Raw genomic sequence first — 47,062 nt, forward strand, 5'->3', positions numbered from 1 at the left:
GGACTCCCCCGCCTCTCCCAACCTCGAGGATGATTGGGCCGCTGCCTTGGCTGAACAGCAACAGACGGCGCACGACCAACCTACCCAGGCCGCAGGGCTGGGTGCAGAAGACGACTGGGCCGCCGCACTGGCCGAACAATCGTCCGCCAGTGCGCCCAGCGACACCGGCGCAGCAGCTCAAACAGCAGCTGCCCAGGTGTTTCAGCCATTGGTGGGCCAAGCGGCCGACGGTGATAGCGACATCGACATGATCATGGACATCCCCGTCCAGCTATCTGTCGAACTCGGTCGCACACGGCTCACCATCAAAAATATTCTCCAGTTGGGCCAAGGCTCGGTGGTCGAGCTCGACGGCCTGGCCGGCGAACCCATGGATATTTATGTCAATGGCTACCTCATTGCGCAGGGCGAAGTCGTCGTGGTCGACGAAAAATACGGTATCCGGGTAACCGATATCATCACGCCCTCAGACCGGATTGCACGTCTGAACAACCGGCGTTAAACCGGATGAGCCAGGGACAGATTCTGCAGGTTTTAGGGGCATTGCTGTTTGTCCTGGCTTTGCTGCTGGCCTTTGCCTGGTTTGCCCGCCGTGGCGGCTGGATCCGCAATGCATCCAAAACCATCAATCTGCGCGTGTTGGGCAGCCAAAGCCTCGGATCCCGGTGTGCAATCACCGTCGTGCAAATCGATAACACCCGTCTGGTGCTGGGTGTCACCCCGCAACACATCAGCGTGCTGCACACCCTACCCGGCCCAAGCAATCCGCAGCCCGGCCCGGATGACTTCAGCCAGATGCTGGACAAAACCATCGCTGGGTCCTGATGTCTGACTGTTCTTTCCTTTATCCGGCTTACCGGCAAACAGCGGTCCGCGCTTGGCGGCTATTGCCGCTTGGCCTGCTGCTATGGATGCTGTGGCCGGGCAGCGCCCTGGCCCAGGCAACCCTGCCCGCGCTAACCACCACGCCAGGCCCCAATGGCTCCGAGACGTGGTCGCTAAGCGTACAAACGCTGGTGCTGCTGACCATGCTGTCGTTTTTGCCGGCGGCACTGCTGATGATGACCAGCTTCACCCGTATCATCATCGTGCTGGGCCTGCTGCGTAATGCGCTGGGTACGGGGGTATCGCCACCCAACACCATTTTGGTGGGGCTGGCACTGTTTCTGACCTTATTTACGATGTCGCCGGTTTTCGATCAGATCTACACACAGGCCTACCAGCCACTGACACAAGACCAGATCTCTTTTCAGGAGGCCCTTGATCGCGGCGCAGCCCCCCTGAAAACCTTCATGCTGCACCAAACCCGCGAAGCCGACCTCACCATGTTTGCAGAAATGGCCAAGGTGGGCCCACTGGAAACCCCCGAAGCCACGCCGCTGCGGGTGCTTGTGCCCGCCTACGTCACGAGCGAGCTCAAAACCGCATTTCAGATCGGCTTTACCATCTTCATTCCGTTTCTCATCATCGACCTGGTTGTCGCCAGCCTGCTGATGGCCCTTGGGATGATGATGGTTCCACCAGTATCCATCTCGCTGCCATTCAAGCTGATGCTGTTTGTGCTGGCTGACGGCTGGCATTTGCTGCTGGGCTCACTGGCCCGCAGCTTCTATCAATAGGGGGGTACCCATGACACCCGAATCGGTCATGTCCATGACTTACCAGGCCTTGCGGGTTGCGCTGATGATCGCCGGTCCGCTGCTGCTGGTAACCTTGGCGGTGGGTCTGCTGATCAGCATTTTTCAGGCCGCCACTCAAATCAACGAGATGACCCTGTCGTTTATCCCAAAGCTGCTGGCTGTGGGCGCCACCCTGGTGTTGCTGGGCCCCTGGCTGCTGAACACGATGGTGGACTACATCCGCTCCCTGCTGGACGCCATCCCGGGTCTGGCCAGCTGACGGCCCCATGATCGATTTCACGCTCGATCAACTGTACGGCTGGATCAATAACTTCCTGTGGCCGCTGTTTCGCATTGGCGGGCTGGTGGCCATGGCCCCCATCTTCGGAGAGGCCACCGTACCAGTGCGCATCAAGGTGGGGCTGGCCGTGGTGCTTACCCTGGTTGTCGCGCCCTTGATCGGCCCGATGCCGGCAGTCGTCCCCTCCTCTTATGCAGGCCTGCTTATCGCATTGCAGCAGGTGCTGATCGGCATGGCACTGGGCTTTTGCATGCGCCTGATTTTCACCGCCGCCATGATGGCTGGTGAGTTTATCGGCCTGCCAATGGGGCTTGCCTTTGCTTCGTTTTTTGATCCTGCAACTGGCGCCAACACCGCTGTGCTGTCGCGCCTGATCAATCTGGTGGCTTTGCTGATGTTTTTGGCCGTCAACGGGCATTTGCTGATGCTCGATGGCCTGGTGAGAACCTTTGATCTGCTGCCCGTCGGGGCGTCCCTGAACGTCAATGGCTGGGGTGCGCTGATGGAATGGAGCGGCCAACTATGGATTTCAGGGATTTTGCTGGCCTTGCCCATCCTGATCGTGCTGTTGGCAATCAATCTTTCGCTGGGGATTCTTAATCGAACTGCCCAACAACTATCGATCTTTGCAGTTGGTTTTCCGATTACGCTGACGACCGGTCTGGTGATGCTGGCGATCGTACTGCCCCAAAGCAAAGAGTTCCTGACCCAGCTGTTTGAGTCTGGCTACCAGACCATGGCGCAGATTGCGCGAGGCCTGGCTGGCCTTTAGCGCTTAGTGCTGCCCCGGCAAAGGGTAGGTTGCCACCGGGGTGATACGCGAGCCTGCCGGCAACAACGGCTGCGTTGCCGAAATTTCTGTCGTAACCAAGGTGTGCGCAGGTGCAAGGCCCGACGAAGCTCCCTTTGCAGAGGGCGCCACGGGGACAACTGGCACAATTTTGGCAGGCGGCACCACAGGCACGGGGCCCGTGACAGGTTCGCCATTGCCCGGAATGAAAATCATGTCTTCCGCAGGCCTTGCCTGGCCCTCCGTGGCCAAGGCCTGGTGGGTGGCAGGCTTTTTCTGTGCAGCTTCCTGATCCGCCTGTGCAGCCGTCTTAGGGTGACGCAAGACGGGCACATTGATGCTTTTTTCCATCCGCTCGAACGTGCCATCCGCGCCAAAGCGCAGCCAAACCTCCTGACGCACATAAAAGGCGTCTGTGGCCACTGTCACTTTGTTTGCCCAGCGCACGAGGGTGGAGTTTCCCTGTTGCCACACATCGGTGGGCTGCGCGCCCAGGCTCTCGGATGCCTGGGCCAAGGTGGTGCGACCCACCACAATATGATCCAGACCCGCCGTATGCAGACCATTGCCCGTAAAACTGCACCCCGCCAACACAACAGCAGTTGAAAGGGCTGCGAGACGGCCAGACATGCCACCGAACAGCCGGTGCCAGAAAGGCACCAGCGCCGGCTTTTTGGTGTTGGGTGCCACAGCCAACAAGCCGGCCGTTGCGGGGTCTGGATAAATCATGATTGGAATTCCTTTCAGTTGGCCGGTAAAGCAAGCGCAGACTGCTTGAGCTGAAACACCGACAGCGAACCACCGACTTCGAGCGCCAGGGACTCCAGCGATCCCGCAGCTGTCGCCGCTTGCTGAACCAGCTGGGCGTTTTGCTGTGTCACCGAATCCATCTGCATAATCGCCAGGTTGATCTGATCGATTCCTGAAGATTGTTCTACGGTGGCTGCGGTGATTTCTGCCATGATGTCTGACACCCTGTTGACGGCCTGCACGATCTCCAGCATGGTCTCGCCCGCCCGGTTGACTTGATCAGAACCCGCCTGCACACGATCGACAGAATCCGCGATCAAAGTCTTGATCTCTTTGGCAGCACCGGCACTACGCTGGGCCAATGCCCGGACCTCTGCCGCCACCACAGCAAAACCACGGCCCTGCTCGCCGGCGCGTGCCGCCTCGACGGCCGCGTTAAGCGCCAGAATATTGGTCTGAAAAGCAATGGAATCAATGACGCCAACAATATCCGCGATTTTCTGTGAGCTGCCAGAGATACCCTGCATGGTGAGCACCACCTCATCCACCACGTGGCCACCCCGAGACGCCACTTGTGCGGCACTGGCAGCCAGCTCGTTGGCCTGCTGCGCATGATCGGCATTTTGCTTGACGGTACTGGCAAGCTCTTCCATGCTGGCAGCCGTCTGTTGCAAGGCAGCCGCCTGCTGATCCGTGCGGCTGCTGAGATCCTGGTTACCCGCTGCGATGCGCTGCGTGCCGGAAGTCATTTGGCCGACATGGGTTCGGACACCCAGAATCAGTGTTTCCAGACCATCACGCATGTCTTTCAGGCCATGCAACAACAGCCCGATTTCATCCCGGCCACGCGGCACAATATCCACATCCAAATGACCACTGGCCATCGTTTGCAGATGCCGTCCTATCGCCTGTAACGGCCGCAAGACCGTACGCATGAGCAACCGGTAGGCAATCAAAGCCAGCAACACCGCCACCACAACCAGGCCCAGGAACCCGTAGTTGGCCCAGCTGAATTGCTGAGCAAGATCCTGACGCATCTGGGTGCTGCTGTTCTGCACGTATTGATCAAACTGTCCAAACGCGCGATCCATACCCCGGGCGGCCCCACGCAACCTGCCACGTTTAAGGGCTTCAAATGCCTGGGCATCCTGCTGCGCAGCCAGGCCACGCAATTGTTCGACCTGTGCCCAGTAATCTTTGAAACTGCGATCCAGAACATGTTGCAGGGATTGGCCTTGAGAGCCCGTCAGGGCATTGGCTTGCTGAAATGACTGCATATGCTCTTTGGAGCGCAGCAGTAATTTATCTGCCTGACCAAGCTCCCAGAGCCGCTGCTTTTCGTTGGCAATGTCCAGAGCCCCATCAACCTGCGTGGCAGCCTGCTGAGCGTAAATAAGGGCATTTTTAACGTCTGAATTGGCCTGTACCCCCACGGCCGACAATTGCGAAAGTGCCTGGCGGCTTTGCTGTTGCACAAACCAGGCGCTGCCCACCGCCAGAACAGTAAGCAAGGACAGTAGACCCACGACCAGCGTGAGGCGAGTGCGCAAGGACACGCTGAACGAACGCCTCTTGAAAATGCGGAGCTTCATGTCACCTCTCTGAACCTGTTATCAGCATGCCATGGCACGCAACTTTTGTTTTCATGAAAATAGGGCCTTGTAGGCCCCATTTACCCGAATATGTCCTGTTCGCGAGTGGCGAGCCGGACAAAATCTTGTGGTTATTTGCTGCCCAGATTAAACAGACTGAGGCCCTGGATGGTCTGGAAGGCCAGGCCAGCGCCTTCAAGTGCCATCTTGCGCAGGCTGAGCTGCGTGGTGGCTTCGTAGTAATCGAGGTCTTCGATGCCCGACAAGGCCTTGGCAAAACCCAGATTGCGCTGGCTGCCGCTGCCGTCAAGTGCCTGAAGTTCGTTCATGCGGGCACCGATCGAGGCGCGCACGGTCAGCACATTATCGTAGTTACTGGCCAGTTGCTGCATCCCCGTATTGAGCACATTTCGCAGGGACGCTGTGGCCTCTGCATCGCCTTGGGACGGCGCATTCAGTGCAGCCACCAGATTATCCAGCGTTGTGAAGATATTTGGGTTTTGTGTCTTGAGCGGATCGACAGTAACTGTGTCACCCACCGCAGGCGTACCCGATATTTGGACACGTGTGCCATGGCCAAGATCCATTTCGGCAGCGTCAGCTGCCAGCGGTGGATAGCTGGTAGTTGCTGGGGGGAGGACGCCTGAATGGTCGGTTACCGCGACATCGTAGCCCGTGGCAGTAAACGTTACCGCAAACGAATACCGGGCATCCGGGTTGCCGGTGGTTGCATCGCGATCGGCAATAAACGGCCCACCAAACACTGCCGTACCCGCATTGGTGTTTGGCACAGCAGAGGTGTAGTCCAGGGTGCCTGGCTGTCCCCGGGCAAAGATGTCAGAACCAATATCGCTACCGGCAATCTGGCGGGTGGCATCGGCCTGGATATTGCGCTGCAAGGCATCACCCTGATAAGCACCCGCCGCGTCAAACGCTGGTTGCCCACCCTTTGAGCCAGAAAACAGATACTGACCATTGCCATCCGTGGTGTTCGCAATGCCCAGGGCCGTATCACGGGCGTTTTGCAGCACATTGGCCAGCGTCAGCCTGTCGGCATCCGACAACGTGCCATTGCCCACCTGTACCAGCCGGGTACGGACATCAACCAGCAGGCTGGTGAGACTGTTCAGTGCGTCTTCTTCAGTGCCAAGGTTTTGATTGGCCACGGCACGATTGGCAGCATAGCGGGCGTTTTGTGCCTGCGACTGCGAGAGGTTGATGGCCTGGGATGCCCCAAGGGGATCGTCGGCGGGCGTGACCATTTTTTGGCCAGAGCCAATCTGCTGATACAAATGCATGAGATCGGACTGCTGGGCATTGATGGTGTTCAGGCCCGTCTGAAACACAAGGCTGGAGCTGATACGCATGATGGTTTCCTGGTACGAAGCGCGCTAATCAGTTGCGCAAGCTAAGCAAAGTGTCAAACAGGGTGGATGCGGTGTCGATCAATCGCGCCGCCGCGCGGTATTGTTCCTGATACTGCTGCAGGTTGATGTATTCCTCGTCCATATTGACCCCGGATACCGCCTGCTGCGCGGCAAAGTTTTGCTGGATCAAAGACTCCTGAGCTTTTTGTGCCGTGGTGTTGGATTGCGTCTTGACCGCCACGGTATTGACCAGCTGAGAATAGGTCTCGTTGAGGCCCATAGTGCCCTGGCCCGCCGGGCCGGAGGCCAGCCCGCCCAAAATCTTTTTGCTGCGCAACTGCGCCAGCAGCAAGGCGTTGTCTCCGTTGGCAGAGCCGGCGGGGCCGCCCGCTCCCGAGTTGGCATCTGGATCCCAGCCAGCGGCTGCGATCTTGGCTGGGTCGGTGATGGCGACATTCATGCCGGCAGCGGCCTCGCGGGTGGGCTGAATCAACCACGAATCACCCGCTGCCGCACCGGTTACCGGCGTGGTGTTGAACTCGACACCATCGAAGGTGGCCGTGGCATTGGGCGCAATCGAACCCATCACCGTGCCGTCTGGCACTCGCGTGACAGAGTAATTGGCGCCATCAAACGCCATCCGATAATCTTTGTTAGTAAGTTTGCTGAAATCAGTAATGGTGGCACTGGGATTGGTGCCGGCAACAGTGGCTTCGTTTTGGATGATCTTGGGGGTGGACACCGTGAAGAAATCCAGCCCCGCTGCGCCGGAGGGATCGTAGCCCTGCACATGCTGTGCGTTGATAGACATGGAAATGCCTAAGGCCAGGCGCCCAAGATCGTTTTGGGTGCTATCCAGCACATCTGCACGGAAAGTGAGCAGCCCGCCCAGCTTGCCGCCTGTGATCATGCCGTCGGACATTTCTACGGGCTTGAGTGTGCCGCCTGCATCCAGCACGGTGTAATACACTGCCAGCCGGCCTGGATCGGCAGCAGAGGGCAAAGTTTGCAGATGATAAACCTCGTCGCCGCCCAGCACGGTCTGGCCGTTACCCACGGTGATGCTGACGCGGTCGTCCTGCTCGTAGGTTTTGATGTCGATGATTTGCCCAAGCTCGCTGGTGAGCTGATCACGCTGGTCGAACAAATCGTTGGGCGGTTGCCCCGGATTGCTTGCTTTGGCGACGGCAATCTGGCGATTGAGATCCTGAATGCGATCAAGGTAACTGTTGACTTGAGTAACAGTGGTATCGATCTGGGTATTGACGTTTTGCCGCTGGCCATCCAGAAACGCATTGGCATCGCGGATCTGCGAGGCCAGGCTGTTGGCCCGGCCCAGAAGCTCTTGCCGGCCCGCCACATCGGCGGGTGCCGAGGCCACGGCATCGAGGCCATCGAAAAATTTTTGGATATTGGGCGAGATCCCTACCGTGCGGTCGGCCACCAGGTTGTTGATCTGGCTGATCTGATCGCCGTAGGTTTTTAACGCCGCCCCACGCGTGAGCGACCCCGTGAGCTGATGGTACAGAAAATTATCGTAAGAGCGTTGCACGCTGACAGCCTGCACACCACGGCCAATCCAGCCCGCCGAGGTGGGGGTGGCGCCAGCGGTTTGGGCCAGCACCGTTTGCCGGCTATAGCCTTCGGTAGCGGCGTTATTGATATTGTGGCCAGCCGTTTGCAGGCGGTTTTGTGCTACCAGCAGCCCTGCCTTGCCGAGATTTGCCAGATTCATATGCTGCAATCCTGTCGATTTGGCAGACACCGCAAAGGCGCCTGCAGAGATTCTTCTATATAGATAACGGCCGCAAACGCCAAAAATTTAATGACGATCAGGAAGCGTTGAAATACCCCATGATACTGATCAGCTTGTCCGCATACGAAGGATCAGTGGCATAGCCAGCTGCCTGCACCTCGCGCGCGGCATCTTCGGCGCTGCGGGCCGTCATGACCTCGCGATAGCGGTCGCTGGAACTGATCAGGCGAGCATAATCAGTGAAAGAATCCGCGTAAGAGTCGTAGGCCCGAAACGGCTGCAACATCTTGCGCGGGCTGCCATCCACGTATTCGGTGGTCATTACCTGCACCACGTCTCCGCGCCAGCGGCCGCCCGCCTTAATGCCAAAGAGATTATGGCTGGTGCTGCCATCGGGACGCATGATTTCGCGCTGCCCCCACCCGGATTCGAGTGCCGCCTGACTGAGTATCAGTTTGGCAGGCACACCGCTACGTTGTGCGGCCACGCCTGCTGCGGCAGCCATCTGGTTCACAAAGCTTTGAATATGCTCTGGTGCCCCGCGGATGGCACTACGCACGGTTTGACCCAGGTTCTTGCGGCCCAACACATCCAGCAAAGACGTGATGGAATCGGCCACCTGCCGCTGGCCTTCGCCAATCCGCGATTGCAAGCCAGGCAGGCGCGAACGCGCTGCCTCGGGCACACCGGTTACCGCAGCCGTATTTTGTGTCAGCACCCCGCCACGCATCTGCGCCATCAGGGCGTCAGCCAAACCAATGCCCGGATTGGCCATGGCCAGCGCAGCTTGCTCGTCACCCAGGCTTTGCGCCATCCGCGTTGCCTGGGAGTCGAACAGGGAGGGCATTTGCTGCGAGGTTTGCCGTGCCTTTTTAAGCAGCAGCTGGATAAACATGGCCTCAAACTGACGGGCAACTTCGCGCTGCTGGTCTTTGGATTGCGGGTCAGTCTGTACGCCGCGCTTCAGGCTGTTCAGGCTGTTGAAATCAAGCACGGAAGCGTTGTCAGAAAAACCCGGCAGCGGCGTATGCGAGACAAATCCCATGTCCTGTCCTCAGATCACCTCAAGGTCGGCGCGCAAGGCGCCGGCACTCTTGAGGTTTTGCAAAATCGACAGAAGATCCTGGGGAGTTGCCCCCAGGGCATTCAGTGCCCGAACCACATCGGCCAGATTGGCACTGGTATTGACGCGCTTGAGCGAGCCATTCTCGGATCGCATTTCGATCTGTGTATTGTTGGTCACCACGGTTTGCCCTCCCCCAAACGGTGTGTTTGGCTGGCTGACCTGCTGTTGCGGGCTGATGGTGACAGACAGATTGCCAAAGGCAATGGCGGCCTCGTTGACCATGACGGTGCGGTTCATCACAACAGAGCCCGTGCGTGCGTTGATGACCACACGCGCCCTGGCCGGTGGCAGATTAACCTGGAGGTTCTCGACCTGAGACAAAAATGCCAGCTGCCGCTTGGGATCCATGGGTGCCTGCAACTCGATGGAACGACCATTCAGCGCGGTGGCTGTTTGCCCGCCAAAACGTTTGTTGAGCGCCGCCACCACATTTTGTGCCACGGCAAAATCGCTGGTGTTGAGCTCCAGCCGCACCGTACCATTTTGTACAAACGTGGTGGGCACCCCTCGCTCGACAATGGCGCCATCGGGAATAATGCCGCCATTAAGCTGATTGACCTGCACGCTGGCACCGCCCTGAGAGGCCCCTGCCCCGCCTACCAGCAGATTGCCCTGCGCCAGTGCATACACCTGGCCGTTGGCACCCTTTAAGGGCGTCATCAGCAATGTGCCGCCACGCAGGCTTTTGGCGTTACCCATCGAGGACACCACCACATCCAGGCTTTGGCCTGGCTGCGCAAACGCGGGCAGGCGCGTGGTAACCATCACGGCGGCCACGTTCTTAACCTGCATGTTGGTGCCCTGTGGCACCGTAACACCCAGCTGCGACAGCATATTGGTAAGGCTTTGCTGGGTAAACGGCGTTTGGCGAACCTGATCGCCGCTGCCATCCAGGCCAACCACCAGGCCATACCCGATCAGGGGGTTTTCGCGCACCCCGGTAAAGCTTGCAAGATCTTTGATGCGGTCGGCTTGTGCCGCGACTGGCATCAGGCCTGCGACCGCCAGCAACAGCACAAGGCCAAGCTTTAGAAAGCTGACCATCGGATGATTGAGTGCGACAAGTTTTTGGATCATGGCATCAGAACGGTGCGACATTCAGGAAGAAGCGCTGCAGCCAACCCATGGTCTGCACTTCATCCATCACGCCTTTGCTGCGATATTCGATACGGGCATCCGCCACTTGAGTGGACGCAACGGTGTTGCTGCCGGTAATGGAGCGAGGATCAACCACACCGGAAAACCGCACGTATTCGCTACCACGGTTAATGGCGATCTGTTTCTCGCCGGCAATTTGCAAATTGCCGTTGGGCAACACACCTATCACGGTGGTGGTGAGCGTGCCGCTAAACAGATTGGTGGCGCTGCTGGACCCCTTGCCCTGCGATTTATTACCGCTGCCGGTTTGAAAATTTTGCTTGGGGCCAAGGTCGGTGGGCAGAATGGCCGGCGTAATGCCGATGTTCATGCTGGCGCTGCCGTTGCGGTCTGTGCTGGTATCCACGCTTTTGGCTGCGTTGGTTTTTTCCTGGATCACCACCGTGACGATATCCCCGACGTTTCGGGGCCGACGATCCTCGAAGAGCGGATAGTTGCCATATGCAGTGGGCTGATAGATAGAGCCATTGGCAACCGCAGTGGGCGGCAAGGGCACTGGCGGCGGTGCCGTCAACGGACCCGTGACGACGGGCTCGGGGGGCACCAAGGCGCAACCCGATACCAGCAGGGTTGCGACCACCCCGATACCTGCTGCAAAACGACGCAAACCCTTCATGGAAATCCTGCTTAGAGCTGTGTCAGACGGGCCAGCATCTGGTCGGACGTTTGCACCGCCTTGCTGTTCATCTCGAAGGCACGCTGCGTGGTGATCATGTTGACAAGCTCTTCTGCCACATTGACGTTGCTGGTTTCAACGTAGTTTTGCAACATGACGCCGGCACCGTCCAACCCCGGCTGCAGCAGATTGGCCGGCCCGGAAGCATCGGTTTCTGCATACAGGTTTTCGCCCATGCTCTGCAAGCCCGTGGGATTGATGAACGTGGCCAGTTGCAACTGGCCAACTTCGACGTTGGTGCCCGTGGCGCCCGGCTGTGTCACAGACACCGTGCCGTCGCGCCCGATGGAGATGGAGATCGCGTTATCAGGGATGTTGATGCCCGGCTGGATGGGATAGCCCCCTGCCGTAACCAACATGCCGTTTTGGTCGCGCTGAATGCTGCCGTCACGTGTATAGGCAAACGAGCCATCAGGCATCTCTACCTGCATGAAGCCTTTGCCCTGGATGGCCACATCCAGCGTGTTGCCTGTTTGTTTGAGATCACCCTGGGTATGGATGCGCTCGGTGGCCACCGTGCGTGCACCGGTACCCAGCTGCAAACCGGAGGGCAGCTGATTGGCGGCCCCAACCGCGGCGCCCGGCTGACGCATGGTCTGGTACATGAGGTCTTCGAAGACGGCGCGGCTGCGCTTGAAACCCGTTGTGTTAACGTTGGCCAGGTTGTTGGAAATCACATCCATGGCGGTTTGCTGGGTTTCCAGACCCGTCTTGGCGATCCACAGTGAACGTATCATGATGAGGTGTCCTGGTTAGGCGGTGGCTGGCGCTTAGCCTGCTGCCGAAAGAATTGAGTTGGCGCGTTCTTCGTTGGTGCTGGCGTTTTTGATCACTTGCATCTGCAACTCAAACTGGCGCGAGTTGGAGATCATGGCCACCATCGCCGCCGCTGGGTTGACATTGCTTTTTTCGATGAAGCCCGGCGCGATCCGGACGGTGTCATCGGCCTGCGCCGCTTGCCCACCAGCCACACGAAACAGGCCGTCATCACCGCGCACCAGTTGATCGCGGGCCGGATTGACCAGTTTCAGTTGGGCCAACAACTGAATATCCCGCGGATTATCCCCTGCCCCCAGTGCACTGATCTGGCCATCCGTGGCAAAGGTGATGCTGCCACGCTCAGGAACCTCGATAGGCCCACCATCGTTGGACAAAACCGGCAAACCGGTTTGCGTGACCAGCTGATTGTTTTGATTGACCGCAAACTCGCCGGCCCGGGTATAGGCCTCGCCATCCGGCGTTTGTACAGCAAACCAGCCATCTCCCGCGATGGCTGCATCCAGGGCATGACCGGTTTCCACCATGGCACCCTGACCAAACTGGCTGCCCGGTGTAGACGCCACCGTGCTGACCCGGGTGGGGAGCTCGCCCGCATGCGGCACCACCGGCACAGAGCGGTAAATCGCCAGTTGCTCACGAAACCCGGTGGTGGACACATTGGCCATGTTATTGGCAATGGCCGACTGCTGCTCGAGGATGCGGGCAGCGCCGTTGGAAGCGGTGTAGAGAATGCGATCCATGCCTGCTTAGCCTGTTTAGCGCATGGTGATCAGAGTTTGCAAAATCTGATCCTGCGTCTTGATGGTTTGTGCATTGGCCTGGTAGGTACGCTGGGCAATGATCATATTGACCAACTCTTGAGACATATCCACGTTGGACTCTTCGATCGCCTGGCCTTTGATCGTGGCCAGGCCGTTGCTGCCCGGCGTGCCCACGATGGGTTGGCCGGAATTGGCGGTTTCGGCCCAGGCGTTGCCACCCACGGGCTGCAGCCCTTGCAGGTTTGCAAAATCGGCCAAGGCCAGCGTGCCCATGGTCTGTTTGGCACCGTTGGTGTAGTTAGCGATCAGCTCGCCATTGCTACCGATGGACATGCTGGCGTATTCACCGGTGCCGTAGCCGTTCTGAACGAAGTTTTGCGAGAAGCCGCCACCAAACTGGGTGGAAGACCCATAATTGGTTGCGATGGATACGGGCTGGGCTGCTGCACCGCCCACCACAGGGACGTTGTAATTCAAGGTATAAGTGGCGGTTGCCGGAATCAAACGGCCTGCAGTGTCAAACTGCAACTGATGCGCAGGCGTATAAGGCGCTGTTGCGGAATTTCCTGTGGCGGGATCCACCACCACCCCGTCCACTTTCACATAGACATCCCAATTATTGATTTCCGGAGGACCCACAGTGACCGGGCGTTTGGCATAATATTGCTCGACCCGATGCTCGTTGCCCAAAGAGTCATACACCGTCAAAGGAGTCATGTTGGAAAACGACTCTGCGTCCACATCCGGATTAAACGGGTGGGTCGCCACATCGACCACCTCTGCATTGGCGTCCATATTGACTGTATTACTAAGCGTGGAGGTTGCCTGAGGTGCAATATTGCCCACGGGGACAGTCATACCGATGAGGTTGGTGCCACCCGGCGCGTAGCCCATCAATTGCTGGCCCTGGGCATTGACAATTTTATTGTCTTTATCAGCCAAAAACTGGCCGTTACGCGTGTACAGCGTGGCGCCGTTGGGCTGGGTGACCACAAACAGGCCTTTGGCGCCATCAATGGCCATGTCGAACTGATTGCCCGAAGTGGACACAATGCCGGTGGTAAAGCGCTGGTTGATCGACGCCACCTGCACACCCAAGCCCACGCGGGAGCTGGCATAGACGTCGGCAAATGTCGCGCTGCCTGATTTAAACCCCACCGTACCCGAGTTGGCAATGTTGTTGCCAATGACATCCAGGTTTTGCGAGCTGGCGTTCAAGCCGCTGAGACCCTGACCGAAACCCATGATTGACCTCTTTTAGTGCGTGTAACGTTGTTGCGTTGATTTGGATACTGCCTGCGGCCCCAAAACAGAGCCGCAAACAGGTTTGTTACATAACTTGCCGAACATCCAGCAAGGAAATTTTTCCGCCTGCCAGCAAATTAAGCTTCAGGCCTTCGGTGGTATAGGCCACGCTATTGATGCTTCCGGCTGTCAGGGCCTCGACAGACACCGGCTGGCCTTCTGCATCTGAAGCCTCGACTCCCACGGTGTAGGCGCCTTCGGGCACCGTCAGCCCCGCCGTATCCTTACCGTCCCACTGCAGGGGATACACCCCCGCAGGCTGGGCGCCAAGCTCTTTGGTGTACACCGCCTTGCCGGCGGCATCGCGTACGGTGACCGTTACTTTGGCTGCCTCCGACATGAGATCGATACCAAAAGGCGTAGAGGCGCCATCGGCACCCACCTTGACGGTTTCTCCGGGATACAGCACGTTTTTGCCAATCAGGCCGGCAGCCTGCAACGACTGCGACATATCCATCTGGCCCGACAGCGCCAGCAAGGTGCTATTCAGTTGCTGAATCCCGTTGACCATCGACAGCTGCGCAATTTGCGAAGTGACTTGCGCGTTGTCCATGGGGTTAAGAGGATCTTGATTTTGCAACTGAGTGACCAGCAGCGTCAGGAAGCGGTCTTGGGTATCCCCCATGAGCGACTTGCTTTGTGCGCCGGCCAGCGCACTGGCAGCGCCCGAACCATAGACTTCGTTAACTGAGGCCATGACTGGAATCCTTACTGACCGATCATCAGGGTTTTGGCCATCAGTGACTTGGCCGTGTTGATGACTTCGACGTTGGCTTGATAAGATCGCGAAGCAGAGATCATGTTGACAGTCTCGGCGACCACATCAACATTGGGCATGGTGACGTAGCCGCGGGCATCCGCCAGCGGATTGCCCGGATCGTACTGGATGCGGGCCGGCGCATTGCTTTCGACAACACCGGCCACACGCACCCCGCCGACGGCATCCGACTGTGCCGTGGGTGTCATCTGAAACACCACCTGACGGGCACGATACGGCTGGCCGTCCGGGCCCACTGCACTATCGGCGTTGGCAATGTTGCTGGCCGAGACGTTCATGCGTTGGGATTGTGCTTCCAGGGCAGAACCGGCAATCTGGAAAATACTGAGCGTCGACATAAGCAATGAATCCTGAAATTACTGCTGCATGGCGGTGAGCAATGACTTGATGCGGGCATTGAGCACCTGCAGATCTGTCTGATATTTGGCCGTGTTTTCGGCAAACTGTGTGCGCTCGACATTCATGTCGACGGTATTGCCGTCGAGACTGGGTTGCAGGGGCACACGATAGAGCTCTTGGGCAGGCCCAGTTGTATGCGCACGGGCAGGGATATGTCGGCTGGCGGTGAGCGTCAGGCGGGTATCAGGCAATCGGGGCACACTGGAACCACCGCCGATTGCTTCGCGAAGCGTGGCGGAAAAATCGATATCGCGCGCCTTGTAATTAGGCGTGTCTGCGTTGGCGATGTTGGTCGCGAGGACTTCCTGGCGCTGCTGGCGCAAGGCCAGTGCCTTTTGATAGAACTCGAGGTCTTTGCCGATACGGTCGATCATGGCGTGCATTGCTTTTTGGGTGAACGGAGCACGCATCCACCGGGCACCGGATGATCCTTGACCATTCGCGGCTTTTGCGCACATTGGCATAGTAAGGCGGCAAGACAGCCGACAAAGGGGTAAATAAAGAGGGGAATCTCAGGCTATTCAGCCAATGTGTGCTGTTTGCCAGGTTGATACGCGAACCGGTGGCTGCTTCTTTTACAATAGGCCCATGAACCTCGCGTCCATACTTTCCGTGATCACCCCAAAACGGCGCCACAGCGCCCAGCCGGCAGGCACGCTGCGTACCCTGCATACAGAGGGCCGGCAAATACTGCTTGTGCTGTGTGCCGCATGTGCCGGGCTGTACAACACGGCTGCCTGGGCCGCTGCGCCGCAGCCCAGCCGCTTGCAAGATCCCGCGGCCCTGGCCAGCCAGGTGGATGCGTTCTTGCAAGACCAGGCAGCCAGCTACCCCGGCACACCCAGCATCCAGGTGGATCCACCCCGCATCAGCAACCAGGCGGCATGCGATCAGATCGATCTCTCCTTGTCTGGCTCGGGCAACCTGCAGTCACGCACCTCGGTAAGGGCCCGCTGCCTGGCACCACAGTCCTGGACAATCTATGTACAGGCCAGCGTGCAGATCATGGGCAATTATTTTGTTGCCAGCCACACCATCAACCGGGGAGCCGTACTGGGTGACGACGACCTCGCCACGCGTGAGGGCGACCTCCTGCGACTGCGGCGTACCATCAGCGACGCCGGCCAGATAAAGGGCTGGATTGCCACGCGGCGTATCCGCGCGGGCGGACCGATCGAATACAGCGCCTTGCGGGACCCCAACTCGATCGAGCGTGGCCAGCAAGTGCGTACCATTGCACGCGGCAAGGGTTTTGTGGCCTCAGGAGAAGGCGAAGCACTCGAATCCGGTAGTCCCGGCGCCCGGATACAGGTACGGACACCCGGTGGCCAGATCATCACAGGAACCGTACTGGACGCCCATACGGTTCAGGTTATGATGTGACCCTAAAGAATCGCTGTGTACGGCCGTTACTAGGGGTGCACCTGATGATTCTTGCCCTTTAACCCGGAGACGAGCCTTGAAAGTCAATTCCACATCGTCCAACCCCTTGCTTAACGGGGTCGCCGGGAACACACGCACTGACAGCAGTCATTCTGCTGCGCCCGCCCCCGCTGGCGGTAGCCGTTCCGATGTCGATCTCAGCCCTGCCGCTCGCCAACTGGCTGCGCTAAACACCAGCGAAGGCGACATCCAGACAGCACGCGTACAACAAATCCGTGATGCCCTGGCCTCCGGCGAGCTAAAAATTGATGCCGGCCGAATTGCAGACGGTTTGCTGGCCAGTGTGCGCGATCTTCTCAAATAACAATCCGCTACACTGACAACTTAACGTTTTCAGGTTGTCTGCCATGAGTCACATCGACGCGCTGCTGAACTGCGTGGACGAACAATCCCGCTTGTTAAATGAGTTTATCCAGACACTCGAGGCCGAGGGCGCACAGCTGCTTGAAAGCCCGTCCAACGAGGCTCTGGGAGCCCTGACCGCCCGTAAGAATGACTATGCCAAGCGCTTGGCCGAACTCGACCAAAGCAGGGCCGAGGCCCTGGCGGGGCTGGGCCAGCCCGATACCCAGGCAGGTATCCAGGCGGCATGCGCGGATCACCCCGAACTACTGGCTGCGTTTGACTCTCTATTCGAGAAAACCGAACATGCCAGCCAGGTCAACCAAACCAACGGGCAGATTCTGGAAACCTTTATGGCCCACAATCAGCAGGCGCTGGATACCCTGCGCAGCTTGATGGGACAAGACCTCTACGATGCCCGCGGGCGCCTGTCAAAACCCAGAAAATAAATCAGGCAGACAAGAGCTCTTTAAGCGTAAACAGCTTAAGCAAGCCTGCGGGGGCCTGCCGGGCAGAGAGCTGTTCGGCACCCAGCATGCGCGCAGCGGCATGTGCCGCTGACACCAAATAAGGGCTTTGCGTGAGGCTCCAGGCAGCCAGGCCCAGCTGGGCCGCCAGCACTGCCCGGTCCAGCAGAGGCTCGGTTTCTTTTTCAGACCCATCAGCCAGCAGTGGCACGGCCAACCGCCAGGCTGCATGCGCCTCCTGGCGTATAAGCACGGCCAGCGCAAGCTCTGACAGCGGTGGTGTCACCGGCCCAGCGGGCAGCAATGCATGCCACACCTTGATGACATGACCATCACGCACATCCAGCGCTCGAAGACACAATAGCTGTACGGGCAGTGGTGCCTGGCCACGTGACTGTAACTGAACCCGGGTGAGGCCTGCCCACCAGGCGATCTGTGCCGTATCCCGGCCTGACACCTGGCGCAGGCTGGTGAACAGATGATTGGGCAAGGGTTGCAAGGCCGCTTGCGAAGCGGCAGCAGATACGACACAGGCCTCGTCGTTTTGGTAAACCCGCGTGCGCGCACCGCAAAGAGAGAGCCAAGCGTGTCCCTGCGCCGTGAGCTGGCGCAGCAAGGCCTGGCTGCCACCCTCAAGCACATGCCAGCGGGCCACATGAGAATCGGGGTCGGATTCAAGATAGATTTGATCCAGCAGGGTATCAGCGGCAGGCGGCGCCTTGAGCTGCGCCTGCTGCGGCGAGTACCAGCCATCCGCCAGCCCGATCTGCTGATTGGCGACAGCCAGCGGCTGACCCTTGGGACCAAACCAGGCCGCAATTGCCCAATGCCCCTTGGTCCCCTGCCAGGACAGCGCCTGACGATCGTGCACCACCCACACTCTTTCACTGTCTCCCAAGTTGGCCAGCGCAACCCGATGAAGATGGTCGATGACATCGATGGAAGCAGGAAGATCTTGTGCCGTACGGCTGCGCCAGAGATGATAGGCCTCGGACAGCACGATATCTTCGTCCAGCCTGGCAACTGCCTGTTGCAGCACATCCAGGCCCAGGGCCTGGGTACCAGCCGTTTGAGTGAGCAGCTGCGGCAGCAGTACTTGCTGACGACGGCGTTGCTCCAGAGCCTCGGCGGTTTCTTCTGGCTGGGTAATCGCCATCAAGGCAGCAAGATCTGCCTCGGTGGGCGAAAACTGTGGCCGGGCCGACTGCACAGGCGCCAGCGCATGGTCCAGCAGTTCGGGTGCTGTCAGAAACAGCAGGTTTTCGGGTACTTTTTGGCCATTGGATACATAATGAACCGGCAAACGAAACCGGATGGCTGTATCCAGCGCCGCCCCCAGGCTTGCTGCTTCGTCGATCTTGGTGATGACGCAACCACGCAGCGGAGTACCTCCATCGCGCGCATACGAGCGTGCCACTTCGTCCAGGGTATCGCCGTGGCTGGAAGCATTGAGCGCCAACAGGCGTTCTACCTGACGCCCTGCTCCTGCGAGCAAGGCAGCCTGATCGGCAACATAGCGATCTCGCTGGCTGATGCCCACGTTGTCGATCAATACAGTTTGATCTGGCCGAACCGTTTCCAGGATCCGCCGCAGCGCATAGACGTCTTGCACCACATGCACAGGCACGCGCATCATCTGGCCATAAATCTTGAGTTGCTCGTGCGCACCAATCCGGTAGGTATCCGTGGTCAGGAGCACCAGGCCTTCGGGCCCGTTGCGACGGACACAGCGCGCGGCCAGCTTGGCGATCGTGGTTGTCTTGCCCACGCCGGTAGGCCCCACCAGCGCCAGCGCCAGGCCTGGCTTCCATAGCTGATCTTCAGACGCCAGCACCGGCAGATGCTTGATGAGCTCGGCGCGTGCCCACTGCACAGCGGCACGCACGCCCGAGAACTCGGGCATGGCTTTCAGCATTGCGCGTAAAAGCGTGGTGCTAAAACCAAACCTCAGCAAATTTTGAAACAATGTGACGGCATGTGGCGAGCGTCGTAGCTGATTGCCCCACAACAACTCATCAAAGCGGCTTTCGAGCGAACTTTTAAGCTCGTCGATGACCCCGCTGAGAGGCATGGCGGAACCCTGAGATGCAGGCCCTGGCATCGGCGATGCTGGTGCAGGCGTTTGCGGCGCGGATGCCGGCATACCCTGCGACGCACGGGCAACAGGAGCAGCCGCGGGCAAAGGATACGGCGCGGATTCGGAAGGTGCGGGTGTCGCTGCCGGATCGTTTTCAGCCAGCAAGGTTTGGTCGGTGGCAAGAATCTCAACACCGCCATTGACACGCTTATTGGAAATGATCAGGGCTTCAGAACCCAGGGCAAGCCGAACCTGACGCATGGCCTCGCGGTTGGTTGCCCCAAAGAAGCGGCTGATGTTCACGTCGCAGTCCCTCCGATAACGGCCGTGACCCGAATCATACGCTCTTCAGGGATCTCGGCACTGGAGAGCACCGCCATATGCGGCAGGTGATGGCGCAAGAACCGCGACAGGGACGCACGCAACATGGGCGGGACAACCAATACCGGTGCATCGCCACGGTCTTCCTGTTCGTGTACCAGACGCTGGGTTTCGACCAACAGGTTTTCTGCCAGACCGGGCTCGAGTGCACCGCTGCTGCCGATGGCTTGCGTCAGCACCCGCTCGAGCCGCGCATCCAGCCCCACCACCCGGAGTTCTTCTTCGCCCGAGAACCAATGCTGCACAATGGCCCGGCCCAGACCTACCCGAACCTGCGCCAGGAGCTCGTCGAGGTTTGGCCCGGTACCCGCAGGATTGGCAGATGCGAGTCGCGGCGCGTGTTCGGTGACCACTTCGAGAATGGTGCGCATATCGCGGATGGGCACGTCTTCGTCCAGGAGGCTGCGCAGCAGGTTTTGCAACTGTGGCAACGTAATGGTTTTGGGCACGAGGTCTTCGACCAGCTTGGGTACCTCGCGCGCCACATGATCAAGCAACTGCTGGGTTTCCTGCCGCCCCAGCAGCTTGGCCCCATAGCGATGCATCAGATGATTGAGATGCGTGGCCACCACCGTGGCGGCATCTACCACGGTATATCCATGCACCTGGGCTTCATCGCGCAGGGACGCATCAATCCAGACTGCCGGCAGCCCAAAGGCAGGGTCTTTGGTGGCTGTGCCTGCTACCGTGCCGGTGACACCACCGGGGTCGATGGCCAACCACTGCCCCAGTTGGGCGACTCCTCGGCCAATTTCGACACCGAACAGCAGAATCCGGTAATCGGTTGGCTTGATCTCGAGATTGTCGCGGATATGCACGACGGGCGGCAAAAAGCCCATTTCACCGGCAAATTTTTTGCGCAGGCTGCGGATACGGTGCAGAAGCTCGCCACTTTGCTGATGATCCACCAGAGAAATCAAGCGGTAGCCCACTTCAAGCCCCAGCGGATCTACCGGCGAGACATCATCCCAGCTGGCTTCGGATGCAGCGGCCACCGCAGCAGCCTGCTCGCGGTCAGGCTGGCTGGCAGAGGCAGCAAGCGCCTTTTGCTGTCGCTGATAGATGGCCCAGCCGCCCCCCGCCATAATGGCTGCCAGCAGCAAAAAGGCCACATGCGGCATATTGGGAATCAGGCCCATCAGGGTGAGGATCGCAGCCGTGATAAACAGGACATTGGGATTGGCAAACAGCTGACTCAGCATCTGCTGGCCGACGTCCTGGTCGGTGGCAACCCGCGACACCACCACGCCGGCTGCGGTTGAAATCACCAGCGCCGGGATCTGGGCCACCAGGCCATCACCAATGGTAAGCAGTGTATAAACACTGCCCGCATCCGACACAGACATATCGTGCTGGGCAACACCGACAATCAGGCCACCGATAATGTTGATGACCATGATCAACAAACCCGCCACCGCATCGCCGCGCACAAATTTGCTGGCACCGTCCATGGCGCCATAGAACTCGGCTTCCTGAGAGACCTCGGCCCGTCGGGCACGCGCATCATCTTCACCGATAAGCCCCGCATTCAGATCGGCATCGATGGCCATCTGCTTGCCCGGCATGGCATCCAGGGTAAATCGCGCACCCACCTCGGCGATACGGCCGGCACCTTTGGTGATCACAATGAAATTGATGATCACAAGGATGATGAATACGATGATCCCCACGGCGAAATTGCCGCCCACCAAAAAGTGGCCGAAGGCTTCGATGACGTGCCCGGCCGCGGCCGGACCCTGGTGGCCATTAAGCAGCACCACGCGCGTGGATGCCACATTGAGAGACAGCCTGAGCAGTGTGGCAAACAGCAAAACCGATGGAAACGCTGCAAAATCAAGCGGCTTGCGAGTAAACATCGCCACGAGCAAAATCATCACAGACAAGGAAATATTGAAAGTGAACAGCAGATCGAGGATGAACGGCGGCAACGGCAGGATCATCATGGCCAGAACCATGAGGATCAGAATGGGGCCAGCCAGCAATCGGGCTTGCCCAAAGCCTTGGGTTTTCAGGAAATCCAGGAAGTTGTTCATGAAGCGAATGCGTGTGCCGCGTTAGAGAAGTGCTGCGGATCGAGATCAGGCGGAACCGGCAGGCTTTGAGGAGCTTCAGGGAGTGTACCCGAGCCATGTTGCCAGGTTCGCACCTGATAGACCCATGCGAGAACCTCGGCCACCGCTGCATACAGCGCGGCCGGAATCTCCCGATCGAGATCGACGTGATGATACAGGGCTCGGGCCAAGGGGGGAGCCTCCAGGAGTGTGACGTTATTTTCTTGGGCCAGTTGCCGAATTTGGGCAGCAATCAAACCGGCCCCTTTGGCCACAACCGTCGGCGCACCGCCCTGGCCTTCGCTATAGCGCAGGGCAACCGCGTAGTGTGTCGGGTTGGTAACCACCACATCCGCCTCGGGTACGGCAGTCATCATGCGCCGCCGCGCCATCGTGCGTTGCTGCTGGCGGATACGGCCCTTGACATGCGGATCCCCCTCGCTTTCTTTGTGCTCTTGCTTGACATCATCGCGAGACATACGCAGCTGTTTGGCATGGTTCCAAAGCTGCCATGGGACGTCGATCAGAACCAGAATCACCAGAGACGAGGCCACCCATAGGCATGTCAGCGCCACCAGCGACAAGCCCTGGGCCAGTGCGTCATTGACCGACATATGGGTGAGTGCCAGCATGTCCGGCAAATACGTCCAGATCACCTTGATCGCAACGATACCGATCAACGCCGCCTTGGCCAATGTTTTCAGGAGCTCAACCACGGTTTGCGCCTCAACAAACCGCTTCAGGCCCTTCAGGGGATTCATCCGCTCGAATTTGGGCTCGAGCGCCTTGGGCGAGAGCAAAAAGCCCCCCAGCGCAACCGATGCAAATATCCCAACGGCCATCAGCAAGACAAAAACAGGCAACAGAATCAGCAAGGCCTGCCAGGCGGAGGTCGCCGCCACATTTAACATGACCTGCGGATCACGGACAACCCCCGGATCAAACCAGAGCCCGTTGTGCAAGACGCCTTGCAAGACACGAAAATAGGTATCACCCAAAAACCACAAGGTGCCAATCCCTGCCACCAGTGCCAAAAATGTACCGAGCTCTCGCGAACGCGCAACCTGCCCTTCCTCGCGCGCCTTTTCAAGGCGCCGGGGAGAGGCGGGTTCGGTTTTTTCGAGATCGCTATCCTCAGCCATGCGGGCAGGTGTCCGGCGATATTAAGTGAGCCTGAATTGTACTGGACGGACAAACCTGCAAAATGGCAAAGCTAGGAGCAATAGCCGTGGCAATTCAAAGGCTTGCCAGCTGTTGCGTCTTGGTGGCCGGTTGGGTAACCGCCTGTAGTTGTTGTTCGAAGCGCTGATAATCCAGGCCAATACGTACGGCCCCCCAGCGTGTCCCATCGAGTTCGACCGGCAAAGAGACATCGGTGATGATCTCACCCGTATCGCGCATGTAGGTCTGGCACAGTACCCCCGCACGGTTGCGGATTGCTCCCTGGCTGATCTGATCATCAAACAGGCGCTTGTCCCGGCAATGGGCGGTATCGTGCTCGACGTCACCTGTTGGGGGCTGGGCGTAGCGACGATTATGCGTGGGCGCATAGCCATTCATGTCGATCAGGATGGCATACGAACCATGTGGGATTTGCTGCAGAATATCGTCCAGAATCTCCTGCAGGGCGTGATCGATCTTGCGGTCGTAGGCCACGCGATAGCGTGGCGGCTGGCTGCCGGGAATCTGCTGATACGCCTTGTCAAACACATCCACGCCTTCACCCCGCAAGCGGCGCAGCAACGCCAGGGAGCGGTCGCGCAGTTGGCCCAGGCAGGCGTCCAACTGATCGAAAGGCGTGCCTCCGGTGCGCCATGCCGCCAGCATTTCCTGCAAGCTTTCTGTCTGGTTGCGCACCCCGTGCACTTGCTCGCGCATGGACTGCATCCGTTGGCGCAGCACAGCGCTGTGATCAGCGATGAGCTCAATCGAGGCGCTCATGGACTGATTGGTGTCGTTTACCTGAGATACCTGGTACGTTACATCCTCGAGTTGTGAGCCTACCTGGCCGAGCTCGCGCACAAGACCGGTAAATTGCCCGGCGAAATCACCCACAAGCTGGTCGGACGCCTGCATATCGGCGTAAATCACCTTGCTTTGCTTTTCGGAGTCGGACACCAGGCCAAGGATCTCGCCTGTTTGCTGCACAATCTCACCCGTGGCGGCGTTAACGCGCTCGGCCAGCTTGCCGACTTCGGTGGCCACGACGGCAAACCCCTGCCCCGCCTTACCCGCCCGGGCGGCCTCTACCCCAGCGTTTAATGCCAACAGATGGGTTTGCAAAGCGATGTCTTTGATCAGGCGGCTGGTGTCTTCGACAGAACGCGCACGTTGGCTGAGCTGGACAACGACTTGGGAAAACACCTGCATGCGCTCGGTAACCCGCGTGACGCGTTGCTGGAGATCGGATAACTGCTGCTGCGTGGTTTGCAGGCTGCCCAGCTGCGTGCGAAACACCCCGGCAGCCTGGGAGACGGTGTCGGCGGTTTGCTGGGACAGCCCGGAAATCTGCACACCCTGGGCGGAGAGATTTTCGGCCTCGGAGGCCTGAGCCTGCGCCATGGTTTCGCAGGCCTGGGTGTGGGCCTGCAGGCGCGCCGCATTGATGGCGATACGGATGCTGGATTGCCGCATGGTGATCAGGCGCTCGCGCAGCCTGGATAGAAATCGGCTGACAGGCCATGCCAGAGGGTTGAGTGTCCAGGCGCGGTCGTCCAGAGTTGCCCTGCCACGGCGCAACTGCCTTAACAAACGCCCCAAACCCAGAAACCGCGTGCGTTGTGTAATCATGTCTACCCCAAAAAGCAGCCTGTTAACCGGCTGTCAGTGATAAGGTGTCCATGCTCTGGGCCATCTGGGGCACAGACACCGTAACGATACCAAGCGGAACCCCCGTATTCCCCTAAAAACCCAGGCTGGATAAAAGGTCATCCACCTGATCTTGATTGGTAACCACATCGGCCTTGCCCTGCGCATTGACTACTGGCCCGTTGAGCAGGTTCTGGGTTTCCTCGCGCTTCTCGAGCGGTGCGTTATCGATCAGGACCTGTACAAGCTCGGTTTCAATGGCGCCGATGACTCCCAGCATTTTCATGATCACCTGGCCAGTGAGATCCTGAAAATCCTGGGCCATGATGATGTCCATCAAATTGTTTTGAGAGGCCTGGGTTTTCTCGGGCACCAACTTCAGAAACCTCCGGGTGTCATCCACCAGCTCACGCGCCTGGTCGAGTTCAACGGGGTGATCAAACCAGTCTTGCCAACGTACATCCAGCGCCTTGGCATCGCTGCCCATGGACTCCTGCCACGGCTGCGTTTGCTCGGCGGCATTGAGCACGCGGTTGGCGGCCTGCTCGGTCATCTGGGCGACATAATGCAGACGATCACGCGCATCAGGAATGGCGTGCGCAGCATCCTTGATCGCCTGATCCAGGCCCAGCTCTCGCATGTTCTCGCGCAATGATCGGGTAAGCTGCGCAATCCGGTGAATGAGGTCAGATTGAACCGCCTGTGCATCCAATGTATCGGGGGATATTTGTTGTTCTGCCATCATGCTCCCCTTAAAGTTTCTCGAAGATTTTGTTAAGTTTTTCTTCGAGGGTGGCTGCTGTAAATGGCTTGACCACATAGCCGCTGGCACCGGCCTGGGCAGCCGCAATGATGTTTTCTTTTTTGGCCTCCGCTGTCACCATCAGCACTGGCAAACTGGCCAGATTGGGGTCAGCACGAATATTTTGCAGCATGGTCAGACCGTCCATATTGGGCATGTTCCAGTCGGAGACCACAAACTCGAAGCCGCTGTTGCGCAGTTTCTCAAGCCCCTGCACACCATCCTCGGCTTCGTCAACATTTTCGTATCCCAGATCCTTGAGGAGGTTCTTGATGATGCGGCGCATCGTCGGAAAGTCGTCAACGATCAGGATTTTTAGGGTTTTTTGGACCACGGATGGTTCTCCAATCAATCAGGCAGAAAACAAGGGCGGACAACCGCCAATTTTTACACACGGTTTCCATAGGAACCGGCACTTTTCAAGATCAGCTCGCTGATGCTGTCCAGAGGCACGGCCTCCTCGGCGGCACCAATCAGTAAAGCCTCTCGGGGCATTCCAAACACAATACAACTGGCTTCATCCTGGGCAAACGTACGGGCGCCGGCCTGACGCATTGCCAGCAGGCCCTGGGCACCGTCTTTTCCCATGCCGGTGAGGATAACGCCGACTGCATTTTTACCCGCCACCTGGGCGCCCGAATGAAACAGGACATCTACCGAGGGACGGTGACGGTTCACCGGCTCGGAGAACTCGAGCTTGATCACATAATTGGCACCACTACGGGCAAGTTTCATGTGGGCGATGCCACCCGGAGCCAAATAGACATGCCCGGGCAGCACGCGTTGACCGTCTTCAGCCTCGTGGACATGCACAGCGCACAGGCCATCCAGGCGCTGCACAAACGATTTGGTAAAACCGGCCGGCATGTGCTGGGTGATCAGGATGGCGGGGCTATTGGCGGGCAAGGGCTCGAGCACGCGCCGGATGGCCTCGGTGCCACCGGTGGATGAGCCAATCAGGATCAACTTCTCGGTGGTGTCAAAATGAGCCGACAATCGCGGGCGCGGTGTGCGCTCACCTGACTGAAGCGTGTGCGGTCGTATGCGTGCGTGCGCGGCCGCCCGGATTTTGTCGGCAATCAGGTCGCCGTATTCCATCAAACCATCACGCAAGCCCAGTTTTGGTTTGGTGACAAAATCGACAGCGCCCAGCTCGAGTGCGCGCAAGGTAACCTCAGAGTTGCGCTCAGTGAGCGACGACACCATCACCACAGGCATCGGGCGCAAGCGCATCAGTCGTTCGAGAAAATCCAGCCCGTCCATACGCGGCATCTCGACGTCCAGGGTCAGGACGTCCGGATTGTGCTGTTTGATCAGTTCTCGCGCGATGAGTGGATCGGGCGCGGTGGCCACGACTTCGAGGTCTGGCTGCGCATTGATGATTTCTGTCATCAGGCTGCGCACCAGTGCCGAGTCGTCGACACACAAGACACGGATTTTTTTGGATTCTGCCATGGCAACAATAAAACGAAAATCAGGCAAGTGCGTAGACAGTTTGGCCCTGCAAACGCCAGATGTCCGTGAGATATGTAAAGTTTTCGGAGTGCCCTGCAAACATCAGACCGCCTGGCTTTACCAGGCGGGCAAAGCGCTCAAGGATACGGGCTTGTGTCGCCTTATCAAAGTAAATCATCGTATTGCGACAAAAAATAGCGTCAAATTTTTGACTGACCGGCCAGCTTGGGGACACCAGGTTGAGTTCTTCAAAAGTGACCATATTACGGATCACTGGCTTGATCATCGCCATACCCGACTGCCGGCCCGTCCCGCGCAAGAAATAGCGCCGGAGAAACTCGGGTGGTACGGGCTTGATGCGATCCAGCGTGTAAACACCCTTTTTTGCCTGGGTGAGAATCTGGGTATCGATATCGGTAGCCAGCACCGAGATGCCGGTGTCGTTCTGGCCACAGGCATCGTGCAGCGTCATGGCCAGAGTATAGGGCTCTTCGCCACTGGACGATGCACAGCACCAGACATTGATCGGCTTGCGCCGCTTGCGAATGAACTCGGCCAGAATCTGGAAATGGTGCTGTTCGCGAAAAAATGCCGTGTGGTTGATGGTGAACGCATTAACGAAATGGTCCCACTCATCGGCCTGGGGATTGTGCTCAAGGTAGTTCAGATAGTCGCGAACCGATCCCAGGCCGGCATGATGCGCGCGCAAGCCCAGGGTACGGGTAGCCATATCTTTTTTGTGCTCACCGAGCAGGATACCGGCCCGGTGATGCAACAGATCCACTGCGCGCGTCAGATCCTGCCCGTCTGCCTTGGGCAGTGCGGGCGAGGAAAAATAACTGACGGACAAAGAGTCGTGGATCATATTATCGGCACGCCATCAACTCTATTGCAGCGCAAGGGATGGACGCAACTGCGGCGTATAGCCCAACTGGCCACCGTGAACATCAATCACATCACCACCTTCGGAAATCTGGAAAACCGATACGGCCGCACCCAGATGCTCGGCTTGTTCTTGCAGCGAACCCGCTGCGCTGGCGGCCTCTTGGACCAGGGCAGCATTTTGCTGCACCACCTGATCCATATCAGTGACTGCTGTATTGATCTGGCCAATGCCTTCGGACTGCTCGCGAGACGCCGCAGAAATCTCGTTCATGATGGCAGTGACGCCCTGCACCGAGCGCACGACTTCTTCCATGATGCGCCCGGCATCCTGGGCGCGTTCTGAGCCCTGACGCACGCGAACCACTGAGTCGTCGATCAGGCCTTTGATTTCTTTGGCCGCCTGAGCACTGCGTTGTGCCAAAGACCGCACCTCGCCTGCCACCACGGCAAAACCCTTGCCTTGTTCTCCAGCCCGAGCGGCCTCAACAGCCGCGTTGAGCGCCAGAATATTGGTTTGGAACGCAATACCGTCAATTACGCTGACAATATCCGCCATTTTGCTGGAGCTATCGGTAATCCCTGCCATCGTCTCCGCCACGCTGCTGACGGCCTCACCCCCGCGCTGGGCCACATCCGCAGCACTTTTGGCCAGTTGATCGGCCTGTGCTGCATTGTCGGCATTTTGCCGGACGGTACTGGCCAGCTGCTCCATGCTGGCAGCGGTTTCCTGCAATGACGCGGCCTGCTGCTCGGTACGGCTGCTGAGATCGGTGTTACCAGCGAAGATTTCTTGTGAGCCGATACGGATTTCACCCACACCGCTACGCACCTGCGCCACCATGCGCGCCAGGCCTTCTTGCATTCTTTGCATGGCCAGATAGAGCACTCCAATCTCATTGCGCGAAGGAACATCAATGGGCGCAGTCAGATCTCCGGCGGCGATGCGATCAAAGTGCTGGCCCGCCAGGTGCAAGGGACGAAGCACCACACGCACCAGAAACACATAGGCCAGGAGTGCTGCAAGCAATGCCACCACCATCGACACCCCGACTATGATCATGACCCACCGCAGGTGCTCGTCTTCGGTTTGAATCGCCTGATTGGCCTCAGCGGCCTGATTTTGCTTTAAATCCGTGTATGAATCATCCAACTTTTGGGCAAGCGGGTCGATCTGGGTTTTTTGCAGCTGGGCGTACTCCTCTACACTACCCGCCTTCAGTTTTGCCATGGCTGCCGGCACGGCAACCTCAATCAGTTGCTTGAAGGCCTGGATGACCTCCTGATATCTGCTGTCCTGTGCCAGGTACAGTTGGGCTGATCCATCAAACAGCCCCAAAGTTTCGGCGGCACGGTTAAGCGCTGCCTCGGATAGGCCCAAAAACCGACGGGTTTCGTCGCTGAACGTAGACGTGCTGTCCTGATTACCAGCATTCCAGTTGGACAAAATTGCATTATTGGTGAGATCGCTGTTGACGACCACGCTGGCCAGCGTCCGTCCCATCAGAACCTGAGCCTGTTGATACTGCCCATAGGCATCATCAAGAATGGAGATGGTTTCCTGCCCACGGGTAATCGATTTAAGGGCGTCGTTGTTCATTTTTAATGACAGCACCCCCAGCAAAGCACCCGACACCAGCATGGCAAAGAAAAAGACGAGCACCAGAACCAGGCTGGTGCGAACTTGGAGTGCGCTTACGCGGCTTTTTTTACCGGACAACATAAAATTGAGACCCCTGGGGCATAAGCAATAACGGAATATGAATCAAGCGACTGCGCTCTCGACCAGTGCCATTTCTTCGCTGGACATGAGTTTTTCGATATCAACCAAAATCAGCATGCGATCACCTACCGTACCGATACCGGTCAGGTGCTCGGTGGAAAAGGCAGAACCAAACTGGGGAGCCGCACTGATCTGGGAGGACTGCAGGATCAGCACATCAGACACGCCGTCCACCACCACACCAACCACGCGCGACCCAATATTGAGAATCACCACCACCGTTTGTGCGGTGTACTGGACATCCTCCATATTGAATTTCATGCGCAGATCGACGATAGGAACGATGACACCGCGCAGATTGGTAACCCCCTTGATGAAGGACGGCACATTGGCGATGCGCGTGACGGTTTGGCTATCGTAGCCACGAATCTCTTGCACCCTCAGGATATCGATCCCGTATTCTTGCTGCGCCAGCGTAAAAATGAGGAATTCTTTCCCTTGGGTTTCAGCTGCATCCCGCTTGGTGTCTGTCAGGTTCATAAGGCCTCCGTTGCAAGAGAATTTGGTGTTAGACAGTGGCAGCCGAGCGCATGATGCTGGCTGCCCGACGCAAAGCAAAAACATCCACAATCAAGGCGACACTGCCGTCACCCAGGATAGTGGCGGCCGAGATCCCTGGCACTTTGCGATAGTTTGTTTCGAGATTCTTGACCACCACCTGATGCTGTCCAATGAGATGATCCACCATCAAGGCAAACCGCTGATCTTCGGCCTGGAGGATGACTGCAATGGCCTTGGTGAGATCCGTCTCGGCATTGGCCACATTAAAGGTCTCGTGCAGGGCCACAACCGGCAGGTATTCGCCGCGCACATGAAGCATTTGCTCGGTGTCAGAGATGCGGTGAATCTGCTCTTCGCTGGCCTGCATTGATTCGGTGACATGCGAAAGCGGCAAAATAAAGGTTTCTTCGCCCACCTTGACTGACATGCCGTCCAAAATCGCCAAAGTAAGTGGCAACACGATACGGGTAGTAGTGCCCTGCCCCTTGCGCGAAGACAGCTGCACGTGGCCCCCCATGCTCTGGATATTACGGCGCACCACATCCATGCCTACGCCACGTCCGGAAATATCCGTTACCTTTTCTGCCGTTGAAAACCCTGGCGCAAAAATCAGCTGCCAGAGCTCGTCATCAGGTGTCGCATCCGAGACTGGGAAGCCCTGGGCAATGGCTTTCTTGAGGATTCTCTCGCGGCTTAGCCCGGCACCGTCATCAATCACATCAATAATGATCTGGCCGCCATTGTGCTGTGCCGACAGTGTCAGAGTGCCCTCGGGATCCTTATCCTGAGCCATACGGACTTCGGGTGCTTCGATGCCATGATCCAAACTGTTGCGCACCAGATGCGTGAGGGGATCAATAATGCGTTCGATCAGGCTCTTGTCGAGCTCGGTGGCCTGGCCCTTGGTTACCAGCTTGATCTGCTTGCCCAGCTTATGCGCGTTTTCGCGCACAACCCGAGGAAACCGGCTGAACACGTAGTCCATGGGCATCATGCGGATCGACATAACGGATTCCTGGAGATCGCGGGCGTTACGCTCAAGTTGCTCAATACCGTTAAGCAGACGATCATGCAGGACTGGGTCGAGGGACTGGGACGTTTGCACCAGCATGGCCTGGGTGATCACGAGCTCGCCCACCAGATTGATGATCTGGTCGACCTTTTCGACACCCACCCGAATGGTGCCGCTTTCTTTTTTGGCCTTGTGCGTGGTGGATTTCCCGGAGCCGCCAGCGGGGAGATCAGGGTGATGGTCAGCGCTGGACTCATCAGTTGTCTCGGTATCAGCGGGCGGCTGTGCCGCACTTGCCTGGGCATCCGGCACCTGCGCAGGTGCTGCCGGCGGCGTGGTGGCGTCAGGCAGTGCCTCATGTGCCACATCCACCTGATCCGCATTGACAATGAAGCAGCACACAGCTTCGAGGTCTGAGGCAGCAGTGGTGGTTTCAAGCCACAGGACAAGATGGCCATCCTGCTGCTCGCGGTGCAAGATGGTGCCCATCAGGGCCATCTCGTTGCACAACGGTTCGATATCCTTGTCCTGAATCTGGTTGATGCGTACCCGCACGGGCAGGTTGCCCTGTACACCCGCAGATGCCGGCTTGGCTGGCACAGGTGCAGGGGCGGCAGCAACTGGCGCGGCAGCCGCTGGTGCACTGCCTTGTTCGTGCTCAAGCGCCAACAGGCGCAATTGTGCACAAATCCGCTCGTAAGCTTGCTGGTCGGGTTTTTCAGAACCGCGATACGCAGCCACTTGATCGGTCAGCACGTCTTTGGTCTCCAGAAACAAATCAATCATGTCCTGACGCAGCGCGAGCTCACCATGACGAATGAGGTCTAGAAGGTTTTCAAGCAGGTGCGTGGTCTTGGCGAGTTCTTCGAAACAGCCAAACGTACCTGCCCCCCCCTTGATGGAGTGCGCAGCCCGGAAAATACCGTTCAGATCGTCTGAATCGGGGTTGCTGAGGTCCAGCCCCAACAGCAGCTGCTCCATATTGGCCAGCAACTCGTCGGCTTCGTCAAAAAACGTGTCATAGAATTCGCTGAGATCCACGCCTGTACCCATGTCTATCTCCAAGCTTATTGACTGGCAGCCGGCGCGGATGGCGCCGCCGGCTGGCCGGAAGGTTGGCTCAAGCCAGGCGCTTCGGGGCCCGGCTGAGACGATGCATTATCAGTGCTTGTACTGCTTGCGCCTGCTGCCGGAGCTGCTGTATTACCCGGCACCACGGCAGGCACCGGGGTGGCAGGTTCTGTCAGCGCCCCAGACTGACTGCCGGCGCCGGAAGGCAGGCTGCCGTTACCACTTGGGTGGCTGAGCTCTTCAAGCATGGCCCGAATCCGGGTTCCACTGGCACCAGCGGCATTTTGGCGATCGATGCGGCGCTCTGCACTGCGATTGAGCACCAGGATGCTGATGCGGCGATTGACCGCCGCCATCGGATCGTCCTCAATCAGGTTGACGGTGTCGCTGAGACCCAAAATACGCTTGACCTTTTTTTCGACCAGCCCACCAGCCACCAGCTCTCGCCGGGCGGCATTGGCCCGATCAGCGGAAAGCTCCCAGTTACTGTAGCTACGATCACCCGAGGCATACTGCATGGCATCGGTATGCCCGGACAAGGAGATCGAATTGGGGAGCTGATTGATGGGCGGCGCAAGCTCGCGCAGGATATCGCGCATATACGGCTGCACCCGGGCACTGCCTGTGGCAAACATTGGACGATTTTGCTGGTCGAGGATCTGGATGCGCAAACCATCGGGCGTCATGTCCAGCAATAGCTGCGGGCGAAACTGCTTTAGCACCGGGTTGTTTTCGATCAGATTCTCGAGTTGCTGCTTGAGGTTTTCGAGGTTTTCGAGATCAGCCAGATCACCCGCATCCTGATCGGCCGTGGCAGCAGGAGGCTTGGGACTGACATTGGGGATCACACTGGGCTGCCCACCCGGAATCGGCGACTTGCTGGTATCCAGGCTAGGCCCTCCGGTGACTGCCGTCATCAGGGGCATACGGAAATACTCGGCAATACCTTGGAGCTCGGTTTTAGGCACCAGAAGCAGCAGCCACATCACCAGAAAAAACGCCATCATGGCCGTCATGAAATCAGCATATGCGATTTTCCAACTGCCCCCATGATGCCCTTCGCCGTAAGCACGCTTACGGCGAACGACAACCCGTCCGGTGTCCTGTTTGGCCATTCTCCTGCCCCTCGCCTACTTGGCGGCCTGGCCCTTGGCCTGGCGCACGTGAGCTTCGAGTTCAGTAAAGGTAGGACGCACCGTGGAGAACAGGATCTTGCGGCCGAACTCAACAGCCAGGGGGGGTGGGTAGCCGTTCATGCTGGCCAGCAACGTGACCTTAATGCATTCGAGCACCTTGATGGCCGCCACCGACTGACGCTCGACTGCTGCCGCGAAAGGTGCTGCAAAGCCGTAAGACAGCAAAATCCCCAAAAAGGTACCCACCATCGCCTTGGCGATGAGGTCTGCCAGCACGGCAGGGGGTTGGTCGACAGAAGCCAACGCGTGCACCACGCCCAAAACGGCCGCCACAATGCCGAACGCCGGCAGGCTGTCAGCCACTGCACGCACGGCATTGATGGGTGTGTTGTGTTCGCTGTGCAAAGCTTCGATTTCCTGATCCATCAGGGTTTCGATCTCGAAGGGGTTCATGTTGCCGCTGATCATGATCCGCAGATAGTCGGTGAGAAACTCCATCAGCTTGGCGTCTTTCTGGATCTGGGGAAACTGCGCAAATACCGCGCTGGATTTTGGATCTTCGATGTCCGATTCGATGGACATCAGGCCATCGCGCCGGGCCTTGTTGAGCAGGGTATACAGCAGTGCCAGCAGCTCCATGTAGAGCGTCTTGCCATAGGGATTGCGTTTGAGTGCCTTGGGGATCGCTTCGATCAGCAGCTTGATGGAGGCGCCATTGCTGCCGCCCACGTAGGCACCCAGTGCGCAGCCACCAATAAGAAGGAACTCGAATGGCTGGTAGAGTGCGCCCAGATGACCGCCCACGCCGATGAAGCTGGCAAATACCCCAACCAGGACAATCAGATACCCTAGAACAATGAACACGTACGCGCGCCTTGAAAGTCGTCAGAATTTTGTTAATGTTCGCCTGATTTCAGGCATTCAAAAGCATGGTTCAACAGGCCTTTTTGTCTGTAAATCACTCGTCTGACTGCAAAGACGCCGTTGCACGTCGTGCCGCTTTGCGTCGCGCGCTGGTTTTACCCGCCCTTGGAGGCGGCTTGCACACGGCACACACGAAGCCAGCTTCGGGGTCGTGCGCATGGGCCACAAACTGCCCACGGCACTGCTGACAGCAGGACAACTGCACCAGACCGCTTTCGAAGAAACGCACCAGCATCCAGGCCCGGGTAAAACTCAATACAGGCTCGTCTGGCAGGGGCTCGCCAGGCTGCAGGCCTGCTGAGGATTGCTCTAGGTAGAGCCGGTATGCCTGCACCAGCGCATACGCCTTGCGTGCCGGCGTAAAGGTGTCGAGATAACGATAGGTGTTGTAGAAAAGGCTGGAATGGATATTGGGCAGCCAGGTCATGAACCAGTCGACAGAAAAAGGCAGCATCCCCTTGGGAGGCGAGGCCCCTTTGACTTCGCGGTACAGCCGGGCCAGGCGGTCGTAGCTGAGCGAGGTTTCCGCCTGCAACACCTGAAGCCGTGCGCCAAGACGAATCATGTCGGTGGCCAACAGAATGTCGTCGGCCTCGCGAGAGACGCTTTTACTGCTCATGGATCAGGCGGAGATGGGTTCCTGACGACTCATCAGGATAGTTGAATGTGCCTGCTGCAACACGCCGCCAAGCACCTCGTGGGTAAGCGAATTAAGGAGTTGGGCATCATTGAGGCGAAATGCGCACAGCACCGAGTTGGACCCTGCCAGTTTGACGATTTGCGCAGGAGAGAGGCTTAGCACGATTTCTGCCACATCTTCATCGAAACCCAGCCGAAACATCCCTGCTGCGAGGTTATCGCGCAAAAGACGCTGGGCCAGCATCAGGTAGGACAGATTGACCTCGCGAATGTCATTAAGCAGCGCAGAATCAAGATCGGACATATTATCCATTAAGATGTAACCTAATGTCTGGAAACCCCTGCAGCAATGGATGCAGCGGGTGCAGAAATTGAAATTTGTCACATGTTATCAAGTTACAAAAATCAAATTAAGACATAAAAGAAACAATTTTATGCACTTTTGACATGGACAGACAGAGTATACCGTTAAATGAACGTATTTTTGGCGCTAATTTTCTACTTAGAAATACTAATGTTGACTTTTAATTATTTCTTTTATTAACAAGAGTTGACAGATACATTTGGATTTAAGTAGGAACCTGCTGATATTGCGCCGCAAGCGCAAGAAAAGCATCCAAATCACCATCCGAGCTGATTTCTTGCTGCAGAATTGCTGAAACCCGAGGCGCCACTTGAGCCGCTAATGTGGCGTCAAGAAACAACATTCTGTGGCGTCGAGCCAACACATCCGCAACCGTCTGCGCGTACTCATAGCGCGCAGCATAACGCACCATGGCCTCGGTCAAGCCCAGGCCCAGCTCGATATCGGCCCCTGGCAAGGCCTGTACGGCCGCAGCCTCGGTACCATAGCACTGCAAGCCCGGAGAAGCCCCCAGCGAAGGCCAGGGCTGCTGCCTGTCGGGCGCACCTAACAGCGCAAACTGGGCGGTCTGGCACCTGGGCAGCGGCTCGAGCTGGCCTGCCTGCACACAGTGCCGCAAGACATCCTCGGCCATGGCCCGGTAGGTTGTCCACTTGCCACCTGTCACAGTGACCAGCCCCGAAGGACTGATGCGAACCGTGTGTTCTCTGCTGATTGATTTGGTGCTTCCGGCATCGGCATCCGGGCGCACCAGTGGACGCAAGCCCACCCAGACGCTGCGCACATCTGCCGCCTGCGGTGCGCGGGACAGCACATGGGCAGATTCTCTAAGGATAAAGGCGGCTTCTTCTGCCAGCGCATGCGGTTCACGCTCGACATGATCCCGAGGTGTGTCGGTGGTGCCTAATATGACATGACCCAGCCAGGGCACGGCAAACAGCACCCGGCCATCCCGCGTGTGCGGTACCAGCAAGGCATGATCAGAGGGAAGAAACGAGCGGTCAACCACCAGATGGACACCCTGGCTGGGTGCCACCATAGGCCGCACCGGCTGGCCGCGCGCGGCATCATCCAGTTGCCGGATGGCATCCACCCAGACACCCGTGGCATTAATGACACAGCGTGCACGCACCTGCCCTTCGGATGGCTGCCCAGACGCTGCCAGCCCATCTTTCCAGCGTACGCCACAGACGCGTCCGGCCTCGTGGAGAATATCCACGGCCGGGCAATAATTGACCAGCAAAGCCCCTTGCGCAGCAGCAGTACGCGCCAGCGTGAGCGCCAGGCGCGCATCATCAAACTGGCCATCCCAATATTTGACCCCACCGTACAGATGCTGCGCATTGACACCCGGCAATTGCGCTAGAGTGCTGGACTTGCTCAAGCAGCGGGTTTTGCCCAAGCTGGCAGCACCTGCCAGGGCATCGTACATTTTCAGCCCGATGCCATAAAACGGCACATCCCAGGGACGATAGGCGGGCATGATGAACGCCAGCGGCTGTGCCAGGTGAGGCGCATTGTTGAGCAGCGCACGGCGCTCGTGCAGCGCTTCGCGCACCAACCCGATATTGCCCTGCGCGAGATAGCGCACGCCCCCATGCACCAGCTTGGTGGCACGCGAAGACGTACCGCCTGCAAAATCGTGCGATTCGAGCAGCAACACGGACAGCCCGCGCAAGCGGGCGTCCAGTGCTACCCCAAGCCCACTGGCCCCGCCGCCAATGACAACCAGATCAACTGCCTCGAGGGAGACAAGCTCGGCTAGCAGTTGAGCCCGGTTGGTGACAGCCGGCGACGGGACAGTGGTTTGAGACATGACATCAATACCCTTAACGGACGCGACCTTCCTTCCAGGCCTGCAACAATGAATCGTAGGAAACCGTTTCAGGTTTCGGGCTTTCATTGGCCAGCTTCTTCCAGGGGGCATGGTCGTCGCTAAGCCATTTGGCCGGATCGCTCTTGGGATTGAGTTTGGGTGTGCAACGTTTCATCCCGGCACGCTCGAGACGGGCCATGACCTTGTCCATATCAGTGGCGAGGTTATCCATGGCCTGCTGAGGCGTTTTCTCGCCCGCAATGGCCTGCGAGATATTACGCCACCACAACTGTGCCAGCTTGGGATAATCCGGCACATTGGTACCCGTCGGCGTCCAGGCCACCCGCGCGGGGCTGCGGTAGAACTCGATCAGGCCCCCATAACGGTTGGCGTTTTTGGTGAAGAAATCACTACGGATATCGCTGTCGCGAATAAACGTCAGGCCCTGGATGGATTTTTTGAGCGAGGTGGTTTTGGCCGTCACAAACTGCGCATACAACCAGGCGGCTGCCACCTTATCGGGATCATGATCCTTGAAGAACGTCCAGGAACCTACGTCCTGATAGCCGTTTTGCATCCCTTCTTTCCAGTAAGGACCATGCGGTGCAGGTGCCATCCGCCACTTGGGAGAGCCGTCCTCGTTGACAACCGGCAAGCCTTTTTTGGTCATGTCGGCTGTAAAGGCGGTGTACCAGAAGATCTGCTGCGCGATTTCGCCCTGGGCAGGCACTGGGCCTGACTCGGAGAACGTCATGCCCATGGCTTCTTTAGGCGCGTAGCTTTTCATCCAGTCGATGTACTTGGTAAGTGCATACACAGCGGCCGGCGAGTTGGTGGCCCCACCACGCGCCACAGATGCGCCTACCGGGGTGCAATTATCGTCCGCGACACGGATCCCCCACTCATCCACCGGCAGGCCATTGGGCGTGCCTTTGTCGGCCGAGCCCGCCATCGACAGCCAGGCGTCTGTAAAGCGCCAGCCCAGAGAAGGATCTTTCTTGCCGTAATCCATATGACCATAAATGGGCTTGCCATCAATGGTCTTCACATCGTTGGTAAAGAACTTGGCAATGTCTTCGTATGCCGACCAGGTGATGGGCACACCGAGGTCGTAGCCATATTTGGCCTTGAACTTTTCTTTCAGGTCAGGCCGGTTGAAGAGGTCGTAGCGGAACCAGTACAGATTGGCAAACTGCTGGTCGGGCAGCTGATACATATTGCCGTCTGGCGCCGTGGTAAACGACGTACCAATGAAATCCTTGAGATCCAGCCCGGGATTGGTGAACTCTTTGCCCGCGCCTTTCATGTAGTCGGTAAGTGACAGCACTTCGCCATAGCGATAGTGCATCCCGATGAGGTCGGAGTCGGAAATCCAGCCGTCGTAGATGGATTTGCCGGACAACATCGACGTTTGCAGCTTCTCGACGACATCCCCTTCCTGGATCAGGTCGTGGTTGACCTTGATGCCGGTGATTTCCTCGAAGGCCTTGGCAAGCACCTTGGACTCGTATTCGTGGGTGGTCAGGGTTTCGGAGACCACGTTGATCTCGTTGACCCCCTTGGCTTTGAGTTTGGCGGCGGCATCGATAAACCATTGCATCTCTGCTTTTTGCTGGTCTTTATTCAGCGTCGATGGCTGAAACTCAGTGTTGATCCACTTCTCGGCTTCGGCCATGCCGGCCCATGCGGCCTGGCTGCCCAGGGCGCAGGCCATAGCCAGCGCCACTGCGGTGTAGCGAAATCTCATGTTGCTCTCCTCAGGTTTTATCGTGTCTGCCCCGATACTTTGATCCGGTGTCGCCGCGGGGCACAGCAAGACACCAGGCAGCAGCCGGGACACTGCCCGACCGCCCTGTGGTTTTTGATTTATCCCTTACGCATGATGAATACCAGCACCACCATGGAGATGACAAAACTGATCCAGACGGAGGGCTCTGCCTGCAAAGAGAACCAGTTTTCCCATTGTTCGCCCAAGCCCAAAAAGCCCAGATTGATGTATGCAGCGACCAGCAAACCGATGAACAAACGATCACCGCGTGTGGTAGCCATGGGCAAAAAGCCCTTGCGCAATACATTGGGTGACTTGATCTCCCAAATTGTCATGCCCGTCAGCAGCAGTACCACGCAAATAAAAAACACGGCGGTGGGCACTGTCCAGACCATCCAGTCAAGCATCTTGCACCCCCTCTTAAACCCGACCCATTGCGAAGCCTTTCGCAATGTAATGACGAACAAACCAGATCACGATGGCGCCAGGCACAATGGTGAGCGTGCCGGCAGCTGCCAGCGTCGCCCAGTCCATCCCGGACGCCGACACCGTGCGCGTCATGATCGCGGCAATCGGCTTGGCATCCACACTGGTCAGTGTCCGTGCCAGCAAAAGCTCGACCCAACTGAACATGAAGCAGAAAAATGCCGCCACACCGACACCCGACTTAATGAGCGGCAGGAAAATCGTGATGAAAAACCGTGGAAAGCTGTAACCATCGATATACGCGGTTTCGTCGATCTCACGCGGAATGCCGCTCATGAAGCCCTCCAGGATCCACACAGCCAACGGCACGTTGAACAAGAGATGCGCCAGCGCAACCGCCCAATAGGTATCCAGCAAGCCCAGCGTTGCATACAGCTGGAAAAAGGGCAGCAGAAACACTGCCGGCGGCGTCATGCGATTGGTGAGCAGCCAAAAGAACACGTGTTTGTCGCCCAAGAACGAGTATCGGGAGAACGCATACGCGGCAGGCAATGCCACCGCAATGGCCATCACCATATTAAGCAGGACATAGGCCAGACTATTGACGTAGCCCATATACCAGGAGGGGTCTGTGAGTATGGTGCGGTAGTTGGCCAAGGTGAATTCTCGTGGGAAGATCGAGAACTCGGCCAGGATGCCCTGATTGGTTTTGAAGCTCATGACTACCATCCAGTAGACAGGAACCAGGGCAAACAACAGATACAGCAGCAGAAACACCGTGCGCTTGCGCGGCAACCAGGCGGGTTTAGTCATGATGGGCCTCGTGATTACCAGTGCCCACACGCAGCATCCAGTTATACAGAACAAAGCAGAACAGCAGAATAATCAGGAAGTAAATCAGCGAGAACGCCGCGGCCGGCCCCATATCAAACTGGCCAATTGCTTTTTGCGTGAGGTACTGGCTTAAAAAGGTAGTGGAGTTTCCCGGACCACCGCCTGTCAGGACAAAAGGCTCGGTGTAGATCATGAAGCTGTCCATAAAGCGCAGCAGCACGGCAATCATCAGCACCCCACGCAGCTTGGGCAGCTGGATATACCGAAACACCGCCCACTTGCTGGCGCCATCAATACTGGCTGCCTGATAGTAGGCCTCGGGGATGGATTGCAAACCGGCATAAGCCAGCAGCGCCACCAGGGGTGTCCAATGCCAGACATCCATCAGCAATACTGTCAGCCAGGCCTGCACCGGGTTGCCCACGTAGCTGTAGTCGATGCCCAGCTGCGTCAGTGCCCAGCCAAACAGGCCAATATCGGTACGCCCAAAAATCTGCCAGATGGTGCCGACGACGTTCCAGGGAATGAGCAGCGACAAAGAGATGATGACCAGCACAGCCGAGGCCCGCCACCCCTTGGCCGGCATGGACAGGGCCAGCATCACACCCAGCGGCAGCTCGATCGCCAGAACAGCCCCTGAAAACATCAGCTGGCGCCAGAGTGCAGCGTGCAGGTCTTCGTCGCGCATGATGCTGGCGAACCATTCGGTACCTACAAACACCGCCTGATTGGGGCCCAGGATATCCTGCACCGAATAATTGACGACGGTCATCAGGGGGATGATGGCTGAAAACGACACACAGACAATCACAGGCAGAATCAGCCACCAGGCCTTTTGATTGACAGGTTTTGTGATGGTACTCATGGGATGAGTTCCTCGTTTTGGTAGAAGCATGTGTGCGCGTCCAGCAGCGTCACATGAATGTCAGCACCTGCGGCAGGCGCTGGCGCATCTACAGGCAAATGAGCCTTGATGTCGAGGCCCTGAACTTGAGCGCTGAGCAACTGGCTGGTACCCAGATGGCGCACCCACTGCACGGTGGCAGGCACGGTGTCTGCGGCAGGCTGTGCGTGCACCTGCAGGTACTCGGGCCGGATACCCAGCGTGAGTGGTCCTTCTGGCAAGGACAAGGCCTGAGCCCCCTCGAGAGCCTGCCGACCAAGCCACAGAGAGCGGTCTGCCCGGCACTGCACGGGCAGGAGGTTCATGCCGGGTGAGCCGATGAAATGCCCCACAAACGTGTGCCGCGGGCGCTCGAAGAGATCAGCCGGCGAACCCTGCTGAACGACACGGCCGCGAGCCATGACCAGTACATGGTCGGCAAATGTCATGGCCTCGACTTGGTCGTGGGTGACATAAATGAGGGTGAGACCGAGCTCGTGGTGAATCTCTTTGAGCTTGCGGCGCAGCTCCCATTTGAGGTGGGGATCGATCACCGTGAGGGGCTCGTCGAACAGGACGGCCGACACATCCGGCCGAACCAGGCCGCGTCCCAGAGAAATCTTTTGCTTGGCATCCGCAGCCAGATTGGCGGCACGTTGATCCAGAAACGCAGACAGTTCGAGCATTTCGGCGATCTGCCCCACCCGTTGCTTGATTTGCTGTGCAGGCACCTTGCGATTGCGCAAAGGAAACGCGAGGTTTTCACCCACCGTCATGGTGTCGTAGATCACGGGAAACTGAAACACCTGGGCGATATTGCGTTGCTGGGGCGTATCCCGGGTACGATCGACACCATCAAACTGAACCGTACCGTGCGAAGCGGTGACCAAGCCGGAAATAATATTGAGCATGGTGGTTTTACCGCAACCCGAAGGGCCCAACAAAGCATAGGCGCCACCATCCTCAAAACAGATATTCAACGGCAACAGCGCGTAGTCGGCATCAGAGTGCACGACCTTCTGGTAACTGTGCGCCAGGTCGAGATCAATGCGAGCCATGGTTAACCTCCGGTGCGCGCAGCAGGGATCCGTCCTGGGCAAACAAAAACACGCGACGACTGGAAAAATACAGGGTAAGCGTGTCACCCAAATGATAATGACTGACCCCCGGCACCTGGGCAATCAGGGCACCAACGGGCGTATCAATATGGACATAGGTGGCAGAGCCGGAAATCTCGGCCAGTTGCACCCGGCCTTGCAGCTGGCAATCCGCCCCTTGCGAATGAAAGGATAGATCGGCTGCACGCAGGCCCAGCGTAACGGGGCCTGGTGCCACTGGCGCCTCGAGCACAACTGACAGGGTGGTATCGCCCGCCACCCGGACAATCCCGGCTTCGGTCTGTGCAGACAGGAAGTTCATGGGAGGATCACTGAAGGCGCGGGCGGCCCGAATGGACACCGGATGGTTGAAGACATCAATAGTGGGGCCGTACTGCAAAATCTCGCCCTCATCCAAAATGGCGGTATATCCCCCCAGCAGCAGTGCCTCGCCGGGCTCGGTGGTGGCGTACACCACGGTAGAGCGTCCCTGCGTAAACATCACCCCGAGTTCTTCGCGCAGATCCTCGCGCAACTTGTAATCCAGGTTGACCAGCGGCTCGTCGAGCAACATCAGTGGCGCATCTTTGGCCAAGGCTCGGGCCAAAGCCACCCGCTGCTGCTGGCCACCAGAGAGCTCGGCCGGCAGGCGCTGAAGGAATTCTTCGATGTGCAGCGTGCGGGCGATTTCGTGGACACGTGCCTGAGTATCGTGCTGCCCACGCAAGCGCATAGGCGAAGCGATATTGCCCGCGACTGTCATGGAGGGGTAATTAATGAACTGCTGATACACCATAGCAATATTTCGGTGGCGCACCGGCACACGGGTGACGTCGACGCCATCCACCTTTACCTGGCCGGACGAGGGTTCATCGAGCCCCGCCATGATGCGCATCAGACTGGTTTTACCGGCACGGGTAGACCCCAACAACACGGTCAGGGCGGATTCCTGCAAGGTGAAATCCAGGGGATACAACCAGGTTTCTGCACCCACCCGCTTGCTCACCCCAGCCAGTTCTAGCTGCATGAAAACTCTCTCTGTACGTTTCTATTTTGAGCATTATTGTTCGTTTTTTATTCGAATACCGCTAGTAAAAACCCTGAGATCAGTTCTTTTTCTTTCGTTGTACATTCGTTCTGTTCATATTTCGGCGAGCATCATGAGTCTTAATCCGCGGCAGATCCGGCTGCTCAAGCAGCTGCACCTCAATGGCGCCTGCAGCCTGGAAGATCTCGCCCGGCATCTGCAGGTAACAGTGCAAACTGTCCGGCGGGACGTGCAAAGGCTGGCAGAAACCAACCAATTGGTAAGGTTTCATGGCGGCGCACGCTTGCCTGCCTCTACCACCGAAAACATCGCCTACCGGCAACGAGCGCAATTGCATGCAAACGAAAAGCAACGCATTGCACAGGCCATTGCACGCGAAATCCCCAACGACTGTTCATTGATGATCAACATCGGCACCACCACTGAGGCGATCGCCCAGGCACTCAGCGGCCATACGGGGCTGCGCATCATCACCAACAATGTCAATGTGGTGCACACCCTGGGGCACCAGCCTGGCTGTGAGGTTCTTCTGGCTGGCGGCACGGTGCGGCCGCGTGATCTGGCCATCGTGGGAGAAGCCACGGTAGAGTTCATCCGCCAGTTTCGGGTGGATATCGCCCTGATGGGTATTTCAGGCATCGAAGACGACGGCACCCTGCGCGACTACGATTACCGTGAAGTTAAAGTATCGCAAGCCATCATGCAGTCGGCCCACGAAGTCTGGATGGCGTGTGACACCAGCAAGTTCAATCGTCCGGCCATGGTGCGGCTGGGCGATCTGTCCCAGATTGACCGTCTGTTTACCGGTGCAACACCGCCCGAGCCCTTTCCTGCCCTGCTGAAAGAAGCTCACGTCGACTGTGTCATTGCACCCGAGGATCAAGCATGACTTACCTGATTGCCCTGGATCAGGGCACCTCCAGTACCCGCAGCATTGTGTTCGATCACAAGGGTCGCATCGTGGGCCTTGCCCAACGCGAATTTACCCAACACTATCCCCAGCCGGGATGGGTGGAGCACGATGCCATGGAAATCTGGCACACGCAGCGCGACACCCTGCGCGAGGCGGTAAACCGGGCGGGTATTTCGGCCCGCGAGATTCACGCCATCGGCATTACCAATCAACGCGAAACCACGGTGGTCTGGGACAAAAAAACCGGGCAACCGATTCACCACGCCATTGTCTGGCAAGACCGGCGGGCAGAACCCACTTGTGTCCAGTTGCGCAGCCAAGGCCTTGAGCCCACCATCCTGCAGCGCACAGGCCTGCGTATCGACGCCTATTTTTCTGCCACCAAACTGAAGTGGATTTTGGACAATGTGCCAGGTGCCCGCCAGCGCGCAGAAGCCGGCGAGCTATTGTTTGGCACCGTGGACAGCTGGCTGATCTGGCAGCTTACCAGCGGCCGGCACCATCTCACCGACGTCAGCAACGCGGCACGCACGATGCTGATGGACATCCACCGCAATGCCTGGGATACCGAGTTGCTGGATGCCCTGGAGATTCCAGCGGCAATGATGCCGCGTATCCTGCCGTCTTCGGCTGCTTTCGGCACGATCGACACAGACATTCTGGAGCATCCAGTCCCTATCTGCGGGGTGGCGGGCGACCAGCAAAGCGCGCTATTTGGCCAGGCCTGCTTTAAACCTGGCATGGTTAAAAACACCTATGGCACAGGATGCTTCATGTTGATGCACACGGGCACACAGTTTCAGGTGTCCGAAAATGGCCTGGTAACCACCAGCGCAGCACAGCCCGACTCCCAGGCAGCCTATGCCCTGGAGGGCAGCGTATTTGTGGGCGGCGCAGTCGTGCAATGGCTGCGCGACGGCCTGCGGGCATTTAGCCGCAGCAGCGACATCGAAGCCATGGCGGGCAGCGTCAGTGACTCTGGTGGCGTCATGCTGGTGCCCGCGTTTACCGGGCTGGGCGCCCCCTGGTGGGATCCCGACGCACGCGGCACAATCACAGGCCTGACGCGTGGCACAACGATGGCTCACATTGCCCGGGCGGCACTGGAAAGCATCGCCTATCAGAGCGCTGCCCTGCTGCATGCCATGAGCCGCGACGCACAACGTGCCGGTGTGGGCACCTTGCAGGCGCTAAGGGTGGACGGCGGCGCCTGCGTCAACGACCTGCTGATGCAGTTCCAGGCAGATCTCCTGGGGATCCCCGTACAACGCCCCACCATGGTAGAAACCACAGCACTGGGTGCTGCCTTTTTGGCCGGGCTGCAATCGGGCCTGTACGCCAATCTGGACGAACTCGAATCCCTATGGCGGATCGAGCGCCAGTTTGACCCAATCATGCCACGCGACGAAGCACAAGAGCGGCTGGCCCAGTGGGATCATGCAATCCGCCAGACCATGGCCCGCTAAGCAGTCGGCATCCCTTAGAATGGCAGCATAGCCGGTGGCCGCCGCCATCCTTCTTCAGGACACTATCGGTCTCATGTTTAAAAAAATCATCCTGATCATCGCCATTTTTGTGGTGATTCTGCTGGCCCTCAGCTTTGGCGAAGCAGCCTTTGGCCAAGTCTTTGCCTGGATCTCCCGGCTGACAGGCCTATTGATCCACAACTTTGGCGATCTCTTTGCCGCGATTGGTACCTATTTGCGGGCACATACGGGCAAGGTGCTGCTGGCGCTGCTGCTCACGATTCCGGTAAGCCTCTGGATCCTGCGTTCACATCGCGACACGCTCGGGCGCCCCACCTCGCAACGGCGCATTGCGATTTTCCTGGCCATCTTTTTGGGCTGGCTGGGGGCCCACCGATTTTTTCTCGGGCAAGTAGGCTGGGGGATCGGCTTTCTGTTTATTACCTGGATTTTCATCCCGCTGGCTGTCGTCCTGGGGTTGATTGACGCCGTGCGCTATTTGTTCATGGATGACGAGACCTTCGTGGCCACCCAGTTGCACGCCTGATGTTCTCCGGTGTGCGCTGTCTATTTTTGCAGCAACCCTCTTTTTTGCCGGCAGCCTGTGCTGATGCCCTCACCTGACATGCAATCCTATCGGCTGATGGATCTGGGTGCCTGCCCGCACGGCGGGCCGCTGGCCGACGAACACCTGCTGCAAGCAGCTGCACAGCACCCCGTGGCCTGTCTCTGGAGCGCGCCACAGTGCTTGGTAGTGCCCCGCACTTATGCGGCAAAACCCGGCTTTGCCCAGGCGCAACAAGCCATGGACGCGCAGGGATGGCCCGTCTATGTCCGCCAATCGGGCGGTGGTGTCGTCCCGCAAGGAGCGGGTATCCTGAACCTGAGCCTGGCCCGATTATTTTCCGGCCGCCCCCTGGATCACTCGGAAGATTTTTACCAGCAATTGTGCAGCATCATTGCCAGTGCCTTGCTGTTTTTTGGCATCGAAGCCCGTGCGCAGGCGGTAGAAGGCTCGTTTTGTGACGGCCGTTTTAACCTGGCCGTGGGTAACCCGGCAAAGAAAATAGCGGGTACCGCGCAGTGGTGGCGCCGCCAGAGCCCAGCCAGTGGCGCGCCTGTCATCGGCACGACGCCACCAGAGCAACATATCGGGCTGGTGCACGCACTGATCCTGCTGGATTACGACACCGACACCGCCACCCGCCAGGCCAACGCCCTCGAAGAAGCACTGGGCAGCACACAACGCTACCGGGCTGACCGCATCGTGTCCCTGGATACGCTGATTCCCCCCGAGGATCGCGCGCAATTTCAAGGCCGGTTTCGCACCCGCTTGATACAGTGCATTCCCGGTGGCGGCATACGCCTATCCCAGGAATCTCCCATCAGCTGACTCAGGCGGCCTGTAACGCCCCTCCCCCCAACCGGCGGCAACCCCTGTCAACGCTAAATAGAAATGTCCGGTTTTCTCCCAAGTAGAAATGTCCGGTTCAGGGGGCGGTTTGAGGCAGAACG

General features: G+C 58.2%; 46 protein-coding genes and 1 pseudogene (1 of these 47 running past the window's edge). 12 read left to right on the forward strand and 35 right to left on the reverse strand.

Features of this window, described 5'->3' with window-relative positions:
• From fliN to fliR, 5 genes are all read left to right on the forward strand, one after another.
• A protein-coding gene (fliN, locus tag ABS758_RS13140; RefSeq protein WP_350383414.1) for a flagellar motor switch protein FliN crosses the window boundary here: on the forward strand, positions 1-502 show its 3' portion. The gene continues 44 nt to the left of window position 1, outside the view; 502 of the gene's 546 nt are visible here — the last part of the coding sequence; its start codon lies beyond the left edge, outside the window; it ends in the stop codon at positions 500-502.
• Positions 503-507: 5 nt separating this feature from the next.
• Positions 508-825 (forward strand): flagellar biosynthetic protein FliO, encoded by a 318-nt coding sequence (gene fliO, locus ABS758_RS13145; protein WP_350383411.1) that lies wholly within the window; start codon positions 508-510, stop codon positions 823-825.
• A gap of 86 nt (positions 826-911) precedes the next feature.
• Positions 912-1,619, forward strand: a complete 708-nt coding sequence (fliP, locus tag ABS758_RS13150) for a flagellar type III secretion system pore protein FliP (protein ID WP_350383517.1) — start codon at positions 912-914, stop codon at positions 1,617-1,619.
• 10 nt (positions 1,620-1,629) lie between these two features.
• Positions 1,630-1,899, forward strand: a complete 270-nt coding sequence (gene fliQ, locus ABS758_RS13155; RefSeq protein WP_350383408.1) for a flagellar biosynthesis protein FliQ — start codon at positions 1,630-1,632, stop codon at positions 1,897-1,899.
• A gap of 7 nt (positions 1,900-1,906) precedes the next feature.
• The gene (fliR, locus tag ABS758_RS13160) at positions 1,907-2,692 is read left to right on the forward strand and encodes a flagellar biosynthetic protein FliR (RefSeq protein ID WP_350383406.1); all 786 of its coding nucleotides are present in this window, start codon (positions 1,907-1,909) and stop codon (positions 2,690-2,692) included.
• 3 nt (positions 2,693-2,695) lie between these two features.
• Here fliR and ABS758_RS13165 read toward each other — a convergent pair whose 3' ends face one another.
• From ABS758_RS13165 to flgB, 13 genes are all read right to left on the reverse strand, one after another.
• Positions 2,696-3,439 (reverse strand): hypothetical protein, encoded by a 744-nt coding sequence (locus ABS758_RS13165; protein ID WP_350383404.1) that lies wholly within the window; start codon positions 3,437-3,439, stop codon positions 2,696-2,698.
• Between the two features lie 14 nt (positions 3,440-3,453).
• Positions 3,454-5,052 carry a methyl-accepting chemotaxis protein gene (locus tag ABS758_RS13170; protein WP_350383403.1) on the reverse strand — a complete coding sequence of 533 codons (1,599 nt, stop codon included), beginning with the start codon at positions 5,050-5,052 and terminating at the stop codon, positions 3,454-3,456.
• Between the two features lie 131 nt (positions 5,053-5,183).
• Complete coding sequence (flgL, locus tag ABS758_RS13175) at positions 5,184-6,419, reverse strand: flagellar hook-associated protein FlgL (RefSeq protein ID WP_350383400.1); 1,236 nt, start codon at positions 6,417-6,419, stop codon at positions 5,184-5,186.
• A gap of 28 nt (positions 6,420-6,447) precedes the next feature.
• Positions 6,448-8,154, reverse strand: coding sequence for a flagellar hook-associated protein FlgK (flgK, locus tag ABS758_RS13180; protein WP_350383399.1), 1,707 nt, complete (start codon positions 8,152-8,154; stop codon positions 6,448-6,450).
• Positions 8,155-8,251: 97 nt separating this feature from the next.
• The gene (gene flgJ / locus ABS758_RS13185; RefSeq protein WP_350383398.1) at positions 8,252-9,220 is read right to left on the reverse strand and encodes a flagellar assembly peptidoglycan hydrolase FlgJ; all 969 of its coding nucleotides are present in this window, start codon (positions 9,218-9,220) and stop codon (positions 8,252-8,254) included.
• A gap of 9 nt (positions 9,221-9,229) precedes the next feature.
• On the reverse strand, positions 9,230-10,345 hold the full coding sequence (locus tag ABS758_RS13190; RefSeq protein WP_417251229.1) for a flagellar basal body P-ring protein FlgI: 1,116 nt from the start codon (positions 10,343-10,345) through the stop codon (positions 9,230-9,232).
• 37 nt (positions 10,346-10,382) lie between these two features.
• Positions 10,383-11,075, reverse strand: coding sequence for a flagellar basal body L-ring protein FlgH (locus ABS758_RS13195; protein WP_350383397.1), 693 nt, complete (start codon positions 11,073-11,075; stop codon positions 10,383-10,385).
• Positions 11,076-11,086: 11 nt separating this feature from the next.
• Positions 11,087-11,872, reverse strand: a complete 786-nt coding sequence (gene flgG / locus ABS758_RS13200) for a flagellar basal-body rod protein FlgG (protein ID WP_350383395.1) — start codon at positions 11,870-11,872, stop codon at positions 11,087-11,089.
• Between the two features lie 33 nt (positions 11,873-11,905).
• Positions 11,906-12,655: a flagellar basal-body rod protein FlgF gene (gene flgF / locus ABS758_RS13205; RefSeq protein ID WP_350383392.1), complete on the reverse strand. Its 750-nt coding sequence runs from the start codon at positions 12,653-12,655 to the stop codon at positions 11,906-11,908.
• A gap of 15 nt (positions 12,656-12,670) precedes the next feature.
• Entirely contained in the window at positions 12,671-13,921 is a 1,251-nt protein-coding gene (flgE, locus tag ABS758_RS13210) for a flagellar hook protein FlgE (RefSeq protein ID WP_350383390.1), read from the reverse strand.
• 85 nt (positions 13,922-14,006) lie between these two features.
• Positions 14,007-14,678, reverse strand: a complete 672-nt coding sequence (locus tag ABS758_RS13215; protein ID WP_350383388.1) for a flagellar hook capping FlgD N-terminal domain-containing protein — start codon at positions 14,676-14,678, stop codon at positions 14,007-14,009.
• 11 nt (positions 14,679-14,689) lie between these two features.
• Positions 14,690-15,097 carry a flagellar basal body rod protein FlgC gene (flgC, locus tag ABS758_RS13220; protein ID WP_350383386.1) on the reverse strand — a complete coding sequence of 136 codons (408 nt, stop codon included), beginning with the start codon at positions 15,095-15,097 and terminating at the stop codon, positions 14,690-14,692.
• 18 nt (positions 15,098-15,115) lie between these two features.
• Positions 15,116-15,532 (reverse strand): flagellar basal body rod protein FlgB, encoded by a 417-nt coding sequence (gene flgB / locus ABS758_RS13225; protein WP_350383385.1) that lies wholly within the window; start codon positions 15,530-15,532, stop codon positions 15,116-15,118.
• 214 nt (positions 15,533-15,746) lie between these two features.
• On the opposite strand from flgB, the gene flgA reads away from it, so the two are divergent.
• From flgA to ABS758_RS13240, 3 genes are all read left to right on the forward strand, one after another.
• Positions 15,747-16,541, forward strand: coding sequence for a flagellar basal body P-ring formation chaperone FlgA (flgA, locus tag ABS758_RS13230; protein WP_350383382.1), 795 nt, complete (start codon positions 15,747-15,749; stop codon positions 16,539-16,541).
• Positions 16,542-16,617: 76 nt separating this feature from the next.
• Positions 16,618-16,905, forward strand: coding sequence for a flagellar biosynthesis anti-sigma factor FlgM (flgM, locus tag ABS758_RS13235; RefSeq protein WP_350383381.1), 288 nt, complete (start codon positions 16,618-16,620; stop codon positions 16,903-16,905).
• Positions 16,906-16,948: 43 nt separating this feature from the next.
• Positions 16,949-17,392 carry a flagella synthesis protein FlgN gene (locus ABS758_RS13240; protein WP_350383380.1) on the forward strand — a complete coding sequence of 148 codons (444 nt, stop codon included), beginning with the start codon at positions 16,949-16,951 and terminating at the stop codon, positions 17,390-17,392.
• Between the two features lies 1 nt (position 17,393).
• On the opposite strand, the gene flhF is transcribed toward ABS758_RS13240, so the two are convergent.
• From flhF to ABS758_RS13350, 22 genes and pseudogenes are all read right to left on the reverse strand, one after another.
• Positions 17,394-19,790, reverse strand: a complete 2,397-nt coding sequence (gene flhF, locus ABS758_RS13245) for a flagellar biosynthesis GTPase FlhF (protein ID WP_350383378.1) — start codon at positions 19,788-19,790, stop codon at positions 17,394-17,396.
• Positions 19,787-21,901 (reverse strand): flagellar biosynthesis protein FlhA, encoded by a 2,115-nt coding sequence (gene flhA, locus ABS758_RS13250; protein ID WP_350383376.1) that lies wholly within the window; start codon positions 21,899-21,901, stop codon positions 19,787-19,789. The genes flhF and flhA overlap by 4 nt, the downstream gene beginning before the upstream one ends.
• Entirely contained in the window at positions 21,898-23,061 is a 1,164-nt protein-coding gene (flhB, locus tag ABS758_RS13255) for a flagellar biosynthesis protein FlhB (RefSeq protein ID WP_350383375.1), read from the reverse strand. The genes flhA and flhB overlap by 4 nt, the downstream gene beginning before the upstream one ends.
• 94 nt (positions 23,062-23,155) lie before the next feature.
• Positions 23,156-24,709, reverse strand: coding sequence for a methyl-accepting chemotaxis protein (locus ABS758_RS13260; RefSeq protein WP_350383373.1), 1,554 nt, complete (start codon positions 24,707-24,709; stop codon positions 23,156-23,158).
• Positions 24,710-24,821: 112 nt separating this feature from the next.
• Positions 24,822-25,469: a protein phosphatase CheZ gene (gene cheZ, locus ABS758_RS13265; protein WP_417251230.1), complete on the reverse strand. Its 648-nt coding sequence runs from the start codon at positions 25,467-25,469 to the stop codon at positions 24,822-24,824.
• A 10-nt stretch (positions 25,470-25,479) separates the two neighbouring features.
• A complete protein-coding gene (gene cheY / locus ABS758_RS13270) occupies positions 25,480-25,863 on the reverse strand; it encodes a chemotaxis response regulator CheY (RefSeq protein ID WP_350383369.1) in 384 nt (127 codons plus the stop codon).
• A 53-nt stretch (positions 25,864-25,916) separates the two neighbouring features.
• Positions 25,917-26,984 carry a protein-glutamate methylesterase/protein-glutamine glutaminase gene (locus tag ABS758_RS13275; protein WP_350383368.1) on the reverse strand — a complete coding sequence of 356 codons (1,068 nt, stop codon included), beginning with the start codon at positions 26,982-26,984 and terminating at the stop codon, positions 25,917-25,919.
• Positions 26,985-27,003: 19 nt separating this feature from the next.
• Complete coding sequence (locus ABS758_RS13280; RefSeq protein ID WP_350383367.1) at positions 27,004-27,849, reverse strand: CheR family methyltransferase; 846 nt, start codon at positions 27,847-27,849, stop codon at positions 27,004-27,006.
• Positions 27,850-27,870: 21 nt separating this feature from the next.
• Positions 27,871-29,589 carry a methyl-accepting chemotaxis protein gene (locus ABS758_RS13285; protein WP_350383366.1) on the reverse strand — a complete coding sequence of 573 codons (1,719 nt, stop codon included), beginning with the start codon at positions 29,587-29,589 and terminating at the stop codon, positions 27,871-27,873.
• A 42-nt stretch (positions 29,590-29,631) separates the two neighbouring features.
• Positions 29,632-30,129, reverse strand: coding sequence for a chemotaxis protein CheW (locus ABS758_RS13290; protein ID WP_350383364.1), 498 nt, complete (start codon positions 30,127-30,129; stop codon positions 29,632-29,634).
• Between the two features lie 28 nt (positions 30,130-30,157).
• On the reverse strand, positions 30,158-32,215 hold the full coding sequence (gene cheA / locus ABS758_RS13295) for a chemotaxis protein CheA (protein ID WP_350383362.1): 2,058 nt from the start codon (positions 32,213-32,215) through the stop codon (positions 30,158-30,160).
• 287 nt (positions 32,216-32,502) lie between these two features.
• Positions 32,503-33,348: pseudogene (gene motB / locus ABS758_RS13300) on the reverse strand (flagellar motor protein MotB); the annotation flags it as partial.
• A gap of 15 nt (positions 33,349-33,363) precedes the next feature.
• Positions 33,364-34,233, reverse strand: coding sequence for a flagellar motor stator protein MotA (gene motA / locus ABS758_RS13305; protein ID WP_350383357.1), 870 nt, complete (start codon positions 34,231-34,233; stop codon positions 33,364-33,366).
• A gap of 94 nt (positions 34,234-34,327) precedes the next feature.
• Positions 34,328-34,912 (reverse strand): flagellar transcriptional regulator FlhC, encoded by a 585-nt coding sequence (flhC, locus tag ABS758_RS13310; protein WP_350383354.1) that lies wholly within the window; start codon positions 34,910-34,912, stop codon positions 34,328-34,330.
• Positions 34,913-34,915: 3 nt separating this feature from the next.
• Positions 34,916-35,236 (reverse strand): flagellar transcriptional regulator FlhD, encoded by a 321-nt coding sequence (flhD, locus tag ABS758_RS13315; RefSeq protein ID WP_350383512.1) that lies wholly within the window; start codon positions 35,234-35,236, stop codon positions 34,916-34,918.
• A 265-nt stretch (positions 35,237-35,501) separates the two neighbouring features.
• Positions 35,502-37,112, reverse strand: coding sequence for a glycerol-3-phosphate dehydrogenase/oxidase (locus ABS758_RS13320; protein WP_350383351.1), 1,611 nt, complete (start codon positions 37,110-37,112; stop codon positions 35,502-35,504).
• Positions 37,113-37,125: 13 nt separating this feature from the next.
• Entirely contained in the window at positions 37,126-38,859 is a 1,734-nt protein-coding gene (locus ABS758_RS13325; protein ID WP_350383349.1) for an ABC transporter substrate-binding protein, read from the reverse strand.
• Between the two features lie 119 nt (positions 38,860-38,978).
• Complete coding sequence (locus tag ABS758_RS13330; protein WP_350383347.1) at positions 38,979-39,287, reverse strand: DUF2160 domain-containing protein; 309 nt, start codon at positions 39,285-39,287, stop codon at positions 38,979-38,981.
• A gap of 13 nt (positions 39,288-39,300) precedes the next feature.
• The gene (locus ABS758_RS13335) at positions 39,301-40,119 is read right to left on the reverse strand and encodes a carbohydrate ABC transporter permease (protein WP_350383345.1); all 819 of its coding nucleotides are present in this window, start codon (positions 40,117-40,119) and stop codon (positions 39,301-39,303) included.
• A complete protein-coding gene (locus ABS758_RS13340; RefSeq protein WP_350383343.1) occupies positions 40,112-41,005 on the reverse strand; it encodes a carbohydrate ABC transporter permease in 894 nt (297 codons plus the stop codon). The genes ABS758_RS13335 and ABS758_RS13340 overlap by 8 nt, the downstream gene beginning before the upstream one ends.
• A complete protein-coding gene (locus ABS758_RS13345; RefSeq protein ID WP_350383340.1) occupies positions 41,002-42,081 on the reverse strand; it encodes an ABC transporter ATP-binding protein in 1,080 nt (359 codons plus the stop codon). Before ABS758_RS13345 ends, ABS758_RS13340 begins: the two co-directional genes overlap by 4 nt.
• The gene (locus ABS758_RS13350) at positions 42,068-43,147 is read right to left on the reverse strand and encodes an ABC transporter ATP-binding protein (protein ID WP_350383339.1); all 1,080 of its coding nucleotides are present in this window, start codon (positions 43,145-43,147) and stop codon (positions 42,068-42,070) included. The genes ABS758_RS13345 and ABS758_RS13350 overlap by 14 nt, the downstream gene beginning before the upstream one ends.
• 133 nt (positions 43,148-43,280) lie before the next feature.
• On the opposite strand from ABS758_RS13350, the gene ABS758_RS13355 reads away from it, so the two are divergent.
• The 4 genes from ABS758_RS13355 to ABS758_RS13370 all read left to right on the forward strand — a co-directional run bounded on the left by ABS758_RS13355 (position 43,281) and on the right by ABS758_RS13370 (position 46,940).
• On the forward strand, positions 43,281-44,057 hold the full coding sequence (locus tag ABS758_RS13355; RefSeq protein ID WP_350383337.1) for a DeoR/GlpR family DNA-binding transcription regulator: 777 nt from the start codon (positions 43,281-43,283) through the stop codon (positions 44,055-44,057).
• Positions 44,054-45,547 carry a glycerol kinase GlpK gene (glpK, locus tag ABS758_RS13360; RefSeq protein WP_350383334.1) on the forward strand — a complete coding sequence of 498 codons (1,494 nt, stop codon included), beginning with the start codon at positions 44,054-44,056 and terminating at the stop codon, positions 45,545-45,547. Before ABS758_RS13355 ends, glpK begins: the two co-directional genes overlap by 4 nt.
• 73 nt (positions 45,548-45,620) lie before the next feature.
• Positions 45,621-46,094 carry a TM2 domain-containing protein gene (locus ABS758_RS13365; RefSeq protein WP_350383333.1) on the forward strand — a complete coding sequence of 158 codons (474 nt, stop codon included), beginning with the start codon at positions 45,621-45,623 and terminating at the stop codon, positions 46,092-46,094.
• Positions 46,095-46,157: 63 nt separating this feature from the next.
• Positions 46,158-46,940 carry a lipoyl protein ligase domain-containing protein gene (locus tag ABS758_RS13370; RefSeq protein ID WP_350383331.1) on the forward strand — a complete coding sequence of 261 codons (783 nt, stop codon included), beginning with the start codon at positions 46,158-46,160 and terminating at the stop codon, positions 46,938-46,940.
• Positions 46,941-47,062: the final 122 nt, after the last annotated feature.

This window comes from Castellaniella sp. FW104-7C03 (assembly GCF_040276085.1).
Classification (GTDB): domain Bacteria; phylum Pseudomonadota; class Gammaproteobacteria; order Burkholderiales; family Burkholderiaceae_B; genus Castellaniella.

Bases quoted from the DNA above. Each gene is read 5' to 3' on its own strand.
- flhB (WP_350383375.1), bottom strand. From the start codon at position 23,061: ATGGCTGAGGATAGCGATCTCGAAAAAACCGAACCCGCCTCTCCCCGG.
- ABS758_RS13190 (WP_417251229.1), bottom strand. From the start codon at position 10,345: ATGGTCAGCTTTCTAAAGCTTGGCCTTGTGCTGTTGCTGGCGGTCGCA.
- ABS758_RS13240 (WP_350383380.1), top strand. From the start codon at position 16,949: ATGAGTCACATCGACGCGCTGCTGAACTGCGTGGACGAACAATCCCGC.
- fliQ (WP_350383408.1), top strand. From the start codon at position 1,630: ATGACACCCGAATCGGTCATGTCCATGACTTACCAGGCCTTGCGGGTT.
- ABS758_RS13195 (WP_350383397.1), bottom strand. From the start codon at position 11,075: ATGAAGGGTTTGCGTCGTTTTGCAGCAGGTATCGGGGTGGTCGCAACC.
- ABS758_RS13280 (WP_350383367.1), bottom strand. From the start codon at position 27,849: ATGATCCACGACTCTTTGTCCGTCAGTTATTTTTCCTCGCCCGCACTG.
- ABS758_RS13290 (WP_350383364.1), bottom strand. From the start codon at position 30,129: ATGAACCTGACAGACACCAAGCGGGATGCAGCTGAAACCCAAGGGAAA.
- flgC (WP_350383386.1), bottom strand. From the start codon at position 15,097: ATGTCGACGCTCAGTATTTTCCAGATTGCCGGTTCTGCCCTGGAAGCA.
- ABS758_RS13260 (WP_350383373.1), bottom strand. From the start codon at position 24,709: ATGATTACACAACGCACGCGGTTTCTGGGTTTGGGGCGTTTGTTAAGG.
- ABS758_RS13275 (WP_350383368.1), bottom strand. From the start codon at position 26,984: ATGGCAGAATCCAAAAAAATCCGTGTCTTGTGTGTCGACGACTCGGCA.
- flhC (WP_350383354.1), bottom strand. From the start codon at position 34,912: ATGAGCAGTAAAAGCGTCTCTCGCGAGGCCGACGACATTCTGTTGGCC.
- glpK (WP_350383334.1), top strand. From the start codon at position 44,054: ATGACTTACCTGATTGCCCTGGATCAGGGCACCTCCAGTACCCGCAGC.
- ABS758_RS13345 (WP_350383340.1), bottom strand. From the start codon at position 42,081: ATGGCTCGCATTGATCTCGACCTGGCGCACAGTTACCAGAAGGTCGTG.
- ABS758_RS13165 (WP_350383404.1), bottom strand. From the start codon at position 3,439: ATGATTTATCCAGACCCCGCAACGGCCGGCTTGTTGGCTGTGGCACCC.
- fliP (WP_350383517.1), top strand. From the start codon at position 912: ATGCTGTGGCCGGGCAGCGCCCTGGCCCAGGCAACCCTGCCCGCGCTA.
- flhD (WP_350383512.1), bottom strand. From the start codon at position 35,236: ATGTCCGATCTTGATTCTGCGCTGCTTAATGACATTCGCGAGGTCAAT.
- ABS758_RS13170 (WP_350383403.1), bottom strand. From the start codon at position 5,052: ATGAAGCTCCGCATTTTCAAGAGGCGTTCGTTCAGCGTGTCCTTGCGC.
- flgF (WP_350383392.1), bottom strand. From the start codon at position 12,655: ATGGATCGCATTCTCTACACCGCTTCCAACGGCGCTGCCCGCATCCTC.
- ABS758_RS13335 (WP_350383345.1), bottom strand. From the start codon at position 40,119: ATGACTAAACCCGCCTGGTTGCCGCGCAAGCGCACGGTGTTTCTGCTG.
- ABS758_RS13350 (WP_350383339.1), bottom strand. From the start codon at position 43,147: ATGCAGCTAGAACTGGCTGGGGTGAGCAAGCGGGTGGGTGCAGAAACC.
- cheZ (WP_417251230.1), bottom strand. From the start codon at position 25,469: ATGGCAGAACAACAAATATCCCCCGATACATTGGATGCACAGGCGGTT.
- flhA (WP_350383376.1), bottom strand. From the start codon at position 21,901: ATGAACAACTTCCTGGATTTCCTGAAAACCCAAGGCTTTGGGCAAGCC.
- ABS758_RS13320 (WP_350383351.1), bottom strand. From the start codon at position 37,112: ATGTCTCAAACCACTGTCCCGTCGCCGGCTGTCACCAACCGGGCTCAA.
- flgB (WP_350383385.1), bottom strand. From the start codon at position 15,532: ATGATCGACCGTATCGGCAAAGACCTCGAGTTCTATCAAAAGGCACTG.
- ABS758_RS13285 (WP_350383366.1), bottom strand. From the start codon at position 29,589: ATGTTGTCCGGTAAAAAAAGCCGCGTAAGCGCACTCCAAGTTCGCACC.
- flgE (WP_350383390.1), bottom strand. From the start codon at position 13,921: ATGGGTTTCGGTCAGGGTCTCAGCGGCTTGAACGCCAGCTCGCAAAAC.
- fliR (WP_350383406.1), top strand. From the start codon at position 1,907: ATGATCGATTTCACGCTCGATCAACTGTACGGCTGGATCAATAACTTC.
- ABS758_RS13330 (WP_350383347.1), bottom strand. From the start codon at position 39,287: ATGCTTGACTGGATGGTCTGGACAGTGCCCACCGCCGTGTTTTTTATT.
- flgG (WP_350383395.1), bottom strand. From the start codon at position 11,872: ATGATACGTTCACTGTGGATCGCCAAGACGGGTCTGGAAACCCAGCAA.
- ABS758_RS13370 (WP_350383331.1), top strand. From the start codon at position 46,158: ATGCCCTCACCTGACATGCAATCCTATCGGCTGATGGATCTGGGTGCC.
- cheA (WP_350383362.1), bottom strand. From the start codon at position 32,215: ATGGGTACAGGCGTGGATCTCAGCGAATTCTATGACACGTTTTTTGAC.
- flgJ (WP_350383398.1), bottom strand. From the start codon at position 9,220: ATGGGATTTGTCTCGCATACGCCGCTGCCGGGTTTTTCTGACAACGCT.
- ABS758_RS13365 (WP_350383333.1), top strand. From the start codon at position 45,621: ATGTTTAAAAAAATCATCCTGATCATCGCCATTTTTGTGGTGATTCTG.
- ABS758_RS13355 (WP_350383337.1), top strand. From the start codon at position 43,281: ATGAGTCTTAATCCGCGGCAGATCCGGCTGCTCAAGCAGCTGCACCTC.
- ABS758_RS13215 (WP_350383388.1), bottom strand. From the start codon at position 14,678: ATGGCCTCAGTTAACGAAGTCTATGGTTCGGGCGCTGCCAGTGCGCTG.
- ABS758_RS13340 (WP_350383343.1), bottom strand. From the start codon at position 41,005: ATGAGTACCATCACAAAACCTGTCAATCAAAAGGCCTGGTGGCTGATT.
- flgA (WP_350383382.1), top strand. From the start codon at position 15,747: ATGAACCTCGCGTCCATACTTTCCGTGATCACCCCAAAACGGCGCCAC.
- flgL (WP_350383400.1), bottom strand. From the start codon at position 6,419: ATGCGTATCAGCTCCAGCCTTGTGTTTCAGACGGGCCTGAACACCATC.
- fliO (WP_350383411.1), top strand. From the start codon at position 508: ATGAGCCAGGGACAGATTCTGCAGGTTTTAGGGGCATTGCTGTTTGTC.
- ABS758_RS13325 (WP_350383349.1), bottom strand. From the start codon at position 38,859: ATGAGATTTCGCTACACCGCAGTGGCGCTGGCTATGGCCTGCGCCCTG.
- flgK (WP_350383399.1), bottom strand. From the start codon at position 8,154: ATGAATCTGGCAAATCTCGGCAAGGCAGGGCTGCTGGTAGCACAAAAC.